The organism is Candidatus Limnocylindria bacterium (genome assembly GCA_036523395.1).
In the GTDB taxonomy this organism is placed as follows: Bacteria; Chloroflexota; Limnocylindria; order P2-11E; family P2-11E; genus CF-39.
Window position 1 is genome coordinate 1 of sequence record DATDEH010000057.1, and the last position, 57,671, is coordinate 57,671.

55 protein-coding genes and 2 pseudogenes (1 of these 57 running past the window's edge) are annotated in these 57,671 nt (G+C 68.0%); 14 read left to right on the plus strand and 43 right to left on the minus strand.

The window, feature by feature from the left end; all coding sequences use genetic code 11:
• Positions 1 to 113: 113 nt before the first annotated feature.
• The 5 genes from VI056_07765 to VI056_07785 form a co-directional block, all read right to left on the minus strand.
• On the minus strand, positions 114 to 1,880 hold the full coding sequence (locus tag VI056_07765; GenBank protein HEY6202926.1) for an ATP-binding protein: 1,767 nt from the start codon (positions 1,878 to 1,880) through the stop codon (positions 114 to 116).
• Entirely contained in the window at positions 1,877 to 2,833 is a 957-nt protein-coding gene (locus VI056_07770; protein HEY6202927.1) for a hypothetical protein, read from the minus strand. The genes VI056_07765 and VI056_07770 overlap by 4 nt, the downstream gene beginning before the upstream one ends.
• 66 nt (positions 2,834 to 2,899) lie before the next feature.
• Positions 2,900 to 3,700, minus strand: a complete 801-nt coding sequence (locus VI056_07775; GenBank protein HEY6202928.1) for an endonuclease NucS domain-containing protein — start codon at positions 3,698 to 3,700, stop codon at positions 2,900 to 2,902.
• Positions 3,701 to 3,782: 82 nt separating this feature from the next.
• Positions 3,783 to 4,883 carry a hypothetical protein gene (locus tag VI056_07780; GenBank protein HEY6202929.1) on the minus strand — a complete coding sequence of 367 codons (1,101 nt, stop codon included), beginning with the start codon at positions 4,881 to 4,883 and terminating at the stop codon, positions 3,783 to 3,785.
• Positions 4,884 to 5,622: 739 nt separating this feature from the next.
• Positions 5,623 to 6,039, minus strand: coding sequence for a hypothetical protein (locus VI056_07785; GenBank protein ID HEY6202930.1), 417 nt, complete (start codon positions 6,037 to 6,039; stop codon positions 5,623 to 5,625).
• A 133-nt stretch (positions 6,040 to 6,172) separates the two neighbouring features.
• Between VI056_07785 and VI056_07790 the strand changes: the two genes are divergently transcribed.
• From VI056_07790 to VI056_07815, 6 genes are all read left to right on the plus strand, one after another.
• Positions 6,173 to 6,679, plus strand: a complete 507-nt coding sequence (locus VI056_07790) for a LuxR C-terminal-related transcriptional regulator (protein HEY6202931.1) — start codon at positions 6,173 to 6,175, stop codon at positions 6,677 to 6,679.
• Between the two features lie 248 nt (positions 6,680 to 6,927).
• Entirely contained in the window at positions 6,928 to 8,265 is a 1,338-nt protein-coding gene (locus VI056_07795; protein HEY6202932.1) for a hypothetical protein, read from the plus strand.
• A 121-nt stretch (positions 8,266 to 8,386) separates the two neighbouring features.
• The gene (locus VI056_07800) at positions 8,387 to 9,247 is read left to right on the plus strand and encodes an EamA family transporter (protein ID HEY6202933.1); all 861 of its coding nucleotides are present in this window, start codon (positions 8,387 to 8,389) and stop codon (positions 9,245 to 9,247) included.
• A gap of 22 nt (positions 9,248 to 9,269) precedes the next feature.
• Positions 9,270 to 10,397, plus strand: a complete 1,128-nt coding sequence (locus tag VI056_07805; protein HEY6202934.1) for an MFS transporter — start codon at positions 9,270 to 9,272, stop codon at positions 10,395 to 10,397.
• A gap of 104 nt (positions 10,398 to 10,501) precedes the next feature.
• Complete coding sequence (locus VI056_07810; GenBank protein HEY6202935.1) at positions 10,502 to 10,675, plus strand: hypothetical protein; 174 nt, start codon at positions 10,502 to 10,504, stop codon at positions 10,673 to 10,675.
• Between the two features lie 50 nt (positions 10,676 to 10,725).
• Entirely contained in the window at positions 10,726 to 11,172 is a 447-nt protein-coding gene (locus VI056_07815) for a pyridoxamine 5'-phosphate oxidase family protein (protein ID HEY6202936.1), read from the plus strand.
• Positions 11,173 to 11,229: 57 nt separating this feature from the next.
• On the opposite strand, the gene VI056_07820 is transcribed toward VI056_07815, so the two are convergent.
• The gene (locus VI056_07820) at positions 11,230 to 11,790 is read right to left on the minus strand and encodes a DUF4437 domain-containing protein (GenBank protein ID HEY6202937.1); all 561 of its coding nucleotides are present in this window, start codon (positions 11,788 to 11,790) and stop codon (positions 11,230 to 11,232) included.
• A 108-nt stretch (positions 11,791 to 11,898) separates the two neighbouring features.
• Here VI056_07820 and VI056_07825 point away from each other — a divergent pair, with 108 nt between their 5' ends.
• Positions 11,899 to 15,141, plus strand: coding sequence for an AAA family ATPase (locus tag VI056_07825; protein ID HEY6202938.1), 3,243 nt, complete (start codon positions 11,899 to 11,901; stop codon positions 15,139 to 15,141).
• On the opposite strand, the gene VI056_07830 is transcribed toward VI056_07825, so the two are convergent.
• The 3 genes from VI056_07830 to VI056_07840 are packed head-to-tail and all read right to left on the minus strand — an operon-like array spanning position 15,138 to position 18,707.
• Positions 15,138 to 16,097: an ABC transporter permease gene (locus tag VI056_07830; protein ID HEY6202939.1), complete on the minus strand. Its 960-nt coding sequence runs from the start codon at positions 16,095 to 16,097 to the stop codon at positions 15,138 to 15,140. The two genes, VI056_07825 and VI056_07830, sit on opposite strands and share 4 nt — an antisense overlap.
• Positions 16,094 to 17,020, minus strand: a complete 927-nt coding sequence (locus VI056_07835) for an ABC transporter permease (GenBank protein ID HEY6202940.1) — start codon at positions 17,018 to 17,020, stop codon at positions 16,094 to 16,096. The genes VI056_07830 and VI056_07835 overlap by 4 nt, the downstream gene beginning before the upstream one ends.
• Before the next feature lie 58 nt (positions 17,021 to 17,078).
• A complete protein-coding gene (locus VI056_07840) occupies positions 17,079 to 18,707 on the minus strand; it encodes a peptide ABC transporter substrate-binding protein (protein ID HEY6202941.1) in 1,629 nt (542 codons plus the stop codon).
• 134 nt (positions 18,708 to 18,841) lie between these two features.
• On the opposite strand from VI056_07840, the gene VI056_07845 reads away from it, so the two are divergent.
• On the plus strand, positions 18,842 to 19,483 hold the full coding sequence (locus VI056_07845) for a peptidoglycan recognition family protein (GenBank protein HEY6202942.1): 642 nt from the start codon (positions 18,842 to 18,844) through the stop codon (positions 19,481 to 19,483).
• 9 nt (positions 19,484 to 19,492) lie between these two features.
• Here the strand turns inward: VI056_07845 and VI056_07850 are convergent, their stop codons facing one another.
• The 6 genes and pseudogenes from VI056_07850 to VI056_07875 form a co-directional block, all read right to left on the minus strand.
• Positions 19,493 to 20,152: a DinB family protein gene (locus VI056_07850; GenBank protein HEY6202943.1), complete on the minus strand. Its 660-nt coding sequence runs from the start codon at positions 20,150 to 20,152 to the stop codon at positions 19,493 to 19,495.
• Positions 20,153 to 20,246: 94 nt separating this feature from the next.
• Entirely contained in the window at positions 20,247 to 20,462 is a 216-nt protein-coding gene (locus VI056_07855) for a hypothetical protein (GenBank protein HEY6202944.1), read from the minus strand.
• 162 nt (positions 20,463 to 20,624) lie between these two features.
• Positions 20,625 to 20,933, minus strand: a pseudogene (gene trxA, locus VI056_07860) (thioredoxin).
• Positions 20,934 to 20,954: 21 nt separating this feature from the next.
• Positions 20,955 to 23,366 (minus strand): hypothetical protein, encoded by a 2,412-nt coding sequence (locus tag VI056_07865; GenBank protein ID HEY6202945.1) that lies wholly within the window; start codon positions 23,364 to 23,366, stop codon positions 20,955 to 20,957.
• Between the two features lie 16 nt (positions 23,367 to 23,382).
• The gene (locus VI056_07870) at positions 23,383 to 25,161 is read right to left on the minus strand and encodes a hypothetical protein (GenBank protein ID HEY6202946.1); all 1,779 of its coding nucleotides are present in this window, start codon (positions 25,159 to 25,161) and stop codon (positions 23,383 to 23,385) included.
• Positions 25,162 to 25,166: 5 nt separating this feature from the next.
• Positions 25,167 to 26,027: a tetratricopeptide repeat protein gene (locus VI056_07875; GenBank protein HEY6202947.1), complete on the minus strand. Its 861-nt coding sequence runs from the start codon at positions 26,025 to 26,027 to the stop codon at positions 25,167 to 25,169.
• Between the two features lie 40 nt (positions 26,028 to 26,067).
• On the opposite strand from VI056_07875, the gene VI056_07880 reads away from it, so the two are divergent.
• Genes VI056_07880 through VI056_07890 form a run of 3 tightly spaced genes read left to right on the plus strand, consistent with a single transcriptional unit; the run spans position 26,068 to position 29,766 of the window.
• Positions 26,068 to 27,321, plus strand: coding sequence for a CBS domain-containing protein (locus VI056_07880; protein HEY6202948.1), 1,254 nt, complete (start codon positions 26,068 to 26,070; stop codon positions 27,319 to 27,321).
• On the plus strand, positions 27,318 to 28,595 hold the full coding sequence (locus VI056_07885; GenBank protein ID HEY6202949.1) for an Nramp family divalent metal transporter: 1,278 nt from the start codon (positions 27,318 to 27,320) through the stop codon (positions 28,593 to 28,595). The genes VI056_07880 and VI056_07885 overlap by 4 nt, the downstream gene beginning before the upstream one ends.
• 37 nt (positions 28,596 to 28,632) lie before the next feature.
• Positions 28,633 to 29,766 carry a WD40 repeat domain-containing protein gene (locus tag VI056_07890; GenBank protein HEY6202950.1) on the plus strand — a complete coding sequence of 378 codons (1,134 nt, stop codon included), beginning with the start codon at positions 28,633 to 28,635 and terminating at the stop codon, positions 29,764 to 29,766.
• A gap of 4 nt (positions 29,767 to 29,770) precedes the next feature.
• Here the strand turns inward: VI056_07890 and VI056_07895 are convergent, their stop codons facing one another.
• Genes VI056_07895 through VI056_07925 form a run of 7 tightly spaced genes read right to left on the minus strand, consistent with a single transcriptional unit; the run spans position 29,771 to position 36,349 of the window.
• On the minus strand, positions 29,771 to 31,015 hold the full coding sequence (locus tag VI056_07895) for a hypothetical protein (GenBank protein HEY6202951.1): 1,245 nt from the start codon (positions 31,013 to 31,015) through the stop codon (positions 29,771 to 29,773).
• A 23-nt stretch (positions 31,016 to 31,038) separates the two neighbouring features.
• Complete coding sequence (locus tag VI056_07900; protein HEY6202952.1) at positions 31,039 to 31,209, minus strand: hypothetical protein; 171 nt, start codon at positions 31,207 to 31,209, stop codon at positions 31,039 to 31,041.
• Entirely contained in the window at positions 31,209 to 31,673 is a 465-nt protein-coding gene (locus VI056_07905) for a biotin/lipoyl-containing protein (GenBank protein HEY6202953.1), read from the minus strand. Before VI056_07905 ends, VI056_07900 begins: the two co-directional genes overlap by 1 nt.
• Before the next feature lie 2 nt (positions 31,674 to 31,675).
• The gene (gene fabF / locus VI056_07910; protein ID HEY6202954.1) at positions 31,676 to 32,923 is read right to left on the minus strand and encodes a beta-ketoacyl-ACP synthase II; all 1,248 of its coding nucleotides are present in this window, start codon (positions 32,921 to 32,923) and stop codon (positions 31,676 to 31,678) included.
• Between the two features lie 9 nt (positions 32,924 to 32,932).
• Entirely contained in the window at positions 32,933 to 33,679 is a 747-nt protein-coding gene (locus tag VI056_07915) for a Type 1 glutamine amidotransferase-like domain-containing protein (GenBank protein ID HEY6202955.1), read from the minus strand.
• Complete coding sequence (cysS, locus tag VI056_07920; GenBank protein ID HEY6202956.1) at positions 33,676 to 35,865, minus strand: cysteine--tRNA ligase; 2,190 nt, start codon at positions 35,863 to 35,865, stop codon at positions 33,676 to 33,678. The genes VI056_07915 and cysS overlap by 4 nt, the downstream gene beginning before the upstream one ends.
• A 34-nt stretch (positions 35,866 to 35,899) precedes the next feature.
• Positions 35,900 to 36,349 carry a MarR family transcriptional regulator gene (locus tag VI056_07925; protein ID HEY6202957.1) on the minus strand — a complete coding sequence of 150 codons (450 nt, stop codon included), beginning with the start codon at positions 36,347 to 36,349 and terminating at the stop codon, positions 35,900 to 35,902.
• A gap of 55 nt (positions 36,350 to 36,404) precedes the next feature.
• On the opposite strand from VI056_07925, the gene VI056_07930 reads away from it, so the two are divergent.
• Entirely contained in the window at positions 36,405 to 37,085 is a 681-nt protein-coding gene (locus VI056_07930; protein ID HEY6202958.1) for an ankyrin repeat domain-containing protein, read from the plus strand.
• On the opposite strand, the gene rocF is transcribed toward VI056_07930, so the two are convergent.
• The 12 genes and pseudogenes from rocF to thrC form a co-directional block, all read right to left on the minus strand.
• Positions 37,082 to 38,134: an arginase gene (gene rocF, locus VI056_07935; GenBank protein HEY6202959.1), complete on the minus strand. Its 1,053-nt coding sequence runs from the start codon at positions 38,132 to 38,134 to the stop codon at positions 37,082 to 37,084. The genes VI056_07930 and rocF overlap by 4 nt on opposite strands.
• Positions 38,131 to 38,595, minus strand: coding sequence for a 3-hydroxyacyl-ACP dehydratase FabZ (gene fabZ, locus VI056_07940; GenBank protein HEY6202960.1), 465 nt, complete (start codon positions 38,593 to 38,595; stop codon positions 38,131 to 38,133). The genes rocF and fabZ overlap by 4 nt, the downstream gene beginning before the upstream one ends.
• 21 nt (positions 38,596 to 38,616) lie before the next feature.
• Positions 38,617 to 39,975: an acetyl-CoA carboxylase biotin carboxylase subunit gene (gene accC / locus VI056_07945; GenBank protein ID HEY6202961.1), complete on the minus strand. Its 1,359-nt coding sequence runs from the start codon at positions 39,973 to 39,975 to the stop codon at positions 38,617 to 38,619.
• Positions 39,962 to 40,888 (minus strand): ACP S-malonyltransferase, encoded by a 927-nt coding sequence (gene fabD, locus VI056_07950; GenBank protein HEY6202962.1) that lies wholly within the window; start codon positions 40,886 to 40,888, stop codon positions 39,962 to 39,964. The genes accC and fabD overlap by 14 nt, the downstream gene beginning before the upstream one ends.
• A gap of 53 nt (positions 40,889 to 40,941) precedes the next feature.
• Complete coding sequence (locus tag VI056_07955; protein ID HEY6202963.1) at positions 40,942 to 41,226, minus strand: hypothetical protein; 285 nt, start codon at positions 41,224 to 41,226, stop codon at positions 40,942 to 40,944.
• Positions 41,226 to 41,648, minus strand: coding sequence for a biotin/lipoyl-containing protein (locus VI056_07960; GenBank protein HEY6202964.1), 423 nt, complete (start codon positions 41,646 to 41,648; stop codon positions 41,226 to 41,228). Before VI056_07960 ends, VI056_07955 begins: the two co-directional genes overlap by 1 nt.
• Before the next feature lie 68 nt (positions 41,649 to 41,716).
• Positions 41,717 to 42,619, minus strand: a pseudogene (locus tag VI056_07965) (acetyl-CoA carboxylase carboxyltransferase subunit alpha).
• A 2-nt stretch (positions 42,620 to 42,621) separates the two neighbouring features.
• Positions 42,622 to 43,461, minus strand: coding sequence for an acetyl-CoA carboxylase, carboxyltransferase subunit beta (gene accD / locus VI056_07970; protein HEY6202965.1), 840 nt, complete (start codon positions 43,459 to 43,461; stop codon positions 42,622 to 42,624).
• 8 nt (positions 43,462 to 43,469) lie between these two features.
• A complete protein-coding gene (locus VI056_07975; GenBank protein ID HEY6202966.1) occupies positions 43,470 to 44,333 on the minus strand; it encodes a DegV family protein in 864 nt (287 codons plus the stop codon).
• Positions 44,330 to 45,100, minus strand: coding sequence for a biotin--[acetyl-CoA-carboxylase] ligase (locus tag VI056_07980; GenBank protein HEY6202967.1), 771 nt, complete (start codon positions 45,098 to 45,100; stop codon positions 44,330 to 44,332). The genes VI056_07975 and VI056_07980 overlap by 4 nt, the downstream gene beginning before the upstream one ends.
• A complete protein-coding gene (gene thrB, locus VI056_07985; GenBank protein HEY6202968.1) occupies positions 45,097 to 45,996 on the minus strand; it encodes a homoserine kinase in 900 nt (299 codons plus the stop codon). The genes VI056_07980 and thrB overlap by 4 nt, the downstream gene beginning before the upstream one ends.
• Positions 45,997 to 46,005: 9 nt before the next feature.
• The gene (gene thrC / locus VI056_07990) at positions 46,006 to 47,073 is read right to left on the minus strand and encodes a threonine synthase (GenBank protein ID HEY6202969.1); all 1,068 of its coding nucleotides are present in this window, start codon (positions 47,071 to 47,073) and stop codon (positions 46,006 to 46,008) included.
• A 63-nt stretch (positions 47,074 to 47,136) separates the two neighbouring features.
• Between thrC and VI056_07995 the strand changes: the two genes are divergently transcribed.
• Together VI056_07995 and surE are read left to right on the plus strand one after the other, a co-directional pair.
• Entirely contained in the window at positions 47,137 to 48,342 is a 1,206-nt protein-coding gene (locus VI056_07995; protein HEY6202970.1) for an AI-2E family transporter, read from the plus strand.
• On the plus strand, positions 48,339 to 49,139 hold the full coding sequence (gene surE / locus VI056_08000; protein ID HEY6202971.1) for a 5'/3'-nucleotidase SurE: 801 nt from the start codon (positions 48,339 to 48,341) through the stop codon (positions 49,137 to 49,139). Before VI056_07995 ends, surE begins: the two co-directional genes overlap by 4 nt.
• Before the next feature lie 176 nt (positions 49,140 to 49,315).
• Here surE and VI056_08005 read toward each other — a convergent pair whose 3' ends face one another.
• The 9 genes from VI056_08005 to VI056_08045 all read right to left on the minus strand — a co-directional run.
• On the minus strand, positions 49,316 to 50,119 hold the full coding sequence (locus VI056_08005) for an ABC transporter ATP-binding protein (GenBank protein HEY6202972.1): 804 nt from the start codon (positions 50,117 to 50,119) through the stop codon (positions 49,316 to 49,318).
• Positions 50,116 to 51,102 (minus strand): iron ABC transporter permease, encoded by a 987-nt coding sequence (locus VI056_08010; protein HEY6202973.1) that lies wholly within the window; start codon positions 51,100 to 51,102, stop codon positions 50,116 to 50,118. Before VI056_08010 ends, VI056_08005 begins: the two co-directional genes overlap by 4 nt.
• Entirely contained in the window at positions 51,102 to 52,040 is a 939-nt protein-coding gene (locus VI056_08015; protein HEY6202974.1) for a cobalamin-binding protein, read from the minus strand. Before VI056_08015 ends, VI056_08010 begins: the two co-directional genes overlap by 1 nt.
• 153 nt (positions 52,041 to 52,193) lie before the next feature.
• Positions 52,194 to 52,457 carry an SWIM zinc finger family protein gene (locus VI056_08020; GenBank protein HEY6202975.1) on the minus strand — a complete coding sequence of 88 codons (264 nt, stop codon included), beginning with the start codon at positions 52,455 to 52,457 and terminating at the stop codon, positions 52,194 to 52,196.
• Positions 52,458 to 52,556: 99 nt separating this feature from the next.
• On the minus strand, positions 52,557 to 53,972 hold the full coding sequence (locus VI056_08025; protein ID HEY6202976.1) for an HD-GYP domain-containing protein: 1,416 nt from the start codon (positions 53,970 to 53,972) through the stop codon (positions 52,557 to 52,559).
• A gap of 117 nt (positions 53,973 to 54,089) precedes the next feature.
• Positions 54,090 to 54,611, minus strand: coding sequence for an NUDIX hydrolase (locus tag VI056_08030; protein ID HEY6202977.1), 522 nt, complete (start codon positions 54,609 to 54,611; stop codon positions 54,090 to 54,092).
• Positions 54,608 to 55,669, minus strand: a complete 1,062-nt coding sequence (locus VI056_08035; GenBank protein HEY6202978.1) for a bifunctional phosphoglucose/phosphomannose isomerase — start codon at positions 55,667 to 55,669, stop codon at positions 54,608 to 54,610. Before VI056_08035 ends, VI056_08030 begins: the two co-directional genes overlap by 4 nt.
• The gene (locus VI056_08040) at positions 55,669 to 57,117 is read right to left on the minus strand and encodes a phosphoglucomutase/phosphomannomutase family protein (GenBank protein HEY6202979.1); all 1,449 of its coding nucleotides are present in this window, start codon (positions 57,115 to 57,117) and stop codon (positions 55,669 to 55,671) included. Before VI056_08040 ends, VI056_08035 begins: the two co-directional genes overlap by 1 nt.
• Positions 57,114 to 57,671 carry the 3' portion of a GDP-mannose 4,6-dehydratase gene (locus VI056_08045; protein ID HEY6202980.1) on the minus strand. The gene runs 465 nt beyond the window's last position, so only the last 558 of its 1,023 coding nucleotides appear in the window; the start codon falls outside the window, past its right edge — the gene reads right to left on this strand; the stop codon is at positions 57,114 to 57,116. The genes VI056_08040 and VI056_08045 overlap by 4 nt, the downstream gene beginning before the upstream one ends.

Consider the following 57,671-nt stretch of genomic DNA (forward strand, 5'->3'; position numbering starts at 1 on the left):
CTCGCGGGCGACCCGGGCGATCTCGGCGAGCACGACCCGGTGCTCGTCCAGGCGCGACGCCCCCCGGATCGTCTTGCCGACGTGCCAGTCCGACGTGTGGAGGAGCTTCACAACTAGGGCGTGCGGAAGCGCGCGAACACATCGCCTGCGGCAGCCGGGCCGGCCTCCTCGCTTCGCGTCGCCCAGCACGGGAATGGGAAACGCACCTGGAGTGGAACGGGAACGTGTGGCTGCTGGAGAATCATCGAGCCGGGCTTCAGGATTCCGGCGCGCTGTCGGGTGACCGCCGGCAGGAAACCGTACTCGGCACGGGCCGCTTCGGCGGTGTCGAGCCGACCAACGACGCGGAAGGCGGAGTTGGCGATGATGCGGTTCTCAACTTCGCTCGCAGTTTGCTCCGCACCGATGAGCACGAGGCCGAGCGAGCGGCCCCGCTCCGCCACGTCCAGCAGGACCTCCTTGATTGGGCCTCGGCCATCGCGCGGCGCGTAGCGATTGAGCTCGTCGAGGACGAGGAAATGCAACGGCACGCGCTGCCCCATGCGTTCCTTCTGCTCGAACAGGCGCTTCAACACGACGCCGGTCACGAAGCGTTTCGCGCGGTCGTGAAGGCCATGGATGTCGACGACCGTCACCTGATGCGCCTCGAAGTCGATGCGATGCGCCCCTGGTTGGTCCGCTTGGCGGCCCCAAATAAGGTGGCCGACGCGGAAGCGCGCCGCGTCGAGCCGACGCTCGAACGCACCTACCGTGGCTTCGGCGACGCGCCCACGCCAGGGCGAACCATCGTGCTCGAGTTCGTTCGCGATCAGATCGCAGAGGCCATCGAAGTCCACGACCGCCGTTCCATGCCGCACGACCGTCGCCTCGCTGTCTGGGTCGTCCTCGCACTCGCGGTCGAGGTAGTGCTCGATGCGGGCGACAAGATCGGCGATCTGCGAGCGCTCGTCCTCGGCCTCGGCGAAGAGGAAGCGCAGGAAGCGCTCGCGCACGAACTCGCGGATCGTCCAGTAGTAGGCGGTCACGCCATCAGCCCGACTCTCGACCGCGGGCAGCGCCTGGCCACCCGCTCCCGCGCGCACCGGTGCCCAAAGGCCGACTGAATCGAACGGTTGGACCGGCAGGCCGAGCTTTTCATAGTCGCGGCGTGCCTCTCCGGGAAGCCGCGAGTTCGGCCGATCAAGCCACATGAGGTCTTCGCCCTTCACGTTGAACACGATTGCCTTCGTGTTCGCTCGGTACTGACCCAGCGCCTCAGTGTTGAACAAGGCGTAGAGCAGGAACAGCGCATAGGTCGTCTTCGTGGCGACGCCCGAGATGCCCGAGATATTGACGTGCGCGCCCTTTGTGCCGTCGAGGAAGTCGAGGTCAAGGAAGATTGGCTCGCCGTCCCGCGACAGACCGGCGGGGAGCCGTCGTTCCATCTGGTCGAAGTACATCGCGTGGTCGCGCTCCGCACCACGCGCACGCGATGCGATCAGACCCGGCCGCGGCGGAACGAAGACCTCGGGTTCGAACCGGGTCGCGACAACCTCCGCGGCGACCGCGGTCTCGACGGGCAGAACGCCGCGATCGACGAGGAAGACATCCGTGTCGAACTGAGCGCCCTCATGCCGGGCACGCACCTGCTGCACGATCCCTGAAATGCGCACAGTGCCCCGCCCAGGAACCGGCGTCTCGACCACGACAGCATCGTCGAGTTGCAGGTACGCGTCGTCGCGGACACCGACCCAGAAGTTGAGCGGCGTCGAGTCCTCGGTGCCGATCACGAAGCCGACCGGCTCGCTGACTTGGCCCCTGTCTTTAGCTACGTCGAGGTCTCCGGACTGCACCTCAGACTTCTTGCTGCCGTCCGCCGCCACTTTGGTCTTGTCTTTCATGCCGCAGCCTCCGTCGCAATCCAATCCAACAGGGCGCGTCTGATCAAGCGCGTGTCGCCGGCACGATGCCGCAGCCATGTCTCCAAGCCGGCGATAGGAACGAGGTTCTGCGGCGTCCGCGGATCCTGGGCGCGGCCGGAGAAATGGGGCAAGAGGGCCGCGACCCGATCGGCCAGCTCGACGGCGTCCTCGAGCGCCATCGAGCCGCGGACCTCGCAGCGCACCACGCCGGCGTGGTCGTGCCATGGCGCACGTGCGGGCGTCAGTCGTGAGTACCAGGCGTAACGCCTGCGCCGGTCGGACTTCCCGGCGATCGCGAAGAGCGGCGTCCGCTCTCCCGGTGCGAGCTTTGGGATGAGGCGACCTTGCTCGGGTTCGAGATAGACACGACCGAAGCGCTTAATCACTCCGACGATCGGCCCCTTCGTCTCCCGATAGAACGCAAGAGGTCCATCCACAACGACGAGGTCGCCGTCAGTCTCCGCGAGTCGCGCCGCCATGTTCGTCTCCGCGTCGCGCATGAGGTCCTGCAGTTTCAGGAGCGGGTCATCCGGCTCCGCGCCAGGCGTTGGTGAGGATCGGAAGGTGCAAGGAGTAGCTCCGATACGCACCTCGATCGAGCCGATGTCTTGGCCGCCGCCCAGCACCACAGCCCGGCCGACCTGCTCGGCCTCGAAGCTCGCTTTACCGTCGCACAGCGCGCTCCCAGCGGCGTAGGTGCCGAACAGACCTGGGACCCGTCGACCATCGACATCTGCGAGAAGCCGAAGATCAATCCGACGGACGCCATCGATGAAGTGCACGGGCTCGACTGCGTACTTCGGCACGGATCGAGGCGCTGACCAATCGTCGCTTTCGATGAATGGCTCGACGACCGCGGGCGGCTCGTCGAAGCGCACATCGAATCCCATTCCGTACTCAGGCATCCAGGGGTCAGCGCGAAGAGTGAACATCCTGGTAAAGGCTACGTAACCCGGCAAGGGTACGCGGATGGCGCCGCGATATGGCGGTTGTCCCGGCTACCGACCCAACTTCTCGTCTACAGCCGCGCGTATGAGTTCAAGGCCGCGCCGGAACTCGCTGGCTCGGGATCCAGGAATCTCCATCCATGTGTGCACGTGAGAGCTGCCCGCCTGATGCTTCTCCATAAACACGAAGCCCAGCTTGCCCAGAGTCGCTCTGACGGCCGGTGATATGACACCGCTCGTCACATACCCGACGCCGCCGCGATGTTTGCGATTGAAGCCACCAAGTTTCACGCCTCGATACCAGATCGTCGTTTGCATCGCGCCCGTCTTCAGGGTGAAGCGAGGCGTCTTGGCCAGGTGTCGCAGGAGCTCAGCAACTTCATGCGTCAGCTCTGCGTACGCTGCGTTGGCATCGACCTCACGCCACAGGTCACCGGCCCCGCCCGTGAGGGCCCCTGGAGTACGACGGCGAAGCGCCATCACGTCAGCAACGCTGGTTCCTTTGCCGCGCAGGAACGTCTCGACTGCCTCGATCGAGATCGCGCGAGTGCGTACGCCCCGGCGCCTGGCGTCTGACTCGACCGCCGCAGACACCGAATGAGCGACGACCCACGGGACCGTTTCCCTACCCTCGACTGCATAACGCTGCGCGTACCGGAGTACCTGCGTGGTGGCTTCAGTGGTTGCGGGACCCTTCTTCACCTCGACCAACTGCAGAACGCCACCGGGATCCTTAAACAGCAGGTCGAGGATCCCAACGCCAGTCGCGAGTTGTTGGCCGACGAGACTGAAGCCGTGCTGCAGGAGCTCCGGGTACCGACTAAGTGCGATCTCTAGTGTGCGTTCGAGCACTGCCTACTCCCTCGGAGCATCGCGCCGCGCGAACGCGTTACGAGTGACTCAGTCAATCGGCGCAGAACACAGGCTCGCAGCGTTAACCCCGAATCGTGGCTTCGCGGATCTGGCTGCCGCGGCAGCCTGGGCACACCAGCGGCTTACGTCCGCGGCTACGCACTCGATCAAATGACTCGCCACACGATCGACAACTGAGTGTCTCAACAACCACGAGCCCCACAGCCGGCGGCGACGACGGCCGTGGGTCGTGCTCTTTTGGCAGCGAGCCACGGATTTGAACACGGCATGATTCGGCTCGAGTAATCAGATCGCGGACGGCTTCCGGTCGGGCCGCCTCGTTGGCGTATACCGCGAGGCCACGCTCAGCCCACCACAAGGCTGTCGTCCAGTCGCCCTGCTTCTGCTTGCGAATGCACATCTGACGGTATGTCGGGAGCCAAGGTACGGCGCCCCATTTCTTCAGAAATGCAGGACGGAGGGTGTCCATTTCGCTGTCATGGTCCCGACAGACAGCGTCGAACTCGGCCAACACATCAGGCATCGCGTTGCGTACCCGATAGATTGCCGCCTCAAGTTCGCTGAACATGAAGTGCCGATCGAGTGGATCGTGCTCGCCTGCGAGCAGATCTCGTAAGCGTGCGATCCTGGCAGCGGTCTCGTACGGCAATGTCTCGAGCCAACTCAGGTCGTACGAGTCGTCGGCCTCATCAGTCGCGATTGCCTCAGAAAGGCCCGTTCTAATGGTCCCGCTATGGGGGATCGGTGTGGGCTGCAACAGGATTCCGAAATCTCGTGGGTCGTGCCGCAGGAACACGCCGATGGCCTGCTCACCGACGGCAACCCCGCGGAGGGCAATAGGTGCGCTGTAGCGCTCCATCAGGGCAAGCAATCCCGGCCGATAGCGGCGTGCATCGTCGCGCCCAAGATGTCCGACCGCGAGCTGAGAAATCCACACCGAGATTGCGTTGGGGTCGTAGTGGTTGTCGGTCTCGGCAACGAGGACTGCCGTTACCGCGACACGAACCTTACCCGGGCCGGTGATGCGGCGCAGATTCTCTTGGTAGAACGACTCGCCGACGACCTCGAGGTCATCGGATCCCCCAAGTACATGGGGAAGCGCGTCCGCCGGGGATGAGCGACGAATCGCGGAGAGGAGACCGGCGACCAAAGGCACGGCCATGTGCGGCAAGTGTCCCACCGCTGTCACCTGTGCCCATCCGACGAGGAGCCTCACGTCGCCGCTGGAGATCTCCCGAAACGCTGCCTCTGCGAGTTGCACAGAGATCGACAGACACACGGGCCTCTCGTCAACGGCAGCGAGGGCAACGAATAGGTCCCCCAGGGTCGGCCAAAGGCATTGCCCGCCTGATTGCGGAATGTCCAATGACACCCTACCGAGGACTGTCGGGGGTACGTTGGGGGTACTACCGTCTCGACGCTCGGGGAAAGCCCAGTCCACACAGCGCTGACCGCACAAGTCCACTGGTTTGAAGACCGAGGACATCACCGGATGCCTCGCACTCTCGTGGCGTTCCCGACGACTCGCGGTGCGAGTGTACGGAGACGTTGCTCGACGTGGTCGCTAGCGCTTCTCTGCGCGTGACCTTGGCTTGTTGCCCTTCGCTGCGGCCGTCAAATCGCGAGGGTTACTCAGGGCGATATCGACAAGGCGTGAGACCTCGACGAGCTGTGCGCGGAGCGCGTTGAGCGAACCCGACTTCACGGGCCGCCAATCATGGCCGGCGTCAGCGCCAGATGGGCACCACGCCCACTTGCCTCGGACCATCGTCACCTTGTCGGGTTCTTTCGCCAGAGGACCAGGAAATTCGTGCCGACTGACGCAGACGAGAGCGATCGGTCGAGCCGGCAGCTGCACACGGCCGTTGGTGCTCCGTTTCTTCATGAGGGATGGGTGGTAGTCAAGAGGCGATCGGCCGGCGGTTTCGCTCGTCGCGATCGCGTCTTTCGCGCGCGACAGTGTCGATCACTTCGATGAGGTCATCGAGATCAAAGGGTTTCATGACCACGGCGTCGGCAGGCAGCTGCGCAGCGTCTACCGCCGCTCCGTCGTGTCCGGTAAGCACGACCAAGCCGGCCGCGAAGCGAGACCGGAGCTCGTCCAAGTAAGCGGCAACTGCCTCGGTTGAGTAGGGACTCGCGAAGGTGTCGGTTACGATCACGTCGCCACGCCACAACTCGATCGAAACGTCCGCGGCGCCAGTACCTTCGACGACCAGTCCGCAGTCGCGGAGGCCCTCGACGACCGTCGCGCGAATTGCGTTGTCGCTCTCTACCACGAGGACGGACCACTGATCCATTGCGATCACCTCGTTCACCAGCCTCTCCATCTTGCGAGGGATCGTCACGTCCGCTAGCTGCTCATGAAAGTCCTCAGATGAGCATCTCCGGTCGGTTGACATCCCGGGTCTAGGGTGTACTCTTTCGGGTGTACCCGTTAGTGGAGGCTTGATGGCAGTTCACGCACGCACCCCGCAGCTCACGGAGCGCCAGCGCCTGGTCGTCGTCCATGTTCGCCAGGGTTACAGCAATCGCGAGATCGGCGAAAAGCTCGGGATCAGCGAGGACGGCGTGAAGGCCCACCTCTCGCGGCTGTACCTCCGGTACGGTGTCACGAACCGCGTCGAGCTCATCTCGTCTGTTGACGAGACCGCGGGACGTCCGTCCACCATCGTCTCCCGTTCACCCGAGACACCACGCGCGCACACAAATGGGACGCCTGCGGTGGCGCCGATGCTCGCGAACGGACCAACAGCCATCGCCGCGGCGAAGCTGAGCGCCGTGCGCGACGCGCTGTTGGCCGTCGATGCAGCCCTTGGCCTGGTGAGCGAACTGCCACCGGAAACGACCGAACCGATGATCAGCGCGGTCAAACGCCGACTGGGTGGCGCGATCGCCGCCCTCGACGACGCGCAGCGCGCGGTGACCACGTCCGCTGATGGTTCCGCCGCCATCTAACGCATCGGCGTACCCAGCCCACCGGTGACCGACAAGAAGACCGGGTGGCGTCAACGAGCAGGCTGCACTTCATCGACAACTCGACGACGCTCCCCTGAAAGCAACACAACTCCTACGTGGCGTAGATCACGTCACGCGGGTAGCGACACCCACGATTAGCACGGCGGCCGTGACTAGCGTCGCGATCGGGCCTGAGAGAAATACACGTTCAGGCACATCGCTCAAATACCGGAGGAAATCACACACATATGAACGGCCGTCTACAAAGCCTCTCGACCATCGCGCTCGCCATCGCATTGTCGTTCCCCCTGGGCAACCAGGCCTTCGCGCTTCCTGTCGCGACCGTCGACCAGCAGCAAACCGTTATCGACCAGAGCGTCGGCGGTCTTGCGATCGGAGGGTTCTATGACCAGAGGCTCGCGCAGGTCGTCACAGCCGGACGTGCGGGTCTGTTGACGGAGGTGCGCGCGCCGGTGAGCTGCCAATCAGACGTCACCTTCATCCTCGAGATCCAGGGTGTGACGGATGCAAAGCCCGATGGCCGCGTACTTTCGAGGACGCTGATCCCGGGTGCGAGCCTGCCGTCAGGTCCGGAGTCAGCCAGCCTGCGGTCACTTCCTCTTGCGACCCCTGTCTCCCTGAGCGCCGGCACTCGCTTTGCGATCGTTCTCGACGCGACCGGACCGACGCTCTTCGACTATTGCGGGACCTTCCAGGGGCCGCGCGGCGAATCGTACGAAGGAGGCCAGCTCTACTTCGACTCCCGACCGAATGCCGTTGGCGTTTGGGTCTGCAACTGCGAGTTCGGCCCGAACTACTCGTGGGACCTGCCTTTCCAGACGTGGATGGAGCCGGCTCCCGATCTCACAGCCCCGTCCATCACTGCGTCGTTCTCAACCCAGCCGAACGCGAACGGTTGGCACAACCAACCCGTCGAACTGACGTGGAGCGTGGAGGATGCCGAGTCGGGCATCACATCCCGCAGTGGGTGCGATCTCGTTCGCCTGGAGAATGAAACTGCTGGAACGGGCGTGACTTGCTCTGCGGTGAACGGCGCCGGCCTCTCCGCTTCGCAATCGGTCACAGTCCGCATCGATATGACGAAGCCCCTCGTGACGTATAGCGGCAACCTCGGCTCGTACACGGTGGATCAAACGCTCGCGATCCAATGCCAGGCGAGCGATGCGCTATCAGGGCTTGCATCGAGCACATGCCTCGGCATCGCGGGGCCAGCGTACGGATTCGCCCTCGGTGCGAATGAATTCAGTGCCAGCGCGACCGACCGGGCCGGAAACACTGCCACCGCGTCCACGAGCTTCACTGTCCGTGTCAACACTGAGTCGCTCTGCGAGCTCACTCGGCAGTTCGTGCGGAGCTCCGCCAAGTACGCGGCGCTGCCGTCGGCGGATCGGGCCGAGATCCACGGACCGTCGACCGCACTTTGCGCGAAGCTCGCGGCCACCGCGAAAACCGACGTACCCGCGGTGATCGCGGCGTATGGCCATGGCGTCGACAACTTCGCCAGCCAAGGCTGGCTGACATCCGCCCAAGCTTCGGTCTTGAAGTCGCTCGCGAGCCATCTCTAGCTCACGGCTGTCAGCGGCGCCGACGTCATAGCCGGCGCCGCTGACAGAACGGCCAACGCTCCCTGCGTTCGTGCCCACGCGTCTAGGCAGATCGAGCGCGCGGAGTGGTTAGCCTGCGCCGGTGACACTTCTCGCCCTCGTGCTCGTCCTCGTTTCCGCGGTCATGCACGCGACCTGGAACATGCTCGCCAAACGCGTGCGCGCAGAGACCCCGTTCCTGTTCCTCGTGTATGTCGTCGGCGCGGCGGCGTACGCACCGTTCGCGATCGCCGTGCTCGTTCTTGCGCGGCCGCAGCTCGGTCTCATCGCCTTCGGGTTCGTCGTGATGGCGATCGTGCTGCAGACGATCTACTTCGCGACGCTCACCGCGGGCTACCGCGCGGGCGATCTCTCGCTGGTCTATCCGCTCGCGCGCGCGACCGGACCGCTGCTCGCGACCGTCGGAGCCATCGCGATCCTTGGGGAGCGGCCATCGATCATCGCGATCGGCGGCGCACTCGCGATCGTGGTGGGCGCCGTCGTGCTCACCGGCGATCCTCGCTCGCTGCGGGCCCGTGGGGCAGCGGTGGCGGTGGGCTATGCGCTCGCGACCGGTGTCGTCATCGCGCTCTACACGCTGTGGGACAAGACCGCCGTCTCGGTGCTCCTGATCCCACCGATCGTGTACGACTGGATGACCATCGGCGGGCAGGCACTGGTCGTCGCGCCGGTCGCGTGGCGCCGCCGAACGGAGGTCGCGGAAGTGTGGGCGACGCGGCGTAGGACCGTGCTCGTCGTCGGCATCATCAGCCGCCTCTCCTATCTCCTGATGCTCACCGCGCTCGCGATCAGCCCGGTGTCGTACGTCGCGCCGGCGCGCGAGACGGGGATCCTCTTCGGCACGCTGCTCGGGGCGCGAGTGCTGGCGGAAGGACAGGGACAACGACGTGCGGTCGGCGCTGCCGCGATGGTCGTGGGGATCGTGCTGCTCGCGCTCGGCTGACCACCCAAGTACGGTTCGCGCGATGCGCATGAGGACGGCGACCATCGCGTTCGGCGGCTTCGTGATCCTCGGGCTGCCGACGGGGATGCTCGGCATCGCCTGGCCGTTCATGCGCGCGGAGCTCGATGCCCCGCTCGCGGGACTGGGCGTCGTGCTCGCCGCGATGACGGTGACCGAGTTCGGTTCGAGCGCTCTCTCAGGGATTGTTCGCGCGCGATTCGGCACGATCGCGCTGCTGCTCCTGCCGGCCGCGCTCGCGGCGGGCGGGATCCTGCTGTTCACGCTGGCACAGACGTGGACGACGATCATCCTCGCCGCGGCCGTCCTGGGCGCGGGTCTCGGCCTGCTCGACGCGGCGTTCAACACCGAAGTCGCCCTCCGGCGGGGCATCCGCTTCATGGGCGCGCTCCACGCGTCGTGGGCCGTCGGCGCAACGCTCGGACCGCCGCTCATCGGGCTCGTGCTTGTCGTTGCGGGCTCCTGGCGGCTCGGCTATGCGATCGCGGCGCTGGCCTTCGTGTCGTTCGCGATCGCGACGTATCTCGCGCGTGGTGACCTTGCGGCGACTCCCGAAAGCGAAGACGCGCCGATCGCGACGAGCGGCGCCCGCCGGGCATCGGTCATGGGCGGTGCTCTCATGTTCGTCTACGTCGGCATCGAGCTTGGCGCGGGGCAGTGGAGCTTCACGCGCCTGACCGTCGACGGAGCGCTCACCGACGGGCTCGCTGGTCTCGCGGTCTTCCTCTACTGGTCGGCGCTCGCGGCGGGTCGCATCGCGCTCGCGCTCTTCGGCGAACGGACCGAAGCGGCGCTGCTCGTCGATCTCAGCGTGGCCGGCGCGGTCGCGAGCGCGGTCGCCTTCTGGATCCTCCCGCCACCGATCGCCGCACTCCTCGCGCTGCCGAGCATCGGCCTTTCGCTCTCGGTGTTCGTGCCGCTACTCCTGTATCTCGTCCCGCGACGCGTGGGTCGCGCGGCGGCACCCCATGTGATCGGCTACCTGGTCGCGGCGGGCATGATCGGCGGTGCGGTCCTGCCCGCGGGCATCGGACTGGTGCTGCAAGCGACCGGCGTGTCGAGCCTTGGCATCTGCCTTACCGCGCTCGCGGCGACCTTTGGCGTCCTCAACCTCGCCGCACGCGGGCGATGACCCAAACGGCTGCCGGCTCGAGCTCCGGGCGGCGGAAGCGTCGCGGTCCAGAGCTTGGTGAAATCGGGGCTCCGCGACAGCGGCATGGTCGTATGAAGGTAGCCATGATCACTGGTGAGATTCCTGCACGCGCGGAACTGAACACCGAGCCCGAACACCGGATCCGCGGCCGCAGCCTTCGCGTTGTGCTCTTGGTCACGGTCGTGCTCTTGGTCGTCGGACTCGTCGTGCTCGCCGGGCTGTCGGGACTGGCCGCCGACCCGATGACCGGAACCTGAGGGGGCGGCTAGCGCTGGCGAGTTCCGCCACAGCACGCGAACATGGCGACGTGCAGTTGAGCGACAGCGGGCGGGCGCTCGTCGAAACGGCCCGAAGCGCGGCCATGATCACCCTCAGGCGCGACGGCAGCGCGCACGCGGTCCGCGTGGGGGTCGCGCTCGTCGATGGCAAGGTATGGAGCAGCGGGACCGCGGACCGCGTACGCACGCGTCACTTGCGCCGCGATCCGCGCTCGACACTGATCGTGTTCGCAGCCGGTCGCGAGGCGCTTACCCTCGAGGCGAGGGTCAACATCATCGAAGGACCCGACGTCCCGGAGCTGAGCTGGAAGCTCTTCTCGCTCATGCAGCGCGCGATGACGCCAGCTCCCCCGCCCGGACATCTCATGTGGTACGGCAAACTGAAGACGCGCGAGGAATTCCTTCAGGCGATGATCGCCGAGCGCCGGCTGATCTACGAGTTCGACGTCATCCGCGAGTACGGCGCGCAGCTTTAGCGGTGCGCATGGACAACGACCGTGCCTCGCGGCACGGTCGTCGTCGTCAGCGACGCGTTATGGCTTCCGGGGATCGTCCGCGGGATTCACATACGCGATCCCGCTGGGGCCGATGCCATGGACCTGCGTGATCGTCACGCCCTTCGCGAAGACGTAGTGCTGGGTCAGGGCCGGGATCAGGATGAACGAGCCGGTCGGCATCTCGATGGCTGTCTCGCGCTTGCCGCTCGTGCCCATGCCGACGACGAACGTGCCCTGGACCACGGTCACGTGCTCTTCGATCGGATGCTGATGCGGCGGCAACACGTATCCGTCAGGGAACTTGAGTCGCTGCGTGAACGGAACGCCGGCTTTGCTCGGATCGCCTTCCATCACCATGACTTCGAGGCCAGGCGGAAAGGCAGCCGATGCTTTTGCCCACACGAACGGCTGCGGGACCGAGTTGGCCGGCGTCAGCAGCATCGCGGGTGCCGCTGAGGCGACCGCCACCGTCGGTGCCGCCGTCGGCGCAGACGTCGCGACTGTGGGCGACGCCGCTCCGCCGCAGGAGCTCGCTACGAAGGCGGCCACGGTCGAGAACGCGAGCAGAGATGTGCGGAGCGCGCGCGGAGCGTTCATTCGTCCTCCTTAAGGTCGTGGCGACACATTCCTCCCTTCGCTCCGACGGCACATCCGGAAAACTACCGATATTCCGAGAAATAGCACCCGGCCGATGAGAATGGCTGAATGCAGGTGACCAGCCTTACAAAACGCGAGCGCGAAGTTGCCGCGTACGTCGCTGAAGGACTGACCAACCGCGACATCGCCGACCGGCTGGTGATCTCGGATCGGACGGTCGAGACGCACGTCGAGCACATCCGCAACAAGCTCGGCGTGCGATCGCGCGCTCAGGTCGCGACCTGGACCGTCACGGTCGGTGAGGTCACGGCAGCGCCTCTGTCGCGCGGCTCCGAGCACCGGGTCGTCACATGCCTGTTCGCCGACGTCGCGCCCTCGGCGGACCTCTCCGCACGGCTCGGCCCCGAGCGGACGAAGACCGTGATCGACCAGGCGCTCCAGGATCTGAGCGCGATCGCGACCGTGGAGGGGGCGGTCGTCGAAAAGTCCACCGGTGGCTCCTACTTCGCCATGTTCGGTGCCCCGGTCACACATTCGGACGATCCGACACGCGCCCTTCGAGCGGCCGAGAGCGCGATGCGCTGGGGCAGAGCGCATCCCGAGACCGCGGTGCGCATCGGCGTGGAGACCGGCGAGGTGCTTGTCGACCTGGACGCGATCGCGACGACCGGGGACGGCATGGCCTTTGGCAGCTGCATCAATCTCGCGGGACGTCTGCGCAATGGCGCCGGGCCTGGCGAGATCCTCGTCGGGCCGGTCTGTCGCGAAGCCACCTCGGCGACGGCCGAGTTCGTCAGCTATGGCCAGCGTGATGTCGACGGCACCGGAACGATCTTGGTCGCGGCACTGGTGCGCGCCGAGACCGGGCTCGCCGCCCGCCCGTCGTTCGTCGGCAGACGGCGAGAGCTCGACCTCCTTCGCGGAGCGCTGGAACGCGCGCGTTCGCGAGAGGCCGTCTTCGCGCTCCTCATCGCGCCACCCGGCCAGGGCAAGACGCGGACCGCGGAGGAGTTCGTCGCGTCGATCGACGGAAAGGCACACGTGCTCCGCGCCCGCTGCCGTCCCGGCGCGGAGCTCGGTGCGCAGACGCCGCTGCATCAGCTCCTGAGCGGAGACATCGGACCGCCGACCGTGGAAGCAGTCCGGGCCCGGATCGCGGAACTGATCGCGGATGCGGGCGAGCGAGCCGACACCGCCGCGGCGCTCGCGCACAGCGCCGGCGTGCTCGTCGATCCGCGGCTGATGAGCCTCAGTACGACCGAGCGTCTCGAGGCGCTCTCGAGCGCGTGGCGACGCTATCTCGGCGGGCTCGGAGCCGACCGCCCGGTCGTGATCTGGATCGACGACCTCCACTGGGCCGACCCGCAGCTCGTTCGTCTCCTCGATCGCATCACGGTCGGCGCCGGGACCGCGGTCCTCGTCATCGGTGCGGCCCGTCCTGAGTTCAAGGACGCCGTTGCGCGACCCGGTCGCGATCGGATGACCATCGACATCGGCCCGCTCGACGATGAAGACGCGGCGGCGCTCGGCGTGAGCGCTGGCGCGACCGATGAGCGCGCGACCCTCCGTGCGGAAGGCAATCCACTGTTCGTGATCGAGCTCGCGCGATCGCGCGCGAGCGAGCCTGGCGACATCCCGGTGACGGTCCAGGCGGCGATCGGGGCGCGCCTCGACGAGCTGCCGATCGCCGACCGCGACCTTCTCCAGCGCGCCGCTATCGCCGGCGAGATGTTCGATGTGCGCGCAGCCGCACTCCTCGTCGGCCGCGACATGCCCGAGGTCGCCATATCGCTCGCCCGTCTCGTCCAGCTCCGTTATCTCCGAACTGTCGATGGCGGATTCCGCTTCCACCATCCGCTTGTCCATGAAGTGGCCTATTACCGTCTCACGCTGAGGGACCGCATGCGTCTTCACGCCAGCTTCGCTCGCGACGGCCTTGATCGCGCGGATGTGGCCGCTCTCGCGCATCACTGGTGGGATGCGCTGCGCCCGCCAGACGGTGACTGGGTGTGGCAGGGCACGCCCACGCTCGACGACATGCGTCGCGAGGCGATCGACGCGCACATCGCCGCAGGCCAGCGCTTTACCGATCAGGACTCGCACGAGCTCGCCGTCGAGTTCCTGGAGCGTGCGATCTCGCTTGCGAAGCTGCCGGCGGACCGGGGTCGGGCCGAGAACGCGCTTGCGAGCGCGTACTGGCGGTCCTCGATGGGCGATGAGGCCTGGACGCACCGGCTCCGCGCCATCGACCAGTACCGGGTCTCGGGCCAGGCCGCCCCCGCCGCTCTGTATGCCGACGCGATCGAGCTCACGATGTTCCAGTACGGATACTTCCGGAACCTTCCCGACCTCAGCGCCGTGCGTCGGCTCCTGAATGAAGGGCTCGATGCCGCACGCAACGAGAGCGACGCGGTCTCGCTCGCCCGCCTGCTGGTGCAGCACGGCCACCTCTTCAGCGACGCAGCGTCAGTTGACGAAGCTCTCGAGATCGTCCGTAGGTCGAAGGATCCCCGCGTTCACGCCAATGCATTGCAGCGCCTCGCGATCGTGAAGATGTGGTCCGGTGAGATCAGTGCCGCGCAGGACACCTACCGCCGTGTCGATGAGCTCGTGGCACAGGGGGCCTGGGCCAACGAGGTCGAAGTGCTCTGGTGGCGTGGCCTCACGTGCTACCTCGCGGGGGATCTGGGCGAGGTCGAGCGGATGAGCGGCCGCCTGACGGAGGTCGCGATACGTCGCAGCGCGCACCTGCGCAGTCACGCCCTCGCACTCGTGTCGCACCTGCTCTTCGCGCGCGGCGACTGGGACGGCCTGGCCGCGCTGGGCCGGGAGCTCATCGAGCTGGAGAGCGCGAATCCCAGCGCGCAGCTGTGTCTGGCTGCCGCGGGCGCGGCCGGCTACGCGGTCGTCGCCGATTCGATCCGCGGCCGTCCATCACCACTGCGGATCGACGAATTTGTCGCCCGCATGGTCCCCGAGTCCCCCGCGGTTCGCGACGCGGACCTGATCCTGCCGCTGGCGGTCTTGGGCCGTGACTGCACTGCGCTCTCGACCGTCGCGTTCGGTCGATCGGGCGCGGTGTGGGATCGCGAGGTCATCGATCCTGTTGGGCTCAGACTCGTGATGGCGCTCGTGGTTCAGGAGCGGTGGGACGATCTCGCGGCTCCGCTCGATCGGCTGGATCAGGCGGCGGCGCGCGGTAGTGGTCTCGCGCGAGCGGTCGCGACCGCGGCCCGCGGCGAGATGAGTGGTGGGCCGGCTGGTGACAGCGCGCACCAGGAGCTCCGGGCGTTGGGTTACATCGGACTCAGCGAAGCCCTCGCCTTTCGGTCGCCGGCGAGTCGCGCCTAGTCCACCTTCAGCTTCGGATCGAGCGCGTCGCGCAGCCCGTCGCCGAGGAAGTTGAAGCAGATCAGCGTCACCGCGAGGACAAGAGCGGGGAACAGCAGCTCGTGCGGGAACGCGCGCATGTTGCGGACCCCTTCGGCGATGAGGATGCCCCAGCTCGGGAGTGGCGGGCGCACGCCCAGCCCGAGGAAGGAGAGACCGGCTTCCGTCGCGATCGCGCCGGGGATGCCGAAGGTCGCGGCAACGATCACCGGCGCGAGCGTGTTGGGGAGCAGGTGCCGCGACATGATCCGCAGGTTCGACGCGCCCACCATGCGCGCGGCTTCAACGAACTCCTTCTCTTTGAGCGAGAGGACCTGGCCGCGGACGAGGCGCGCAACAGTCAGCCAGGACACCAGACCGAGCGCGATGAACACCCCAAGGAGCCCGCCGGTCAGGTTGTCGAGACCGCCGACGACCGCGAGGACCGGTCCCGTCGGCTGATCCAGCACGGCGCGCAGGTACGTGATCACGACGATGACGAGCAGCAGGCTGGGAAAGGCGAGCAGCACGTCGACGGTCCGCATGATCAACGTGTCCAGCCACTTGCCGAAGAATCCCGCCACGAGCCCGAGCGGCACGCCGATCAACACGACGATGAGCACGTCCACCAGCGCGACGGCAAGTGAGATGCGGCTGCCGTACACCATGCGGCTGAGCTCGTCGCGTCCGAGCAGGTCCGTACCGAAGAGGTGGGCCGCGCTTGGTCCGAGATCGGTGCTCTCGAGGTCCTGGCGCTCGAAGGGATAGGGGGCGACCAGGTTCGCGAAGAGCGCGACGAAGACCACGAGGACGACGAATACGAGGCTCACCACGGCCGCGCGGTTCCGGGTGAGCCGATGCCAGGCGTCGCGCCACAGGCCCGTCGGTCGTCGCGCGAGCGGCATCGCGAGCGAAGGGGTCGCGACCATCCTTGTCATCGATAGCGGATCCGCGGGTCGGCGTAGCCGTACGAGATGTCGGTGAGGAGATTCACGACCGAGATCAGGATGGCGAAGATGAGGACGATGCCGAGCAGCAGCGGGTAGTCGCGTCCGGTGACGCTGTCGACGAACTGCCGACCGATCCCCGGTACACCGTAGATGCGCTCGACGAAGAACGCGCCGGTGATGACGTTCGAGAGCGTGACGCCCGCGACCGTCAGCACGGGTATGAGCGCGTTCTTCATCGCGTGGCGGACCACGATCATCAGCTCACGCAGCCCCTTGGCGCGGGCCGTGCGGATGAAGTCCTGCCCCAGGACCTCGAGGAGGCTGGAGCGGGTGTAGCGGGCGAGGATGGCCGCCGGCCCGAGCCCGATCGCGAGCGTCGGGATGATCGCGCGCACGTCCAAGATGCCGTTCCAACCGCCGGTCGGCAGCCAGGCGACGCCGAGCGACAGGGCAACGATCAAAAGCGAGACGCGCACGAATGGTGGGGTCGCCAGTCCGCTCACGGTGATGAGCGACGCCGTGTAGTCGATCCAGGTGTTGTGTTTCACCGCGGCGAGAGTGCCAAGAGGTATCCCGACGAGCAGTGCGAACAGCATCGCCGCAAGGCCGAGCTGTGCCGACACCGGCAGTGTCGCCGCGACGATCTCCGACACCGAGCGCTCGACGCTCCGATACGACGGCCCGAGATCGCCGTGCAGCGCGTTGATGAGGTAGTCGGCGTATTGCTTGGGCAGTGGATCGTCGAGGTGGTACTGCTTGGCGAGGTTCTGCTTCACGGCCTCCGGGAGCGGCTTCTCGCTCTCGTCCCACGGGCTGCCTGGGGTCGCGTGGACGACAACAAAGGTGAGCGTGAAGACGACAACGAGGCTCGGGATCATCCAGAGAACGCGGCGGACGATGAATGTCGTCATCGATGCAGAGCCGCGCGGGGCGGAGGCCGCTGATCCAGCGGCCTACGCCCCGCCATGACTACTTCTTCACACGAACGAGATAGCCCTGGATCCGCCCCAGGACGCGGTAATGGTTGAGGCCCTCGATGTAGGGCTTGATCAGGTCGAAGCGCGCCCAGTGGTAGTAGGTGATGTACGGCGCCTCGGCGTTGAGGATCTTGTCGGCGCTCTCATACGTCGTCTTGCGCTTCGCCGGGTCGTTCTCCTTGAGACCCGAAGCCACGAGGCTGTCGAACTCGGCGTTCTTCCAGTGGGCGTAGAAGAAGTCGGCCTTCGAGTCGAAGAGCAGGTTGTACCAGTTGTTCGGGTCCTCGTAGTCCGAGCCCCAGCCGCTGACGTACATGTGGAAAGGCTGGTCCTTCCGTGTTGTGCGCCAGTTGTCAAAGGCCTTGTCTTCCATCGGCTCGAGGACGATGTCGATCCCGAGCGCGGACTTCCACATGCCCTGGATCGCCTCAGCGATCGCCTTCGTCTCGGCCGCGCCCGATGCGAACGTGAATTTCACGTTGGCCGGCCAGTTCTTCCCGTCGGGATAACCGGCTTCGGAGAGAAGCTGCTTGGCCTTGGCCATGTCATAGCCGAGCGCGTTCGACGTCTTCTGTCCGGGAATGCCCGGCGCGACGATCGAGACCGCATTGAAGTACGCGTCCTTCAGGACCACTTCGTTGAGTCGCTTCGCATCGGTCGCCATGCTGAGCGCCTGGCGGACCTTCACGTTGTTGAACGGCGGGTTCGTGGTGTCGAGGATGATCCACTGCGAGCCCTGGCGCTCGAACTTCTTGATCTCCTTGCTGAGTACTGGGTCCGCCTTTGCGCGCGTGATGTCGGCGCCGACGAGGACCGCGCGGTCAAGCTCCCCCGCCTCATACGCGACGGGCGACTTCGCGGCCTGGTCGTCGAACAGCGTCCAGACGATCGTGTCGGGACCGTTGTTCTCGCCCCAGTAGTTCGGGTTCTTCTCGACGGTCATGCTCTGCTCGGGTTTCCACTCCACCAGCCGGTAGTGACCGTTCGAGATGTACGTGTCCTTGGTGAGCGTCCACTTCTCGGCGTTCTTGTCGATCGTGTCCTTGCGCACCGGATAGGCGGTCCACGTCGCGACGAGATGCATGAAGAACGGCGCAGGTCGCTCGAGCGTCACGACGAAGGTGCGGTCGTCTGTCGCCTTCGCTCCCATGCCTTCCGCCGTACCCTTGCCCGTCCCGAAGGCTTCGGCTCCCTTCACCGGCCACAGCGTCTGCGCGTAGCGGGACTTGGTGGCCGGGTCGGTCGCGCGCTTCCACGCGTACTCGAAGTCGGACGCTTTCAAGGCCTGCCCGTCCGACCACTTGAGCCCGGCGCGGAGGTTGAACGTGTAGGTGAGGCCGTCCGGTGAGATCGTCCACTTCTCGGCCTGGCCGGGCTTTATCTCACCGGTCACCTGGTCGACGTACGCGAGGCCTTCGAACATGTTCTGGATCTGCTCAAGCCCGGCGCCACCCGAGCTGATGCCCGGATCCATGGTGTTGACGATCTTCGCTGCCTCCGGCAGCCGCAGCGTGGTCTTCTTCGCGGCCTGGCTCGGAGCCGGTGTGGCCGAGCTCGTCGGCGACGTGCACGCGGCGACCGTCAGCAGGACCAAAAGGGATAGCGCGACAAGTTTCCTCATCTAGAGCTCCCTGCGGTAAACCCCGCCCCCTGACAAGCGGGAAGGATACGCCGCCTCTTACTACCTCAAGATGACGCTCGGAGTTCGGCGATGTTGCTGCCACACCGAAGATGTACGGCAGCCGTTAGCCCTCCGTGGGCACCCAGTGGCGCGGCCCCATCCCACAGAGCAACTACACCGCGGGCCGCGATGGCAATGCGGTCGAGCTCATCGTCGACCACTGGACGGTCGTGACGTTCGAACGCGCGATACGCCGGTTCAACGATCCCGCGAGCATCCTCTCGGCGCACTACGTCATCGGACAGGATGGTCGCATCGCACAGCTCGTCAGTGAGGACGACACCGCGTACCACGCGGGCAGGTTCGAGGTGAACCTGCGCTCGATCGGCATCGAGCACGAGGCCGGTCCCGCGATGGCTCCGAGCGAGGCGCTCTACGCCGCGTCGGCGAGCCTGCACCGAGAGATCGCCAACCGTCACGGCCTCGACCTGTTCCTCGGCACGACGGTGCTGCCGCATCACGCCATCGTTCCGACCGAATGCCCGGGCACGCTCGACCTGGAACGCATCGTCCGTGAAGCAGAGGAGGAAGACGACATGTTCACCGAAGAAGATCGGCGGATGCTGAAGCGCGTGTACGACCACCTCGAGGCGTACGAGCCGCTGGTGTGGACGACGCGACTGCAGCGCTGGCTGGCGAAGGCGATCCGCAGCGTCTTCCCGAACGCCGACGTCAGCGGGCCCGACGTGGAGAGCGGCCAGCCCTTCAAGGGCTGAGGCGGCGGGCTACGCCTCCGCGCCGAGCCGCCGCGCGATCTCGCGCCGGTGCTCCCACTCGTGCTCGAGCATGCGGCGGATCGTCTTACGCATCGTGCGCGCGCCGGACGGATGCTCCTTCACGAATGCACGCTCCGCTGGTGTGAGCTTGGCGAGCCGCGCGATCGCGGCGTCGCGGGCTTCCTTCAACGCGATGCGGACATCGAGGTCGCCGCGTCCCGCGGCGTTGGTCGGCCCGTTCACCTCCTTGACCGCGCCGAGCGAGCTCGCGAGATAGCCCGCGTCCGCGCCGAGTACGTGCAGCAGCATGTCGCGGAGCGAGCGGCCCTTCGCCGGCTTCGCGTCGAGTGCCTTCGCGCTTGCGCCTTTGACGAGACCGAGGAGATCCGCCCGCGACCATTCGAGGCGACGCAGGGACGTCGCAAGCTCGGCCGGGGTCACCGGCTTCCGATCCGGCACGTACACCGCCTGCGGCGAGCCGTGCCCCAGGAAGTCCCCTTTGGTGATGTGCTCGGCGACGCGCGTGGCGATGGGGGCCTTCGGATCGACCTTTTCGCCGTGGCGCTTCAGGTACCGGAGATACGCAGCGATCTCATCCGGCGCCGCTGCCAGCGCCTCGTCCGTCGTCGGCGCGAACCATGCGCAGCCGAGAAGATCGACGACGTGCACGAGGGTCGACTTCCGCTGCGGCCCGGACTCCAGGTAAAGCGCGTACGTCGAAACGGCTTGGGTGATAGCGGCTACGGTAACGCGGGCGATGAAGCTAGTGCTTCTGCGCGAGCACCCAGGCGTCGACCTTCGCGCGGTACTGGTGCGGCGCCTTCGCGAAGGACTTCATGCAGCCGGGGCCGCAGAAGGCGTACTCGCGATCGTCCATCTCAAGTGTGAGCCCGTGCTCGCGGGAGTCGGCGATGTCCACGATCATCCCGCACACCGGATCGAGGATCTTCTCACCCGGCACGCCCGACGTGTCTCTCACGTCCTAGTGGACCTTTGTGACGCCGACGCCGGCGTTCGGTGTGCTGCTCGTCGGTGAGCCCCCCGAGGGCGTCTGACCGTTTTGCCCGGCACTCGTAGTTCCCGACTGCGCCGCGGAGGCGCTCGGCGCCGCGCTAGGCGCGGCCATCGTTAGATGTGGATTCAGCTTGGTCATGAGCTGTGGCTTCGGGTGGTATCCAACGATGCGATCGGCCTCGCGGCCGTTCTTGAACACGATCATCGTCGGGATCGCGCGGACGCCAAAGCGTCCAGCGGTGATCGGATTGGCATCGACGTCGAGCTTCACGACGCGGATCTTGTCGCCCTGCTCGCTGGCCACCTCTTCGAGGACCGGCGCGACCATGCGGCACGGACCGCACCACGTCGCCCAGAAATCGACGAGCACCGGAGCGTCCGACTTCAGGACCTCCTGCTCGAATGTCTGGTCTGTGACGACCTGTGGCTTACCCATTAGTGCGCTCCTTTAAGTCCTCTACCACCTGAACGCGAGCTGCTGGCCCGATTGTTCCACCGCAGGTTCGAGGCCAAGAACGGGTTCGAGGCTTTCCAGGCTAGCCTGGGCGTCCCCCAGCCAGCGGCGAAGTGCATTCCACTTTACGAATCGCCAGCCCCGCCGTCGAACGACCTCCGCCACCGCCGGCGAGCGATGGAGCTTTTCATGCACCAGGGCGGTCCGTTCGTCGGCAACGGCGAGGAAACGGAACACCCGATCGTCATCTGGGATCGCTTCCCCGAGGGCGACGACGCTGCGGTGTATGCGGGCTGTCCAGTCGACCTGCCAGAGGAACACCATCCGCCCCTTGTCGTACCAGACGCAGTCGACGAAATCGAGCGCCTCTGACGCGCCGCGCACGAAGCGCGATGGGCCGCCCGCGCGCTCGGCCTCGCCGAGCAGATCCGTGAGCACATGGCCGCGCTCGATGTGCGAGCTGGGCACCGCACGACGGTCGACATCACGTCCGATGTGCACCTTGAATCCGAGCCGGTGCCCGGCATCGATGAGCTCCGCGAGCACCCGGGCCTGCGACGCCTGCCGCGCGACGAGCGCGTCCTGAGCCAGCAGGCGCCACCGACCCTCATCGGTCTGGGTCGCGTACGCCGCGACGCAGCGTTCGATGAGCTCGCGGTCCGGCGTCTCGATCCCGCGGAACAGCGCGTAGACGCGGCGCAGCAGCGAGCGCGTGTCGACCTCGCGCGCGGACGAAAGGAGACCCCAGACCGCCCACTCGACACGGTCGCCAAGCGGCGTCGCGTCGGGCGCTTCGTTGATCGTGTACGCGACGTCATCGGGATCGTCGCTGAGCGGCACGCGCGTGATGCCGCTGCGTCGGCCATCGGCCAGCGCGGACCGGAAGTGATCGAGGAAGAGCTCGAGCTCCGACACGCCACCGGCGCGAGCGAGCGCGATCGGAACGAGAAGTCCCTTCGCGGCGAGCGATTGCAGCGCCGCGACCGCTGCGACGTCCTCCCGCACGGGCTCGCCACGGGCGAGCACCGCGTCGCGGACTCCGGAGCGGATCGCGTCTTCGATGAGTCCGGCATCCGCCGCGGACTGGTCGCGCAGCAGCGGTACGTCCCGGTCGAAATCGCACACGGCCGCGGCCGGCGAGCCGTACGCGCCGGCGTGCGCGTCGCGCTGATAGAGGATCGCGCGCAGGCGGTATCCCGCGCCGGCACCCGCGAGGACGCACGCAGCGACGGTCGCCGCGTCGGCGTGCGGGACGTAAACGACCGCCGCGGCCTCGGGGCGCGAGACCCGATGCGCTTCGATGAGCGCCGCGCGCAGACTGCGCAAGAGTCTCTCGCGCGCCGCCAGCCTGCCCTCGCCGGTGTCCATGGGACGCAGCGTCTTTGCGCCGAGCAGCAGGGCGCTCGCGACCGTGCTCCATCCACCGAGCGTGTCCTCGACCGGGGCCTGGCAGAGGACGAGGTCCGCGTCGCCCGGATCGAGGAGAAGCGCGCCGCGCGACGCCGGCGTGCGGTGCTCGTGCTGCGCGAGCCATGCGATGAGCTCGCGCACGGTGCGTTCGTACTCGAGCCAGATGTTCACCTCGCGCGTCTGCGACGCATGGCCACGGCGCGCACGTCCCTTGTCGATTCGTAGCGGCGAGCCGTGTCCGGCCACTGCGCTCTGGCGGCTGCCGGCGACGATCGACTCGAGCAGGCAGAGCTTCAGGAACCCCTGCGCGGCCGCGTCGCCGACCGAGGTCTCGATCGCGCGGAGAGTGGCCATGAGGGCGGTGATGTTGCGCGGCGTGTAGAGAGCCGCGACCGTCTCGCCCAGTGCCTGCGCGGCCGGGTCGGCGCCGAAACGCTCGACGAACTGCCAGTACGCCATACCGCGCGGCTCGAGGCGGCGCGTGCGCTCCTCGTCGTCGGTGTCGACCCCTTCGATCAGGAGCGCGCGGCCTTCACGCGCGCAGACGCCGCAGCGGAACGCCTTCTTCGTCGGCACCGGCGCGTCGCGCTCCCAGAGGAAGGCCTCGACGACGACCGGACCGTGGCACGTCGCGCAGTGCGAGCCGTACAGCTCGCGCATCGCGACGCGGTGGGGAGTCCCGACGAGCGCGCTATCGGCGACGCGCTCGAACGCTGCGACGACCTCCTCGCCCGGCGGCGCGAGCGCGACGACGGCACGCGCCCACTCGCCAAGTGGCTCGCGCGACGTCGCGATGCCACGCCGGTCCGAGGCATCGACCGCGTCGGCGGCGGACCACGGATGCGCGAGCGGATCGAGGACCACGCCGCGTCGCGGCGCGTAGGCGGTCGCGTAGACGTCTGCGAGCGCCGTGGGGAACGCGGTGCCGAAGCGGCTGAGTGGTCGCGGAAGCGGGAGCGTTTCGATGGGTGTGAAAGAGAGGATCCGCTCTCGCATCGTGCTCACTTGGCGTGAGTATGGGTCAGGGAAGTCGGAAGAGAACGGCTCGTTTCGCTTCGGCGATGAGGCCCACCCAACGACCGTCGCGCGACACGACGAGGTCCTGGATCTGCCCGACGGGCGCGAGCTCGTCGAGCGCACCCGTCTTCGGGTCGAGCGCGACGAGCCGGTCGGTGCCGTCCAGCACGACCGCGCGGAGCCCGACGGCCATGCGCCGGCCGTCGACGAGCGGCGCCGTCCAGCGCGTCGCGCCCTCAGCGTCGACCGCCAGGGCACGCTTCGCGTCGAGCAGGTAGAGCGTTCCGTCGCGCGCGAATTCGACGTCGCGCACCGGGGTCGTGATCTTGGTGAGGCTCTTCGTCGGGTCCGCCGCGGTCACCTGGAAGCGATAGGTGCCCTGATCCGTCACCGCCGCGCCGTACGTCCCGGAAGGATCGATCGCGAACGCGGTGCCGGTGCCGGGCACGCGCAGCACGCCCCGCGTGGATCGATCCACGCCCGGCCTGAGCACCTTTACCTCGTAGCCACCCGCGGTCTGCCAGGCGAAGAAGAGGTCGCCGTAGTCGCTGGCGGCGAGCAGCCCACCCGCGGACCCGAGCCCGATCGGGAAGGGCGCCGCCAGCGGCAGTCCGTCCGGTGTGCGCCCGCCGATGACGCCGCCGTCGCTCCCGCCCGCCGACGCGGCGAAGATGTCCACCCCCGGCACGTAGACGAGCGACTGGGCCGCGCCGGTGAGACGCACCGGAACGCCGCTGGAGTCATTCGGGGCCGGCATCACGTAGTTGGAGAGGACCTGTCCGCCACCCATGAGGAACCGCGCGTCGTTGGTGAACGCGAGCTGATTCACGCCGGCGTTGAACTTCGCGAGCGCCTTCAGCACGCCGTCGCGAGTGTGCAGCGCGAGGAAGCCGTCGTCCGTGCCGGTCGCGATGAGTGCTCCGTCCTGTGACAGCGCGATCTTGCGCGCGAGCGCATGAGTGTCGATCGAGCGCTCGGGCTCGCGCCACAGCTCCGCGTCGGGCGCGTCGCCGCTCCGCGCGAATGCATACACGGTGTCCTCGCTGACGATCGCGGTGATCTTCTGTGTCGCCAGCGTGACCGCCGCCTTATCGGCCGCGGGTCGGTCGGCGTACGGGCCGACACGGACCGTGAAGGGACTCTCTTTCGTCGCCGTCGCGTTCGCGCCGATGCTCTTGGCGGTCGCGGCCGCCTCATCCGAGCTCGTGAAGGGACCGACCGTTAACGTGAATCGCTGCTTCGAGGTCGCCGACGACTTGATGGACGTGCCGCGGTCTATCGCCGCCCTCAGGCTCGCGTCGGCGGGCATGACGGACACGAGCTCGCGCAGACCGGCCCAACCGCGCTCGACGCCCGAGAGGATGCGTGACAGCGCCGCGGGGTCGCGACCGTCGGAATACGCGAGCGCATCGCGCGAGAGATCGGTGAGGCCGTCGGCGAGGGCGACGAGGCGATCGCGCGCCGGTCCGACCGTCTCGACCGTCGCGGCGACGACCTTCGTCGTATTCGCCGTGATGAGCGCTGCCTGCGCGCGCGCGACGGTCGCGAAGCGATCCCCGCTGACGACGCGGACCCTGTCGCCGTTCAGCCCGCCGACGAGGGCGTAGTCGTAGACAGAGAAGGTGGACAGGATGTCGGCGGCGGTGTGGGCGATGGCGAGGGCGCCTGCGTCGGCGACGTCGCCGGTCGGGCGGACCTTGTTATCCGGGAGCGGGGTGGACGAGCAAGCCGCGGCCAGGAGGACGAGGACCGCTGTTACCGCTCCCCATCCCGCTCGACCCACTTGGCTTACTCCTCTTCTTCTTCCTCCGCGTCATCGTCACCGGTGTCGACGACCAGGGGCTCTTCGACTGTGTCCGTCTCGTCGAGGGCCTCGCCGCCCGCGGTGCCCTCTGTCTCTTCCTCGGCCTCGTCCGTCTCGTCGTCGCCGTCGTCGTCCGCATCCCGTCCGAAGCGGAAGAAGTTGCCCTTGATGTAGGCACGCTCCTTCGTCTCGGCCGGGCGATGGTGGCCAGGGAAGGAGATCCGGCTGGAGTTCTCGACGCTCTGCAGGACCTCTCTAATGGCAACGCGGGCGTTCTGCTGGTCGTTACTGACGATCGCCGCCACGTACTGGTTGCCAGTTCGGATCAGATCGATGAGGCGCCGGCCGACCTTCGGCTCCAGGAAGCCGAGGAGCTCGCCGTCGCGGGCGTGGACGGCCAACAGGCCTTCCTGCTCCTTCAGCTGGGCCTCGGCACCGGGGCTGTAACGGGCGAGGATGTGCGGCGGCGCCGGGTTGATGAGCCGGAGGATGCCTGTCTTGCCCATGTCCTCGATAAAGAGGCGCGGCTGCGTCCGGGACGTGGTGACGTTCGGCTTTGTCTTGTGCTCAAGCAGCTGGGCGATCCGCTGCGAGCCGCGGATTGCGATGGAGTTGTACGGCTCGGCCTTGAGCACCTCGGCGAAAGACGCCTTGGCCTCTTCAAGCTTGCCTTGCTCGAGGAGCGCGCGGCCCATGCGGTTGCGCGCCTCGATGTCGTCGGGCGCCGCTTCGATGATCTTCGAGTTGAGGTCGGACGCGCGCGTCCAGTCAGCCTCGAGGGCGGCCGAAACGGCCTGATCGGCGAGGGCACGAACGCGCAGTCCGGTGTCCGAGGCAGGTGTCATGGGAGTTCTCATTCTAGCCTGCGGCGGTACCCTTGCGCGCGTGCCGTACCTCTCGGACATCCAACATCGACGCGTGATCGAGCCGAATGGCACCGAGGTGGCGAAGCTCGCGGACCTCGCGGTCGTTCCTCAGGGACAGTTCCCGGCGGTGCAGTGGGCGATCCTCGCGACACCCAGCGGGGAACGCATCGTCCGCTGGAACGAGCTGGCGCAGGAGATCGGGCATCTCAGGCTCCGCGGTCGCCTCGAGACGATCGCCGATGCGGCGCTGCCACAGGAGGCGCTCCGCCTCTCGCGCGACCTCATGGACAAGCAGGTCGTCGATACGCACGGCGCGAAGGTCGTGCGCGTCAACGACCTGCAGCTCTCCGAGGTCGACGGCCAGCTGCGCCTGGTCGGCGCGGACGTCGGCCTGCGCGGCCTGCTCCGCCGCGTCGGCGCCGAGCATCTCGCCGAGCGTGTCGTCGGGCTCGCGGGGCAGAAGCTGCCGCGCGGGATCATCCCGTGGCATCTCGTCGAGCCGATCGCGGGAACGGATGCGAACGTGCGCGTCACCGTCCCGCGCACCAAGCTCGCGCTCCTGCATCCCGCCGACATCGCCGACATCGTCGAAGAGATGACCGTCGACGAGCGGCGCGCGGTATTCGAGGAGCTCGACATCGAGACCGCGGCCGAAACGCTCTCCGAGGTCGAGCCGGAGATGCAGGCCTCGATCGTGAGCGACCTCGACGAGGAGCGCGCGGCCGACATCCTCGACGAGATGGCGCCCGACGAGGCAGCCGACCTCCTTCAGGATCTTCCCGAGGAACGCCGCGAAGAGCTCGTCGACCTGATGCAGAAGGACGAGGCCGCCGATGTCGAGGAGCTGCTCACCTACCCCGAGGACTCCGCCGGAGGGATCATGACGACCGACCTCATCGCGCTTCCCGCGCAGCTCACCGCCGGCGCGGCGATCGATCGCCTGCGCGAGCTCCAACCCGAGCCCGAGCTCACCTACTACCTCTACGTCATCGACGGCCAGGGCCGGCTCGACGGCGTCATCTCGCTGCGGAACCTCGTCGTGGCCAAGCCGGAGACGCCGATCAGCGAGATCATGGACCGCAACGTCATGAAGGTCGACGCGACCTCGCCGAAGGAAGAGGTCGCATCCCTCATCGCGAAGTACAACCTGCTGGCGCTTCCGGTCGTCGATGCGCGGCGCAAGCTTCTCGGTACGGTCACCATCGACGACGTCGTCGACATCATGCTGCCGCGCGGTTGGAGGAAGAGGTCGCTCAGGTCGATCGCTAGGTGAGAGGCGCGGGCATCGCGCGACCGCTGGGCGCGCTCAGGCGCCGCGCGTCCCGCCGCCGGATCGCCCTCACCGCGTTCCTCGCCGTGCTCGGCCCCGGCGTGATCACCGGATTCGCCGGCAATGAAGCCGGTGGCGTCACCACGTATTCCTCGGTCGGCGCGCAGTTCGGCTATTCGCTGCTATGGCTTCTTCTCGTGTCGAGCATCGGCCTGGGGGTGATCCAGGAGATGTGCTCGCGCATGGGGCTTGTGACCGGGCAGGGCCTCTCCGACCTCATCCGCGAGCGGTTCGGCGTGCGCTGGACCATCCTCGCGATGGTCGTCCTCATCATCGCGAACGGCACCAACGTCGTCGCCGAGTACGCCGGCATCGCGGCGAGCGTCGAGCTCCTCGGCGTACCGCGGATCGTGTCCGTGCCGCTGGCCGCGCTCGCGGTCTGGACGCTGGTCGTCTTCTTCAGCTATCGCTTCGTCGAGCGCGTCCTGTTCGTGCTGGTGCTCGCGTTCCTCGCCTACCCGATCTCGGTGTTCATCCTGCGGCCTGACTGGCCCGCGGTGATGTCGGGGTTCATCCCTTCGGTCCCGACAAGCCCGTCGGCCCTCGTCTTCGCGCTCGCGCTGGTCGGGACGACGATCACGCCGTACCTCCTCTTCTACATGCAGGCATCGGTGGTGGACAAAGGCGTCGACCGCCAGTCGGCGACCTACGCGCGGGTCGACGTGTTCCTCGGCGCGGCACTCGCGGGACTCTTCGCGTTCTTCATCATCGTCGTGACTGGGACCGTGCTTTACCCGGCGGGGATCCGAGTCTCGTCGGCCGACGCGGCGGCGCAGGCGCTTGTCCCGCTGGCCGGTGCGAGCGCGGGCCTGCTGTTCGCTGTGGGCCTGTGCGGCGCGTCTCTCCTCGGTGCGGTGGTGATGCCGCTCTCGACGTCGTACGCGATCTGCGAAGCGTTCGGTTGGGAGTCGGGCATCAGCAAGAACTTCCGCGAAGCGCCGGTGTTCATGAGCCTGTTCACGCTGCTGCTCGTGCTCGGCGCGATCGTCGTGCTCATCCCGGGTATCTCGCTCATCCCGCTCATCATCTCGGCGCAGATCGCGAACGGGATCCTGCTTCCGATCGTGTTGATCTTCATCGTCCGCCTCGCGACCGACCGGCGCCTCATGGGCGATGCGGTGAACGGTCGCGTGTCGACGATCCTCGGCTGGGGGGTGGCCGCCCTCGCCGGTTCGCTGTCACTCGCGTATCTCTTTGCCTCGATCTTCGCGACTTAGCGAGCGGTCAGTCGCGTGTGCGTGTCACCGTAGGGTCATGAGGGCCGTCACTCTGACCGCGCTCGCCGTCCTCGCGGCGACGGCGTGCCAATCGACACCGTCTCCCACACAGGTAGTGCAGCCTTCCGGCGCGAGCAGCGCGCCGGGCATCGTCGCCCCGGCGGTGGCGGTCCTGGCCCACGCGATCAGCGTTCCCGCGGACCACCGCTACGTCTCGGTCTCCGACGGGCAGACCGGACGGATCCTGCTCATCGACCTCGTGAAGAGTGGCAGCACGGCGATCGTCGCCGCGCGCGGCTCTCCGGGACGGCCGTACTACGAGCCGCCTTTCAGCGAATCGGCCGACGGGAAGCGTCTCCTCGTCGCCGCGGTCGGGCCCGCGGAGCGATCGGCGCTGTATCTCGTCGACGTCGCGGCCGGCAGCGCGAAGCTCTTGTACGAGGACGACGAGATCTGGTCGATCGGTTCGCTGCACGGCGTGATCAGTCCCGACGGAGCGCGGTATGCGTTCCACGGCCACGACGGAGTCCGCGTCGGCGATACCGCGGGCGGACCGACGAAGCTGTTCGTCGAGGACGACGATCCAGCGGACATGGCGAGGATCTGGTACCCGCTCGCATGGTCGATCGATCGGAGCGCGATCGTGCTCGGGCAGGGCACCGACGCGGTCACCAACATCGGGGTCTATCGAGCCGCGAACGGCGAGCAGTACTGGACCGGCACGGGCTCGGAGGTCAGCTGGCGTACGAAGCCACCGTTCCTCGCCGTGGCGGGCAGCGCCGGCACGTTCGGTGGCGAGAATCGGGTCTACGCCGTCGATCCGAACGTGGGCCTGATCCGGGATCTCGAACCGCTCACCGCGAAATACTTCGGCTCGATCGCGTGGAATCCGAGCGCCGACCGCGTCCTCTACACCGCCGCGGACGGTCAGTTCGCGGAATCCGACGTCTACACGCGCTCGCTCGCCGAGGACCTTTCCAAGCGCATCGCGTCGCCGAAGAAGATCTGGGAAGCATGGTGGTCGAGCGACGGGTCGCGGATCTACGCGACCGCGGCGCGCGAGGCGACGGCCGGGACGCCAGGCGTCGGCGACTTCGACATCCTCGAGCTACCGGGGGGCCGCGTCGTCGCCTCGGTGTGTCGCGCCGATCAGCGCGGGCAGTGCCGCTAGCGGCTCACGCGCATGGCGGAGTCGGCGAGCGCAAACAGAAGGACACGCTGTCGGTCGAAAGCAGATCGCGAAAGCCACCCACCGAGTCGTCGCCGACCGTCTGCGCCCACAGACGCGCTCCGTCCTTCGACCACCAAGGCGGGCCGATGGCAGCTTCATACAACCTCGTTCCGGTGCCGTCGGCATTGCGGATCCAAATCGTGGCCGGCCGGTTGGCCCCACAGCAAAGTGGGACCTCGTATACGAAGAAGCGGTCCAGTGAGGGGCGCCACTTCGCGTCGTTGATGATGGTCTCGCCGGTCGGCACGTACAGCTCGCGGGGCTGACCGCCCGCACTTGTCGTCGTATAGACGAAGGAGCGTCCACCGAACGCGCTGCGCGAGCTCGCGACGAGCAAGTTCTGTTCGCCACCACGCCAATCGATCGCGTGACCCGGGCCAAGTAAGCGGGCATTGCCGCGAGTGAACTGTCCGCCGCCCACGTCGAACGTCGTCTCTCCGGCCTGCACTTGCACCACACCCATTCGACTCCCACCGGTGTCAGAGGTGCTCACTGCCAGCCACGCGCCGTCGGTCGACCACGCGACCGGCTGCGGTGGAGAGCCGACGATCTGCGGATCGGACGCGACGATCCGCTTCGGGTCGGGACCGGCGCGGGCATTTGCGATGAAAACGCCCGTGCTGTTGGCATCACCGAGGCGCGCGTACGCGTAGTGCGTGCCATCGGGCGAAACGACCGGTGTGCTGAACGATGGCGCGAGATCCGTCAGGAGGACGAGTACCTCGCCCGTCTGCGGACGCACCAGATAGTGGACCGTCCGCTGCTGGGCGAATCGACGCGCGACCACCAGCACGCGACCGTCACCGGAGGCGCCGAATGCGACGGTCTGTACTTCGGGTCCACCGACCGGCGGCGCTGGATCGAAGCGCACCACTTCGACCGGCGGCCGCGTGGCCGAGGAATCGAATAACAGGATGCGCGTGGTGTCCTGCGAGCCGACCGAGAAGTAGTGCGGATCGGCTGGCATGGCCGTTACCGCGGTCACGTGGATGTCCGTCACGGATGCCGTGGGCGAAGGCGACGCGGACGGACCCGCTGGGATCAGCGAGAAGGACGCCGCGGGTGACAGCGACGGTGTCAGTGAGTCGGGAGGGGCGGAGGTCGCGGGAGCGCGGGCCAGAGGCAAACATGCGCTCGCCATCACGGTCACCGAAAGGAGCAAGGCGAATGACGCAACACCGCGACGCATCGGTCCGACTCTAAACGCGCGCGCTAGCGCGGCTGATCCAGCACCTCGCCGAACGCGTCGAGCCAGCGGTCGGGGTTCTCCTGAAAGATGATCTTGCAGCGGTCGCGGTCGAACTCGTAGTAGCGGCCCTCGTACCGAAGGCGGATCCGGTCCGCCTCGAGCGCGGTCTTGCACACGACGCAGACCGTCGCCATCAGATCGGCTCGAGCTCGAGAAGGGGCTGATGAGCGCGCACGAGCTGCCCGTTCTCTGCGAAGATGCGCCTCACCTTCCCGCCGGCGGTCGACCGGATCTCGTTGAAGAGCTTCATCGCTTCGATGAGCGCGACGACGTCGCCCTTGTTCACGACGGCGCCGATCTGGACGAACGGCGGCGCCTGCGGCGTCGGCGAGCGGTAGAAGACGCCCGTGAGCGGTGCATTCACCGTGGGGAGCTCACCCTTCTTCTGCGCATCCGGTCCGGTGACCGTCACGCCCGCGGTACCCGGCGCCGGCGCGCTCGGCGCGGCGGCCGCGGCGGGGATGCCGTCCTTGCTCACCTTCACGCGCAGACCGCCGCGGCGGATCTCGAGCTGCTGCACATCCTCCGCGGCGAGGCGCTGCAGCAGCTCGGTCACGAGCGCGTTCGCGTCGGCGCGGAGCTTCTTCGGGTCAGCCACGTTCAGGCCCAGCGCCGCAGCAGCAGCGCCGCGTTGTGGCCACCGAAGCCCATCGAATTGGATAGCGACACCTCGACCTGCTGCTTGCGCATCACGTTCGGCACATAGTCGAGGTCACAGTCGGGGTCGGGCACTTCCTGGTTGATCGTCGGTGGCAGCACGCCGTCGCGCATCGCGAGCGCGCAGAAGATCGCTTCGATCGCGCCTGCGGCGCCGAGCGTGTGACCCGTCATGGACTTCGTCGACGACACCGCGAGCTTGTACGCATGGTCGCCGAAGAGCGTCTTGACCGCGGCGGTCTCGGAGCCGTCATTCGCAGGGGTCGATGTGCCGTGAGCGTTGATGTACCCGACATCGGCCGGCGCGATGCCCGCACCCTCGATGGCCATCCGCATCGCGCGCACGGCGCCCTCGCCGCCTTCGGCCGGCGCGGTCACGTGATGGGCGTCAGCGCTCTGGCCGTAGCCGATGAGCTCCGCGACGATGTGGGCCCCGCGCGCCCGCGCGAACTCGAGCTCCTCGAGGATGACCGCCCCGCCCCCCTCGCTGAACACGAACCCGTCGCGCTCCTTGTCGAACGGCCGCGACGCTTTCTCCGGGTCGTTGTTGCGGCGCGACAGCGCGTGCGCCTGGTTGAATGCGGCGATCGCGATCTTGATCAGGCCCGCCTCGGAGCCGCCGGCGATCATCACGTCGGCCTGCCCACGCCGGATCATCTCGCCACCCTCGCCGATCGCATGCGCACTCGAGGCGCACGCGGAGACGAGCCCCATATTCGGACCCTTCGCGCCGAACTTCATCGCGATCTCGCCCGCGGCCATGTCGATGATCATCATCGGGATCATGAACGCCGAGACCCGCCGCGGGTCCTTCGCGTGCGACAGGACGTTGTCGACCACGGTGCTCACGCCGCCGATCCCGGAGCCGAACGCGACACCCACGCGCGGCGCGAGGTCCTTCGTGATCTCCAGCTTCGCATCGGCGATCGCCTGGGACGCGGTGGCGACCGCGAACTGCGCGAAGCGGTCGGCGCGACGCGCTTCCTTGCGGTCCATGTACTCGAGCGGGTCGAAATCGCGCACCTCGCCGCCGATCGTGGTTTCGAGACCGGTCGTGTCGAACCGCGTGATCGGACCGATGCCGCTGCGGCCTGCGCGTATGCCTTCCCACGTCTTGGCGACCGAGCCACCGAGCGGCGTGATCATGCCGAGGCCGGTCACAACGACCCGCCGCCGTTCACCGTTGCGCATGTCTCGAGTCTAAGTGCGTGAGGCATCCGCGACGCGGATGCCGTCGAAGCGCGCACCGGTCGGATGTACGTCGCGGTCGTCGAGCGAGCGGAAGACGACCGCTCGACCCTTGCCGACAACGCTCCACCCATCAGCACCTTCGACGATCGCGGTGTCCTCGTCGATCCCCAGCATCCGATGGCCGTCAGGCCAGATGTCCGCCCAGCGGCGCCACATCTCCGGTGGGACAGCATCGAAATGGGGCGCGACGAAGATGCCGGGTAGGAGGCCGAGCGCGTCCCGCACCGCCACGCGTCGCGGGACACCGGCCTCATCGATCCCGTCCGGGAAATGAAAGGTGCGACTCCCGAGCATCATCGCGCCGGCGCTCGAGCCCGCGAGCACCGCACCCGCGCGATACCGCGCGACGACCGCCGACCAGAACGGCGTGCCGGAGAGCGTCTCCACCACGTAGCCCGGCTTGCCGCCCGAGAAGTAGATCCAGTCCGCGTCCGCGATCGCCTCTGAATTCCGCGGATCCTCTGCATCAACGCGGTCGAGGACCATGACACCGGTCGCGTCGGCACCGAGCCGAGCGAAGTGTGCCGTGCCCATCTCGACCCAGGATCTCGGCGTGTCCTCGGTACCCGCTGCGGTCGGGACGATCGCGACGCGGACGTGCCGCGAGCCCAGATCGGAGAGGATCCTGCGATCCACATCGGCCATCGCCGGAGTGAACTCGCCCGAGCCACACAGGACGAGCCGTCCTCGCGTCATGCCGAGGCCGGGATCCGACGGAAGCGTTTGTACATGCGGTCATAGTTCTTGCGGCTGCGTTTCTCGCGCTCCTCGTCGGAGAGTGCCTCCCACGCGCGATGGGCGTGCCGTGTCACGTGACGAGCTCCGATCGCGAGCGCGCGTAGACCGAGCTCGCGGACGGCGGACGACACCGCGATGTCGAGGTTGCGGTAGAAGCGATAGCGCTCGTCGAAGCCGCCGATCGCGAGGAGCACGTCGCGGCGGGCCGCCTGGCAATACGCCTGGATCGCGTCGCACTCGCCCGCGGTGACTTCGTCGAAATGCTTCATATCGCTGGTGCGCAGGCCCCACGGACCGACGATGCCGGCGCCGTCGCCGAGCGCCTCTTCGAGCTCCGCAAAGAGCGGGCCTGTGATCTCCACCGATGGATCGAGCTGAAGTACGGAGCGCCCGCGCGCGATGCGCAGCAGCGCATTGCGGCCGGCGCCTTCGCCCAGATCACGGTCCGCGTGAAGGATCTGCACGCGGCGTTCACGCGCGGAGAGAAGATCGAGCGCCATCTTCGCGCGCTCGCTCGATCCCTGGTCGAGAACGAGCACCTCCCCGTCGGACGGGACGCTGCTGAGGATGCCGCGGACGCAGCGCTCGACATCCTCCGGGAATTCACGCGTCAGCACGCAGACGGACCATGACCGCACGGGACGCTTGGCGCGGCCGTCGCGAAGCTCGCTCGGCGACGCGATGGTGTGGCGCGTCCGTGGAGCGAGGCGCCGGTCCGCGCGCGCGACGAGCGCACCGTTCACACGGTCGTCGACGCGGAGGCCATCGAACCGGGATCGCAGCTGGTCGGCGGCCGCGTAGTCACCCGTCGCACGTGCACGCTCGTGGTCCGCGATCGCCGCGAGCGCGAGTGGCGGCGCGTCCTCGCGTTCGCGAGCGACGCTCGCGAGGTCGAGCCCCAATACCGCGTCGGCGTCGCGCACGAATTGCAGGCGCACCTCCGGCGCGATGTCCACGTCCGCGACGCAGGCGTGAACGAGAGCGAGCGCGCCGGGCAGGTCGAGGTCGTCAGCGAGCCGTTCGCGAAGGAGCTCGTTCCACCGATCGCGCGCGACGTTTCCGAACGCCTGGCGGACCCGATCGGGCAGCCGCGGGGCTGTCTGCACCGGTCCTGACTGCTGCGACAGGGCCCGCACGCGCTGGCGCAGGTGGTCGAGTCCCTCGGCCGCCTGACGCAGCGCGCCGACGCTGAAGTGCATGCGCGAGCGGTAGTGCGTGAGGAGGCACTGGTAGCGGAACGCGAGCGGGTCGAGTCCGAGCGATTCGATCTCATGGACCTCGAGGGTGTTCCGTGCGGACTTCGCCATCTTCACGCCGTCCGAGAGGAGATGCTGGCCGTGGACCCACATGCCGACGACGGGATGCCCGAGCGCTCCTTCCGACTGGGCGATCTCGTCCTCGTGGTGCGGGAAGATGTTGTCCACGCCACCGGTGTGCACGTCGAATCGCTCGCCGAGGTACTTGGTGCTCATCGCCGAACACTCGATGTGCCATCCCGGATAGCCAGGTCCCCACGGCGAATTCCACACCAGCGCGCGCCGGTCGGGCTCAGCGCGCTTCCACAGCGCGAAGTCAGCCGCGTTGCGCTTGTTCGGATCGACCTCGGTGCGCACGCCCTGCCGCAGCGCTTCACTCTCGTTGCCGGAGAGGCGACCGTAGTCGGGGAATCGCTTCACCGCGTAATAGACGGTCCCCTCGACGACGTACGCGAGATCCTTCGCGAGCAGCCGCTCGATGATGGCGATCATCGGGGCGACGTGAGCGGTCGCGCGCGGATAGAAGGTCGCCGGAAGGATCCCGAGCTTCCGTTCGTCCTCGCGGAACGCGCCCTCGTAGAACTCCGCGATCTGCGTGGGCGTCTTGCCCTCCGCGAGCGCCGCGGCGATGACCTTGTCCTCACCCCGGTCCACGGCGTCCTGCCGCATGTGCCCGACATCGGTGATGTTCTTCACCGAGATCACCCGGTGGCCGAAGAGCTCGAAGGTCCGGCGAAGCCAATCGGCGAGCAGGTACGAGCGAAGGTTGCCGACATGCACGGGCCGGTACACCGTCGGCCCGCAGGTGTACATGCGGATCTCGCCGTCGCGCACCGGAACGACCGGCTCCACGCTTCGCGTCAGCGTGTTGTGAAGGCGTATCTGCACGCGGCCTCCCCTGTCGCCTACAGGCTAACGCCGCTCAGTCGCGCAGGATTCCCTCGATGATGCCGACCGCCTTCTCGAGCGTGACCACCTCGGGTATATCCAGCCGGCGCACGCGGCTCTCGATATCGGCGATGCGCAGCTCACGCCCTTTGCCAAGGACGCGTCGTCCCTTTGCTGTCATCTCGACATGCACGACGCGTGCATCGCTCGGATCGGGACGGCGCCGGATCAGGCCGATGCGTTCCATCTCCGCAGCGAGCCTGCTGACGGTCGGCGCGCGCACCTGTTCGGCCGCGGCGAGGTCGCCCAGCGTCTTCGGTCCGCTCATGAGCACGGATAGCGCCGACAGCTGCGCCGGCGTCGCGCCCGTCAGCGGATCGCTGCGCCGAGCGCGCCGCAGGAGATGTATGGCCGCGGAGTGCAGGCGGTCGGCGAGCTCACGTTCCCGCACTCGGGTCGGCGGACCGGTTGCGTTCCTGTGCACACCGTGATATTAGTTAGCAAGGCTAAGTACTGCAAGAGAAATGGGGAGGCCCGAGATGGCAGCGGAGTTTCTCGAGGCGGTGAAGAAGGGCGATCGCGCCGCGGTCGATCGGATGCTCGACGGCGATCCGTCGCTGGTATCGGCGCGGGACGAGCGCGGCACGTCGGCCGTTCTGCTCGCCCACTATCACGGCAAGATCGAGGTCGCGGCGGCCCTGCTCTCCCGCGCGCCCGCGCTCGATGTCTTCGAGGCCGCGACCGCCGGCGACGCGAAGCGCGTCGGGGCGCTCGTCGATGCGGACCGTTCGCTCGCCAACGCCGTCGCGAGGGACGGCTACACGCCGCTCGGTCTCGCCGCCTTCTTCAAGCGGCGCGGCGTCGTGAAGACGCTCCTCGACCGAGGCGCGAAGCCGAGCCTGCCCTCACGCGAACAGGGCTTCACGCCGCTCCATTCGGCCGTCGCGACGGATGCCGCCGGGAGCGAGCGCGAGATCGTCCGGCTGCTGCTCGAAGCCGGCGCCGATCCGAACGCGAAGAGCCGCGAGGGCGGCACGCCGCTGCACACCGCGGCGTTCACCGGGGACCTCGAGATCGCTGAGATGCTGCTCGCCTACGGAGCCGATCCGAACGCCACGGATCTGAAGGGCCTGACCCCGCTCGACATCGCGCGAGATCGACGCAACGTCGAGGTCGCGGCGCTGCTCCACCACGCGGTCACGAACCGGAAGCGCCTCTAGAGGATCGTTTTGCCGAGCGCGCTCGCGACGAGCTCGACAGCAAGCGCCGCAGTGCGGTTGCTCTCATCGAGGATGGGATTGACCTCCGCGATCTCCACGGAGCGGAGCTTTCCTGACGCCGCGAGCATCTCCATCGCGAGCTGCGCTTCGCGGTACGTGAGCCCGCCGCGCACCGGCGTGCCGACACCGGGTGCCTCGTCGGGATCGAGCGCATCCATGTCGAGCGAGAGATGGATCCCATCGCCCTTACCCGCGACCGCGATCGCTTTCTCCATCGCCGGTCCCATTCCGAGGCGATCGATGTCCGACATCGTGAGCGCCATGACCCCGGCCTTCTTGATGTTGTCGCGCTCGCCCGGATCGACGTCGCGCAGTCCCAGCAGCACACCGCGCTCACCGCTCGTGGTGCCGCGCAGATCCGCGGGGAACGGCTCGCCCGCAAGGCCGAGCGCGACCGCGAAGGGCATCCCGTGCACGTTCCCCGACGGCGTCGTATCCGGAGTGTTGATGTCACCGTGCGCGTCGATCCAGATCACGCCGGGCCGCTTCCCCGCCCGAGCGAGACCGGCGAGCGTGCCCATCGCCATCGAGTGATCGCCGCCAAGGACGAGTGGAATGTTGCCAGCGCGCGCGATGTCCGCAACGACGATCGCGAGCTCCTCGCAGGCTCGCACGATCTCCTTCACGTTGTGCGCGCGCGGGCCGCGCCTCACGCGCTCGGGGTCGAGACTCCTGCCCGCGTGTGTCGCGAGCCCCTCGTCGAGGTCTGCGACCCTGATGTTCCCGCGGTCCTTCACGCGGAAACCTATCTCGGACAGTTTGGCCACCAGGCCGCCGTAGCGGATGCCCGAGGGACCCATGTCGACGCCGCGGCGATTGCCGCCGAGGTCCATCGGCACGCCGATGATCTCGACGACGGGGCGTGCCTCCATCCGGCGGATCTTCTCGGGGTCGGCCGCGCGCAAGACACCCTCGACGCGACGCTCTATCCCGAGGCGGCGCTCCTCGCCAGGGCGACGCTCGTCGCCGGAGCGGCGCTCCTCGCTCAAGACGCGCTCTGCTTCCCAGCGGTCGCGGCGCGTGGCTGGAAGATCGCCTGGATCACACCCTCGGCAGCGATCTCGTCACCGACGAAGGCGCGCACGTTCACGCGCGCGTAGCCGCGCCGCATCTTGTCGATGACGGCCTCGTACCGCGCGGTCTCGCCGGGCCGGACGATGCGCTTGAAGCGCATCTCATCGATGCCGGCGAACAGTCCAAGCCCGTCGCGGTACTCGGGCAGCGCCATGGCCATCACGGTCGCGGCCTGGGCGAGCGACTCGACGAGGATGACGCCCGGAACGATCGGATTCCCTGGAAAATGGCCCTTCAGGTACCACTCCTCGCCGGTGAAGGTGTGCTCGGCCACCGCGCGCACGCCGGGCTCGAGCTCGGTCACACGGTCGATGAGAAGGAACGGATCGCGGTGCGGGATGAGCGCCTGGATCCCGGCACGATCGAGCGTAGTCACGCGTCGCGAGTGTAGAGGGCGCTACGCGGTGAGCGCGTCGACTCCGACCGTGTCGATGAGGTGCGTCGTGACCTGACCGGAGCGGAACAGCTCGCTCGCGAGGATCTTCTTATGCGCCGGGATGTTCGTCGTGACGCCGACGATCGTGAACTCGTCGAGCGCGCGCTGCATGCGCGTGACCGCCTCGGCGCGGTCGCGACCCCACGCGATGACCTTCGCCAGCAAGGAGTCGTAGTAGGGCGGCACCTCGTAACCCTGGAAGCAGTGCGAGTCGATGCGGATCCCCGGACCGCCGGGCTGCAGCCAGGTCGTGAGGACGCCCGTCGACGGCGCGAAGTTCTGCTCGCTGTCTTCGGCGTTGATGCGGCACTCGATGGCGTGGCCGCTCACCCAGATCTGTTCCTCGCTGAACGAGAGCGGCTGCCCTGACGCGAGCGCGATCTGCTCTTTCACCAGGTCGATGCCGGTCGTCATCTCGGTGACGGTGTGCTCTACCTGGATGCGGGAGTTCACCTCGATGAAATAGAACTCGCCGGCGGCATCGACGAGGAACTCGAAGGTACCGACGTTGCGGTAGCCGCAACGAACGGCGGCATCGGTCGCGCGGCGCGCGATCTCTTGCCGCAGCTCCTCGCTGATCGACGCGGACGGGGCCTCCTCGATCATCTTCTGGTTCCGGCGCTGGATGGAGCACTCGCGCTCGCCAAGGCAGATGCCGCTCCCGTACTCGTCGACCGCGATCTGTGCTTCGACGTGGCGTACGCCCTCGAGGCAGCGCTCCACGTAGAGGCCCGCGTCGCCGAACGATGCCTTCGCCTCGGTGCTCGCCTGATCCCAGAGACGCTGGAGGTCATTCGGCGCGGTGACCTTGCGCATGCCACGGCCGCCACCGCCGGAACGCGCCTTGAGCATCACCGGGTACCCGACGGCCTCCGCGATGCGCAGCGCCTCGGCCATCGTCTTCACCGGTCCATCGGATCCCGGGATCACCGGCAGGCCGAGCGTCTTCATCGCGACGCGCGTCGCGACCTTGTCGTGGAACTTGCGGAGGATCTCCGGCGGCGGACCGATGAACACAAGCCCGTGCTCTTTGCAGACCTCGGCGAAATCGGCGTTCTCGGCAAGGAACCCGTATCCCGGATGGATGGCCTGCGCTCCGCTGATGAGCGCGGCCGACATGATCGACGGGATGTTGAGGTAGCTCTCGCGAGATGATGCCGGGCCGACGCAGATCGCTTCGTCCGCCAGATGCACGGGGAGGCTGTGCGCATCGGCCTCGCTGTACACGACGACGGTCTGGATGCCGAGCTCGCGGCACGCGCGGATGACGCGAAGTGCGATCTCGCCGCGATTGGCGATGAGGATCTTATCGAAGGACATCGAGCGCCTCCTCAAGCGTCTTCACGTCAGACACATTCGCCGTCCGCAGTTCGGGCAGGATCCGTTTCGCGAGCCCGGTGAGGACGCTCGACGGACCGAACTCGACGAATGCGGTCGCGCCCTCCCCGTGCGCGCGCCGCATAGAGGCAACCCACTGTACTGCCGACCAGACCTGTTTCTCCAGCAATGGTGGGAAATCCGCCGCATGTTCGTGCACCTGCGCATCGACGTTTGCCACGATCCGGTAACGCAGCGCCCCCAGCGGCGTCACTGCGATGGCTTTCGCGAGCTGCGGTCCGACCGGTCGCATCGCCGGGGAATGGAAGGCGGCCGAGGTGCGAAGCGGGATGACCCGTTTCGCACCCGCGCTCTTCAGTGCGGCGGTCGCGCGGTCGAAGCCTTCCTTCGGACCGGAGATGACGACCTGTCCCGGCGCGTTGTCATTCGCGACGACGAGACCGGTCCCAGCGATCGCCGTCGCGACGGCGTCCGAGTCGAGACCGATCACCGCCAGCATCCCGCCGGATGGATCCGCTTCCTGCATCAGCTCACCGCGGCGCCGCACGAGGACCACGGCGTCGGCGAGCGCGAGCGCGCCCGCAGCGACGAGGGCGCTGAATTCACCGAGCGAGTGGCCCATCGCAACGACCGGCTCGTCGAGGCCGCCGACTTCTTCCTCAGCGGCGCGCAGCGCGGCGATCGATGCGGTGAGAAGTGCGGGCTGCGTGTTCGCGGTGCGGTCGAGCTCGCTCTGCGGTCCGTCCCAGGCGAGCCGGCGCAGATCGGATCCGAGCGCGTCGTTCGCCTCCTCGAATGCGCGCGCCGCGCTCGGGTACTTCTCCGCGAGCTCGCGGCCCATGCCGACCGTCTGCGAACCCTGACCGGGAAAGAGCCATGCGACGCCGCTCCCCATGGACGCGGAATGGTATGAGAACGAGGCTGTTCAGTACGGCGCCGCGGTGGTCGCTACTTCTTCGGCGCGGCCTTCATCGCAGCCGCGTATTCCGGGAAGTAGCGCTCGATCGAGCTAAGGTCGAATTCACGGAGGATCGATGTGTTCGGCTCGCGGTCGAGCAAGAACTCGATCGAGCGACGGAGCAGGTCGTGCACATCACCGCCGCCGTAGCGCTCGAGGTCCGAAGCGGAAACACGTATCACGTGCGACGTCTTGGTCGGGGCCGTCACCGTTGCATGTGCGACCCAGCCGCTCCCGGCATCGCTGTAGGTGATCTCGATCCGGCGGGCCGCCATCAGCGGAGCGTGATCACGAGGAGCGGTTGACCGTATTCGACCGGCGCGCCTCCCGCGACCAGGACCTCGCGGACCTCACCGTCCGCCGGAGCGACAACGTTCGCGACATGACCCAGCGACCTTATCCCGCCGAGGACGTCGCCGCGCGACACGGCGTCGCCGGCCTGCCACTCCTTTGCGGGGCTGAAGATCCCGACCGTCGTCGCGTGCACGCGCTGCGTCGGTAAGCGAACGGGCTGCGCGTCGCTCGTGGCCGTGGGCCGCTCCGTCGTCGCGAGGATCGCGTCGGGTCGCGTGGCACCACGCCGCGTGACCGAGACGGAGAAGTTGTCGGCCTCGACCTCGATGGTCACCGCGGGCGAACCATCGGCCAGCCGCATGAGATCGTCCAGCAATCCGAGGACGTGGTCGGTGTCGCTCAAGATGTCATCCGCTTCACGAGGCGCCGGTACCACGAGTCAGGTGGTGGCGGCGGCGCGGCCGTGGTCCCCGGTTCGTCGGTGGCACCGAAGGCGCGGAAGCGCTCGTAGCGGGCCGACATGAGATCGGCGGCCGGCACGCGCTCAAGCTTGGCGAGCTGCGCCGCGAGCGCCATGCGGATCGCCTTCGCCGTAGCTTCGTGGTCGGTGTGCGCGCCGCCCGCGGGCTCGGGAATGAGCGCGTCGACGACGCCGAGCTCGAGGAGGTCCGGCCCCGACAGTCGCATCGCTTTGGCAGCACGCTCGGCCTCCGCGGGGCTGCGCCAGAGGATCGCGGCGCAACCCTCGGGTGAGATGACCGAGTAGATCGCGTTCTGGAGCGCGAGCACGACGTCGCCGACGCCGAGCGCGAGCGCGCCGCCGGATCCGCCCTCGCCGAGGATGACGACGACGATCGGCGTCTGCAGCCGCGCCATGAGCAGGATCGACTGCGCGATCGCCTCGGCCTGCCCGCGCTCCTCACCCTCGGGACCAGGGTATGCGCCGGGCGTGTCGACGAAGGTGATGAGCGGAAGATGGAACTTCTCCGCAAGTCGATAGAGCCGCATCGCCTTGCGGTAGCCCTCCGGGTGCGGCATCCCGAAGTTGCGCGCGATGTTCTCCTCGGTCGACGCACCCTTCTGCTCGCCGACGACGATGACCGGACGTCCATCGAGGTCCGCCATCCCGCCGACGATCGCGGGATCGTCGCGGAAACCGCGGTCGCCGTGAAGCTCGTGAAAGCGGTCGAAGACCCGGCTGATGACCTCGAGCGTGTGGGGCCGCTGGATATTGCGGGCGGCCTGCACCGCTTCCCACGGGCTCGCACGGGAGGACAGCTGCTCTGGCTCGGTGATGAGATTCGCGTCCACCGGGAGATGACCGTTGCCCTCCACGCTGCGCTTGGAGCCGGTGAGCCGCTCGAGCATGGACACGATCAGAGGCTCCAGCGCAGGTCTTGCGACGCGGCGCGGAACGCGGTGAGGAAGAACGCGAGCCGTTCGCGCAGGTGCGGCCGTGGAACGATCTGATCGATGAAGCCGCGCTCGAGCAGGAACTCGGCCTTGCCGAATCCGGTCGGCAGCTTCTCGCCCACAGTGCCGCTCGTCACGCGCTCGCCGGAGAAGCGGATGAGCGCGCCGGGCTCGGCGACGATGATGTCCCCGAGCGACGCGAACGACGCAAGGACGCCGCCGGTCGTGGGATCGGTGATCACGCTGACATAGGGAAGGCGCGCCTGGTCGAGCCGCGCGAGCGCGCCGAGGATCTTCGCCATCTGCATCAGCGCGATCGTGCCCTCCTGCATGCGCGCGCCGCCGGAAGCGGACACGATGACGAGGGCACGGTGTTCAGCAAGCGCGCGCTCGGCGGCGCGTGTGATCTTCTCGCCGACGACGGCGCCCATCGAGCCGCCCATGAATTCGAAGTCCATGACCGCGAGGATCACCGGGTTCTCGCCGATCGTCGCCTCTCCGGTGATGATCGCGTCTTTCTCACCGCTCTTCGCCTGCGCCGCGGCGATCCGCTCCGGATATGGCTTGCTGTCCGTGAATCCAAGCGGATCGCCCGAGGTCAGCGTCGCGTCGTGCTCATGGAAGGAGCCTTTGTCGACGAGAAGCTCGATCCGTTCGCGCGCGCCGAGCCGGAAATGGTGCTCGCACTTCGTGCACACGTTGAGGTTGCGCGCGAGCTGCTTGTTGAAGAGCATCTCGTTGCAGTTGGGACACTGCGTCCACAGGTGAGAGGGGAACTCGTTCGGCTTCCGGCCGAACGGCATGCGTAACCTCATCGAGCGTCTTCCTCACGGTACCAGCAGAGTCCAACGACACCCGGACCGGCGCGGGCGCCGATGACCGGGCCGGCCTCGGCGATCCAGTGCTCCACGCAGTGATAACGCTCCTGCACCCAGTCCGCGACGTTGCGCGCGCGGTCGGGCGCGTTCGTGTGCAGGGTGCAGGCGTGAATGCGCGCGCCCTCGGGCACGCGCGACGCCACGAGCTCCTTCATGCGCTCGAGGGCCTTCTCCCGCGTGCGCACGCGATCCGCGGGATGCACGACCCCATTCGCGACCTCGAGGATCGGCTTCATCTTCAGCATCGATCCGAAGAGGGCCTGCGCGCCGCTCACGCGGCCCGATCGCTTGAGGTACTCGAGCGTGTCGGCGACGGCGTAGATCGGGATCTTCCCAGAGAGCTTCTTCGCGACCACGATGGCCTGCTCGAACGATCCGCCCGCCGCGCGAAGCCGCGCGCACGCGGTCGCGATGAGCGAGATGCCGCCGGCGAGCGAGCGCGTATCGATGACCTCGATCGTGACACCGGGCATCGCCTGCGCTGTCGTGCTGGCCACCGAGTAGGTACCGGATAGCTCCGTCGCGATCGTCAGCACGAGCAGCTGCTTGGTCCCCTCGGCGACGATCGCGTCGTAGACGTCGCGGCACTCGCCCATGTTCGGCTGCGATGTTCCCGTGAGCACGCCCGGCGCGGCGATGCGGCGGTAGAACTCGTCGGCGGAGAGGTCGACGTTCGCGGTGAACGTCTCCGACCCGATGTCGACGTGCAGCGGCAGCCAGCGGATGTCGAATTCGCGCTGCAGCTCGGGCGTCAGGCATGCGGTGCCGTCGACGACGATCGCGAAGCGTTCGCTCAAGCGAGGGCGACCTCACCCGCGACGATGCGCTCGGTGCCCGACGATGTCCGCACCAGCAGCGCGCCGTCGTCGTCGATCGCGGTCGCGATGCCGCGGAGAGGAGCGCGCTCACCGGCGCGCACCTCGACCGTCTTACCGAGGAACGTCGAGCGTCGGCGCCATTCGTCGAGCGCCGTGCCGCGCTCGGCGGGGTCTTCGACGCGGTCCAGCTCTCGCGTCAGGCGCGCGAGTAGGGCGAGCCGATCGAGCGGGCGGCCGGCGATCGCGAGCGAGATCGCTCGCTCGCGCAGCTCCGCAGGGAGATCTTCCGGTCGTTGATGCACGTTGATCCCGATACCGAGCACGAGCACGCCTCCGTCGCCATCGGATGTCGCATGAGCGAGAGCGCCCGCGACTTTCCTCCCCTGGACGTGTACGTCGTTGGGCCATTCTAGGCGGGCATCCGCGCCCATCAGACCTTCGAGTGAACGCGCGATCGCGACCCCCGCGAGCGCCGCGAACAGCGCCGGCGCGGCCGGCGCGGGCCGCACGAGCCACGACGCGAGAAGGCTCATCCCTTTTGGCGCGACCCACACGCGGCCACGCGTTCCCTGCCCCGCGCTCTGCTCGTTCGCGACGACGACGGCCCGTGACGCGCCCTGCGCCGCGAGCTCACGCGCGCGTGTTTGCGTCGAGGGCAGGAGGTCGTGGTATTCGATGGCGCGACCTATCTCACGCGCGAACGCAGAACGGACCGCTGCGTCCGCGAGTAACGCGAGCCGTGCTATTTCAAGACCTGCGCGCCCGCGGCGCGCACGCGCACCACGCGTCCGCGTCCCGGGACACCCGCGGCCTGCGCCGCCTCCTCCATCGCGGAGACAACGCGCGCGGCCAACCGAGCCGGCGCGACGGCAAGCACGCTCGGTCCCGCGCCGGACAGCGCCGCGCCGAACGCGCCCGCCTCTCGCGCCGCTGCGATGACCTCGCCGAGCGCGGGCACGAGCTTGGTGCGAGCGGGCTGATGCAGACGGTCCGCCATCGCGAGCGCGAGGAGCGCTCCGTCCGAACGCATCACCGCGGCGATGAGTGTCGCGGCATGCGCGACGTTGAACACCGCATCGTCGCGCGAGACCTGTGACGGAAGGATGGCACGCGCTTCCTCCGTGGAGAGCGGCTGTCCGGGTATGAGCAGACAGATGCGCCACGTGCGTGGGAACACCAGACGTGTCGCGACCGGACCGCCGTCGTCGGGCAGAGCGACCGTGAATGCACCGTAGAGCGCGGCCGCGACGTTATCGGCGTGTCCCTCGACCTCGCTCGCGATCCGCAGGAGCGTGCGGCGGTCGAACGGGTCGCCGAGCAGCGCGTTCGCCGCAACGGCGCCACCCACGATCGCCGCGGCGCTCGAGCCGAGGCCACGCGCGATCGGGATCGCCGAGCGCTGCGTCACATGTTGCGCGACGAGCTCGCGTCCAGCGGCCTTCGCGGTTGCGCGCGCGGCAACGACGAAGAGGTTGTCGTCGTCCGCCGGGATGCCCTGTCCGTCGCCGTCGACGGTCACGGACCACGACTTCGCCGGACGGAGCTCAAACTCAGCCAGCAACGGCAGCGCGAGCGCGAACGAGTCGAACCCCGGGCCGAGGTTCGCGCTCGAGGCGGGCACGCGAATACGCAGCTCGCTCATCGTCGACTCCTAGGCGCGCGTCGCCTGTGCGATCGCGCCCATCACAGCGTCGGTGCTCGCGTCGACCTCGGCGATCTCACGGCTGAGCGACCGCGCGGTCTCAGGATCCTTGAGGCCGTTGCCGGTGAGGACACAGACGACGGTGGCGATCCCGCCGAGTCCCCCGCTCCGCGCGCGCTTGCGGAGCCCGGCGACCGATGCAGCGCTCGCGGGCTCGACGAAGATGCCCTCGCGACGCGCGAGATCCTGGTACGCGTCGAGGATCTCCGCGTCGCTGACCGCCTCGATCGCGCCGCCCGATTCGTCGCGCGCGCGCGTTGCGCCCTGCCACGACGCCGGAGACCCGATACGGATCGCCGTCGCGATGGTCACGGGCTCCGCGACGGGCCTACCGAGCACGATCGGCGCGGCGCCCTCGGCCTGCCAGCCGTACATGCGCGGCCGGCGCGTCGACATCCCTCGGGCGGCGGCCTCGACGAATCCGCGCCAGTACGCCGTGATGTTGCCGGCGTTGCCGACAGGGATGAAGAGGGCGTCTGGGGCCTCTCCGAGGCTCTCGCAGATCTCGAACGCCGCGGTCTTCTGGCCCTCGAGCCGATGCGGATTGACGCTGTTGACGAGCGTCGCCTCACCCTGCAGCGCGAGCTCCTTCACGACCGCGAGCGCTGCGTCGAAGGGGCCGCGGACCGCCACGACGGTCGCGCCGAACGCGATCGCCTGGGCGAGCTTGCCGAGCGCGACGTAGCCGGCCGGCAGGACGACGGTGCACGGCAGGCCGGCGCGGGCGGCATATGCCGCGGCCGAAGCGGCGGTGTTCCCGGTCGACGCGCAGAGCACGGCACCCGAGCGTTCCTCCAGGGCCTTCGCGACTGCGACGACCATGCCGCGGTCCTTGAACGAGCCCGTCGGGTTCGCGCCCTCGACCTTCAGCCACACCGCATCGATGCCCGTCTCGCGCTCGAGCGACGCCGCGCGCACGAGTGGCGTACCGCCCTCACCGAGCGTGAGGCGAGGTGTGCGGGCGGTGACGGGGAGATAGGCGGCGTAACGGTCGATGAGACAGAGCGCGGGTGTCACGGCGGGATGTTAGCCCTCCTGAGCGCAGCGAAGCTGTGCGAATACCCGAATACCATTGGCGCTGTGAGCCTCAGCGCGAGGGAACATCAGCTCCTCCAGGCGCTCGTCACACTCGCGATCGTCTATCTCGCGTTGCAGGTGTTCGCGCTCGGGTGGGTCGCCATCGCGCAGGTCGCGGACGTCATCATCATCTTCGTCGTCGCATGGGCGCTCGCGTATCTGCTGTCGCCGCTCGTCAATCGCATCGACCATGAGACCCCGCTCAATCGCACATTGTCGGTCGTCGTCGTGTACTTCGCGATCGCGCTGGTGCTCGTGCTCATCGGGCTCCTCGCGATCCCGCCGCTGGTCGCGCAGCTGAACGACCTGGTCACGCGTGGTCCGGAGTACGGCGAACGAGCCTCGCAGCTCGCGGCCGACATCCAATCCACGCTGGAACGCATCGGCATCCGCGTGGACCTGACCGAGTTCTACGGAACGCTGCCGCGCAGGCTCGGAGACCTCGCGGCCGCATACGCCGCGGACATCCTCGGCGTCGTCTCGGCCACCGCGACGATCTTCTTCAACGTGTCGCTGGTCTTGATCATCGCCTTCCTGATGCTCAACGACGGGGACTCCATGTGGCGCCGCTTCGCGCGCGCACTGCCGCCGGAGCTGGGGAGCGAAGCCGAGCTCCTTCGCCAGAGCGCGGATCGCTCGTTCGGCGGATTCATTCGCGGCTCGCTCATCCTCGGCGCGATCTACGGCTTCGCGACGCTCATGATCCTCGTGTTCCTGGGCGTGCCTTACGCCGGCGTCCTCGCTCTCGTCTCAGGACTCACGATGATCATCCCCTTCTTCGGTCCGATCATCGCGATGGTCCCGGTCCTGGTGGTGACCTTCGTGGGCGCCGCCGACCGCCTCCTTGTCGTGTTCATCCTGATCCTCGGCGTGCAGCAGGTGCTCCTCAACGTCGTCGGGCCGCGCATCATGTCGCGGAGCATCGGCATCCATCCGATGTTCGTGTTCCTCGCCCTGCTGCTCGGCGCCAAGCTCGCCGGATTCTGGGGCGTCCTCCTTGCCGTTCCCGTCGCGGGCATCATCAACACGTTCGCGCGGTACTTCTACGAGGTCGCTCGGGGTCGCAGAGCGCGCACCGAGGCGCGCACGCTCATCGCCGAGCGCGAGGCGGCGTCCGCGGCGGCGGCGGCCGAAGCCCGCGACAACACGAGCGGGACGCGCCGCGCGCGCGCCGCTCGTGGAACGGATCTCGCTCCGAAGCGCGAATGACCGATCGCCGGCACATCCTCATCGCGAACGACGACGGCATCGACTCGGACGCGTTGCCGCCGCTGTCCGAGGCGCTCTCGGAGCTCGGTGACGTCGACGTGATCGTGCCCGAGCGCAACTGGAGCGGCGCGAGCCACAGCATCACCCTGTTCCGTCCGCTGCGCGTCCGCCCCACGAAGCTGCGCAACGGCCACCCGGCATATATGACCGACGGATCGCCGACGGATTGCGTGCGCCTCGCGGTCCTCGGCTTCCTGAAGCACCGGCTGGACATCGTCGTAAGCGGCATCAACCGCGGCGCGAACATGGGCGACGACATCACGTACTCCGGCACCGTCGCCGCGGCGATGGAGGGTCTCCTCTCCAACATCCCCTCGATCGCGATCTCGATCGGCGCATTCGGTGGGGACATCGACTACGGGCCGTCGGCCAGCTTCGCGAAACTGCTCGCACGCAACATCCTGCAGCGCGGCCTCGCGCCCGACACGCTGCTCAACGTCAACGTGCCTCCGCTGCCGCGCGAGCGGATCGCGGGCGTCGAGGTCACGCGCCTCGGCAAGCGCACCTATCGCGATCAGCTCGTCGAGCGGCTCGACCCCTACGGGAATCCCTACTACTGGGTAGGCGGGCCGGCGGTGAGCGCGGAGGCGGAAGACGGCACGGACGTCGCGGCGATGGCCGCCGGCAAGATCAGCGTCACGCCGATCGCGCTCGACCTCACGAACCACACGCTCCTCGAGGAGCTCGCGCGCTGGGACTGGGGCTGGTCCGCTCCGGTCGAGGTCAGCGCCGACTAGTACGCCGGCACGGCACTCCTCGAGCGCGCGTCAACGCGCGCGAGCGGGCACTGCGCACCCTCGCTCGCTGCTGGCTACGCCGGCCCGCCATTCATCCAGCGCCTGTCGTTCGGGCCGGCTGGGCGCAGACGCTCGCTCGAGGTGCGCCGTGCCCGGGCGCGCGTTGCCAGCGGTACTCAGCCGGCACGCGCGCGACGCTCCTGGACCGAGGCGGGTTCGGGGATCACGAACGGTCGCCCGTCGACCGCGACGACGCGCAGCCCCGGACCGAATACACGACCAACGAGCTCGGGGGTGATGACGTCGCCCACTTCGCCGTCGCGGACGACCACCCCGTCCGCGAGCAGCACGACGCGCGACGCGAATGCGGCGGCGAGACTCAGGTCGTGCAGGACGGCAACGACAGCGAGGCCGCGCACACGGGCGAGCGTCGCGACGCGGTCGAGCGTCGCGCGCTGGTGCGTCGGGTCGAGATGCGCGGTGGGCTCGTCGAGCAGCAGCACGCCGGCCTCCTGGGCCAGCGCCATCGCGAGCACCGCGCGCTGACGCTCGCCGCCCGAGACGCGGTCGATGCGCCGGTCGGCCAGCTCGGTGGCGCCGATGTCGTCGAGCGCACGGGCTACCGCGCGCACGTCGTCCGAGCTGAGGGTCCCGAGCGGTCCCAGTCGCGCTGTCCGGCCGAGGGCGACGATCTCTCGGACCGTGAACGGGAAGAGCGTCTCGAAGACCTGCGGCACGACCGCGACGTGGCGTGCGATGGAGCGGCGGTCCAGTGTCGTGATGTCGAGGCTGTCGATCGTCACGCTGCCCGATGCCGGTCGTAGCAGTCCGCCCAGGACACGCAACAGCGTGGACTTGCCGGCGCCGTTCGGACCGATGAGCGCGACGAGCTCGCCGGCCCGCGCGACGAGATCGACGCCGCGGAGCACCTCACGGTCCTGGAACCCGGCGCGGACCCTGCGCGCGACGACGCTGCTCAAACGATCACCCGTCTCGAGCGCACGAGCAGCGCAAGAAAGAACGGCGCGCCGACCAGACCGGTGATGACGCCGACCGGTAGCTCCGCAGGCGCGAGCGCGGTGCGCGCGCCGAGATCGGCGAGCACCAGCGCGATGGCGCCGGCCGGGACGCTCGCGACGATCAGACGACGGTGCGTCGCGCCGAGCAGGAAGCGCAGCGCGTGCGGGATCACGAGGCCGACGAACCCGATGAGCCCGGCGATGGCAACGGCAGCGCCGGTGAGAAGAGCGGTCGCGGCGAGGACGAGCGCGGTCGTCCGATCGAGGTCGATGCCGAGCGCTGCCGCGGTCTCCTCGCCGAAGGCATACGCGTCGATGCGCGGGGCGAGCAGGACCGCGCCGATGACGCCGATGGCCACGACGATCGCGACGACGGCGAGCTCGTTCCAGCTGATGACGGAGATGCCGCCCTGCAACCAGCCGAGCACCGCACGCAGGCGGAGCGAGAGCCGATCGCTCGAGACGAGGATGAAGGTCACGAGCGCGCCGGCGAACGACGTGAGCACGACGCCCGCGAGAAGAACGGTGAGGATCGTCGTTCGACCTCCGAGGCGCGCGAGGCGCCACACGAGGGCGATGGCGGCGATCGCGCCGCCGAACGCCGCGAGCGGCACGAGGGCGGGCTCGAGCCCGAGCGCGACGGCGAGCACCGCGCCGAGCGACGCGCCGGCGGAGGTCCCGGTGACGAAGGGATCCGCGAGCGGATTGCGCAGCATGCCCTGAAGGAGCGCGCCGGCCGCCGCGAGCGCTGCGCCGACGAGCGCGGCACCGAGGACCCGCGGGAGGCGAAGCTCGCGGATGATCGTGCCGTTCGTGCCGTCGGCGCCGAAGAGCGCCGAGAGCACATCGCCGGGCGCGATGGCGACCGCTCCAACGAGGATGCCCGCGGCCGCGCTCACGACGAGCGCGAAGGCGAGCAGCGCGAAGACGGTGACGGTCCGCACTAGCGGAACAGCTCGGGATGCACGAGCTTTGCGTACGCCTCCGCCGCCTCGCCGACGCGCGGACCGGGCCGGTTGATGAGGTTCGGCGCGATCGTGACGATGCGCTTGTTCTTCACCGCGCTGATCGCCGACCAGCCTGCCCGCGCGGCGACCTGATCCGGCTTCGCCGAATAGTCCGCAGCGGCGAGAACGATGATCTCCGGATCGCTTCGCAGGATCTCCTCGGCCGAGAGCTGCGGGTACGCGCTGGTCGCGCGCGCCGCGATGTTCACGCCGCCCGCGATCTCGATGAGGTCGTGGATGTACGACCCCGGGCCGACGGTGAAGATCTTCGTGGGATCCGACGCGTCGATCTCGTGATAGACGCGCGGCTTGGTCGTCGCGCCTCCGGTCTTGGACCTGACGTCGTCCACGTGCTTCTGGATGTCGCGCGCCATGGTCTCGCCGTCGCTTCCGACGGCGCGGCCCAGGAGGATCGCGGTGCGCGCGACGTCGCCGGCGCTCTGCGGGTCGACGACGAGGACGAGGAGACCGGCGCTGGCGAGCTTCTCGATCGTGCCGTCGGAGAACTTCACGCTGAGGACGAGGTCCGGCTTCAGTGAGACGACCTTTTCGAAGTTGACCTTGATGCCGCCGACCTTCTCGAGCTGACTCGCCGCGGCAGGCTCGTCGGAGAAGTCGTCGACGCCGACCACACGCGGTCCGGCGCCGAGCGCGAACAGGAACTCGGTGATCGACGGGCCGATGGAGACGATGCGCTCCGGGCGTTTGGGAAGGGTCATGGACCGGTTCTGGAAGTCGGTGACCGTGGCCGGGAACGCGGCGGCGGTCGCCGCGGCGGTCGCGGTGGCCTGCTGGGGGACCGGTGTTGTGGCAGCGCCACAGGCGGAGGCCACGAAGAGGAGGACGGTGAGGATGGACGTAAGGCGGGAACGCATGTGGCTCACTCCTTTTTCGCGAAGGCGTGTCGGCCGCGAGCAGGAGTACCAGGCGACCCGAGTTAGGACGGATGTCCATCACGGTTGCGCGACACCGCCGGAATCGCACCGGCTTCGCTGGGACCCTGCCTATTCAGTTGTGGGCACGCGAGGCTATGCGGGGACGTGCTCGGTCGTGTACTTCACCGCGTCGGTGAGGTGGGTCGCGAAGAGACGCTGAAGGGTCATGACGTGCGCGCACAGACCCGACGTATGGAAGTGCTCGCACTCGCAGGACCACTCATCTCCGTGGAGCGAAACCCTGTGGGAGCTGTTGTCGCCTTTGAACTGGACCTCGAACTCTTGAAAGGTGATCCGCTGGGGCTCTTCGGCGTACCGCTTGGCCTTCTCGATCTTCGAGATGAGGCTCGAGTACATCCACCGACCTCCACCGCTCCGTCGTTCCGGCTGGCACCGGACGCAGCGATTCTAGGCTGGGCGGATAAGGCTCGATTTTCTTGGGAGAACGGGCGGGTGTTAGCTCGCGATCACCCGCGGGTGCGTGTGCGGCGCGTCGTCCGCGATCGCGGCGAGACGCGCGACCGGAATGCTCAGGAACGCGGTCACGACGGCCGGATCGAACTGCGAACTCGCGCAGCGCCTGATCTCTTCGCGGGCGGCATCGATGAGCAGACCCCGGCGATACGGGCGGTCGCTCGTCATGGCATCGAACGAGTCGCCGACCGCGAAGATGCGCGCGCCGAGCGGGATGCGATCGCCCTTCAGTCCATCCGGGTACCCCATGCCGTCCCAGCGCTCGTGGTGGTGGCGAACGATCCGCGCCACGTCCTCGAGGAACGGGATGCCGGCGATGATCCGCGCGCCGAACTCGGGGTGACGCTTCATGACCGCCCACTCAGCTTCACTGAGCGCGGTCGGCTTGCGAAGGACGTTGTCCGGAACGCCGATCTTGCCGATGTCGTGAAGCAGGGCGCCACGGCGCAGCGTCGCCAGCTCCGTTCCGGGGATGTTCATCTGCTCGAGCAGCAGCTCCATGTACGCGACGACGCGATCGGAGTGACCGCCGGTCTCGTTGTCGCGGAAGTCGAGCGCACTCGTGAGAGCCGTCAGCGTCGCGTCGTAGGTGCGTTCGCGCAGCGCGAGAGCGTCCTCGAGCGCGCCAGCCTGGGCCACGATCCGCCTCGAGGACCGCTCGTACGCGCCGCGGAGCACGAGCCAGAGGACCGCGGCGCCGAGCGCCATGATCGCCGAGATCGTCAGCTGTATGCGCATGAGCGCGGCATCGATCGGCGCGATGTCTCGCCAGACAACGACGGCGCCCACGACCTGGCCGTTCTGCTGCACTGGCACCCAGGCTTCCAGGGCGCGGATCTCGCGCGTGCCGGGGCCGGGAGTCGCAGCCGTGGCAGCGGCCGGGTCCATGACCACGTGGTGCGTATTGAAGCTGCCATATCCGACGGCGGATCCGGGCACGCCAAGCTTCGGGTCGGCGACGATCGTCGTCCGCTCCGCGTCGCGCACACCGTTCAAAGCGCTCGCGAGCTCTGGATACGTCGCCGGGTCCAGCTGGCGGCCGATCTCATCGCTGTCGTAGGAAAAGACGATGGTGCCGGTGCGATCGAAGAACTCGGTGCCGACGACGTTGTAGATCGAGAAATGGAACGTCACGACGGTCAGCAGCTGCTGTCGCTCGTCGGAAGACAGGCCGCGCTGGAACACTTCGTCGCTGAACACAGATCCGAAGTGACTGGCGACCGCGTCCTGCGTGAACGCGGTCGTCTCGTCATCGACGTAGCGACCGACGAGATAGGCGGTGCCAGTGCCCATCAGAAGAGCGGTGACCGCGAGCACACCGGCGAGGAGAAACGAGAAGCGCGCGACGGGACTCATCCCGGCACGCCCCAGGTCTCCAAGGGCATCGCTGACCCGCATGCGGCTCACGCTCTGGATGCTCCCTCGCCCTATTTGCTCAGGCGTGAGAATCGCGGCGGCCTGGCGATCGTTCATAACTCGCGCGGGGGATGCCAGGTGACCGGCGGGTATCGGTGTTTAGGGACTGGGTGGCTCGTATGCCCGCCAGGCATCGAGCCCGTGCGCAGTAGACGGCCACGCCAGCTCCTCGAGCGCGGGAAGCTCCGCGCGTGGGAAGAAACGCGCCTCGGAAGCCTCGTCAGGCGCGACGCGCAGCTCGCCACGCTCGATCTGCGCGCGGTAGACGACGACCAGGATCGGGAAGCCCGGCCGCATCCAGCTGGCGATCAGACCGTGGAGACTGACCTCGAAACCCGTCTCCTCCGCGGTCTCGCGCACCGCGGCTTCCTCGGGCGTCTCGTCATCTTCAACGAGACCACCGGGGAGTGCCCAGTGGCCGTCTCTCGGACCGTAGTTCAGGCGCACGAGGAGCACTCCGCCGTCACGCTCGACGATCGTGTTCGCGCCGATCTGCACGTGCATGAAGTCGGCGAAGCCGCACACGGGGCAAGTAGGCCGATCGCGCCCGTCGATGCGGGTCGGGACGAGCGCGGTGCCGTCGCGCGGGCAGAACGTGAAGCGCGCGGCGCGGTGGATCACCCCTTCGCGAGTCGTTCCTTGAGGTAATCGATCGATTTCACCGGCGACGGGTCGACGCCGTTCAGGAGCGCGACATAGAAGGAGACGTAGTCGGTGAACAGCGTCAGCTGCAAGACCTCCGAGAGCATGTTCGCCCCGCTGAACTGCAGCGTCTTGTGCGGGACGCTCGCGCGGTCCAGCAGCTCGCGCGTCACGTCGAACCGCAGCTTGTGGCGCGGATTGTCGCGGTCGCTGCGCAGGAGGAGCACGGTGAGCGCATCGCGGGCGATGTCGGGGTGCGGGAAACCGACGACGCCGTTGTGGTTGAGCTCGGGCAGGACGTCGAAGGCGCCCCAGTTCTTCGCGTTCTCGTTCCACTGGCCCTTCACGCGCCGGGCCATCACGCCGAGCACGCCGCCGCCGTAGGCGAAGATGATCCGACCGTAAAGCTCGATCGCCAGCTTCTTCGCGTCGTTCGTTCGCGCGCCCTCGTGTACGCGCTCCTCGAGCTTGGCGACGTCGGCGAGCGCCGCGTCGATGTCCGAGCTCAGGTCACGGACGAATCCGAGCCGCGTGAGCGCGCCCAACACGAGCCCGAGGGAGTATCCCAGCGCCGCGCGTGGCTGCGCCGGGTACGAGAACGTGATGACGGGATACTTGGCCGCGCGCGCGAGCTCGGCGATCTTTCCGCCGGTCGTGAGCACGAGCACACGCGCGCCGCGGCGCTGCGCTTCCTCGAAGCTCGAGAGCGACTCCTCGGTGTTCCCGGAGTACGAGGAGGCGATCACCAGCGAGTCGCGGCCGACGTACGCGGGAAGTCCGTAATCGCGATGCACGTTCATCGGGACCTTGAGCTCGCCGGCGAGCAGCGCCGCCGCGAGATCGCCGCCGATCGCCGAGCCGCCCATGCCGGCGACGGTGATGTTGCGCACGTCTCCGTGCGCCGGCGGAAGCTGCGCGGCCCGCGCGATCGTCCACGCGTCGCGCACCTGCTTCGGAAGGTCCTTGATGCGATCGAGCATGTTCCCGGGATCCGCGGCCCGGATGCGTTCGACGGACTCGATGACCGCTGTATCCATCACCCGTTTCCTTTGACCATCTTGACCCCGATGTCGAGCATCGGCGCCAGCTCCGACTCAGCGCGCGTCTCGGCATAGACGCGGACGAGCGGCTCGGTGCCGGAGAGGCGCATGAGTAGCCACGAGCCATCGTCGACGAAGAACTTCAATCCGTCTCCGGTGTCGAGGTCGACGACCTTCTTCACGGTGTGGCCCGCGAGCTCGCGCGGCTTGGCGGCGCGCAGCCGCTCCATGATCTTTGGCTTCTCCGCGCTGTACGTCGCGGCGTCGAGACGCAGGTCACGCCGCAGATAGAAGGAGGGCCCGGCGAGGTCCATCAGCTCGGCGATCAGCTGCGACGGCTTCTTCTTCGTCTTCAGCATGAAGTCGAGGAAGAAGAGGTCCGCGACGATGCCGTCGCGCTCGGGCAGGTGCATTGCGAAGCCGAACCCGCCGGACTCCTCGCCGCCCATCATCGCCCCGGTCTCCTGCATCTTGGGGCCGATGTACTTGAAGCCGACGGGCACCTCATACACGGGAACGCCGTACTTCTCCCCCAGACGGTCGACCATCGACGTCATGTTCACCGTCTTCACGACGGGCTGGCGAAGCTGTCGGACCTCGATGAGGTACCACATGAGCAGCGCGTACGTCGTCAGCGTCGTGACGAAGCGACCCTTCTCATCTCCGAGGCCGGCGCGGTCGGCGTCACCGTCCACCGCGAGCCCGACGTCCGCCTTCTCGGCCGTGATGCGCGCGAGGAACTCGTCGGTGTTCGGCGGGATCGGCTCGGGGTTGAGGCCGCCGAAATACGGATTGCGCTCGCCGTGGAGCTCGACGATCTGCGTCTTGCCACCGCCCAGCAGACGCGGGAAGTAGCCGCTCGCGCTGCCGAACAGCGGCTCGCACACGATGCGGTAGCCCGCGCCTCGGAAGGCGTCGAGGTCGAACAGCTCGGCGACGCGCGCGAGGTAGTCCGGTGCCGGGTCGAACAGCTCGACGCGGCCTGCGGCTTTCGCCTCCTCGAATGGCATGCGACGCACGTCCTGCGGCCGCGACTCGAGTGGCCGGATGACGGCCTCGAGCTCTTTGAGCATGTCGGGGGCGGCCGCGGCGCCGGTCTCCGACTTCACCTTGAAGCCGTTGTCGGGCCACGGGTTGTGGCTCGCCGTGATGACGATCCCGGCCTTGGCCTTCTTCCGCATCGTCGCGTACGAGAACGACTGCGTCGGCGCGGCTGCCGTGGAGAGGAATACGTGGATGCCGTGGGCGGCCACGACCTCGGCGGCGGCGGCGGCGAAGTGCTCCGACGCGAACCGGCGGTCGTAGCCGATGACGACGCCGCGGCCGGCCTCGCCGCTCTTCTGCACCCACTCCGCGACGGACTGCGCGCAGACGCGCACCGCGTCGAACGTGTACTCCTCCGCGATGCGCGCGCGCCAACCGTCGGTGCCGAACACGATGTTCACGCGGTCGCTCCCCGCGTCGCTTCGCGCCCGGGGGCCCCTGCCCCCGGGGCCCCTACCCCCGCCTCCGCTCTCACCTGTCCCCGCCAGTATTCGAGCGTATCCGTGAGCGACGTGCGCAGAAGGGTCCGCGGGGCCCAGCCGGTGCGCCTCCGGAAGCGGCTCGCGTCGAGCGCGAACGCGGTGAGCTCGCCCGACCGCACGCGCTCCGGATCGAGCTCAGCGCGCACCGGCACGCGGGCGAGCGCGATGAGCGTCCCCAGGATCTCGGCGATCGGGATGGCGTGGCCGCTCCCGACGTTGTACACGGCCGTGCCCGTGTCCGAAAGATCCGCCGCGAGCGCGTAGGCCGCGGCCATGTCGCGCACATCGATGAAGTCGCGTCGCGCGTCGAGAAGGCCGTGCCGCACGACCGGTTCGGCGATGCCCGCCTCCGCCTCGGCGATCTGCTTCGCGAAGGCCGAAGCCGCGAGCCCGGGGTGCTGTCGAGGCCCGATCTGGTTCGCGGGACGCAGCACGGTCGTCGCGGCCTGCCGCCGGTCGCCGAACTCGCGGAC

Bases quoted from the DNA above. Each gene is read 5' to 3' on its own strand.
- VI056_07765 (HEY6202926.1), bottom strand. From the start codon at position 1,880: ATGAAAGACAAGACCAAAGTGGCGGCGGACGGCAGCAAGAAGTCTGAG.
- VI056_07895 (HEY6202951.1), bottom strand. From the start codon at position 31,015: ATGCGTCGCGGTGTTGCGTCATTCGCCTTGCTCCTTTCGGTGACCGTG.
- VI056_08020 (HEY6202975.1), bottom strand. From the start codon at position 52,457: ATGTACTCGAGCCTCATCTCGAAGATCGAGAAGGCCAAGCGGTACGCC.
- VI056_07955 (HEY6202963.1), bottom strand. From the start codon at position 41,226: ATGGCGGCCCGCCGGATCGAGATCACCTACAGCGATGCCGGGAGCGGC.
- accC (HEY6202961.1), bottom strand. From the start codon at position 39,975: ATGTCCTTCGATAAGATCCTCATCGCCAATCGCGGCGAGATCGCACTT.
- VI056_07795 (HEY6202932.1), top strand. From the start codon at position 6,928: ATGAACGGCCGTCTACAAAGCCTCTCGACCATCGCGCTCGCCATCGCA.
- VI056_07820 (HEY6202937.1), bottom strand. From the start codon at position 11,790: ATGAACGCTCCGCGCGCGCTCCGCACATCTCTGCTCGCGTTCTCGACC.
- surE (HEY6202971.1), top strand. From the start codon at position 48,339: ATGACCGATCGCCGGCACATCCTCATCGCGAACGACGACGGCATCGAC.
- VI056_07790 (HEY6202931.1), top strand. From the start codon at position 6,173: ATGGCAGTTCACGCACGCACCCCGCAGCTCACGGAGCGCCAGCGCCTG.
- fabD (HEY6202962.1), bottom strand. From the start codon at position 40,888: ATGGGGAGCGGCGTCGCATGGCTCTTTCCCGGTCAGGGTTCGCAGACG.
- VI056_07875 (HEY6202947.1), bottom strand. From the start codon at position 26,027: ATGACACCTGCCTCGGACACCGGACTGCGCGTTCGTGCCCTCGCCGAT.
- VI056_07805 (HEY6202934.1), top strand. From the start codon at position 9,270: ATGCGCATGAGGACGGCGACCATCGCGTTCGGCGGCTTCGTGATCCTC.
- VI056_07770 (HEY6202927.1), bottom strand. From the start codon at position 2,833: ATGTTCACTCTTCGCGCTGACCCCTGGATGCCTGAGTACGGAATGGGA.
- VI056_08025 (HEY6202976.1), bottom strand. From the start codon at position 53,972: ATGCGGGTCAGCGATGCCCTTGGAGACCTGGGGCGTGCCGGGATGAGT.
- VI056_07825 (HEY6202938.1), top strand. From the start codon at position 11,899: ATGCAGGTGACCAGCCTTACAAAACGCGAGCGCGAAGTTGCCGCGTAC.
- VI056_08035 (HEY6202978.1), bottom strand. From the start codon at position 55,669: ATGGATACAGCGGTCATCGAGTCCGTCGAACGCATCCGGGCCGCGGAT.
- VI056_07930 (HEY6202958.1), top strand. From the start codon at position 36,405: ATGGCAGCGGAGTTTCTCGAGGCGGTGAAGAAGGGCGATCGCGCCGCG.
- VI056_07840 (HEY6202941.1), bottom strand. From the start codon at position 18,707: ATGAGGAAACTTGTCGCGCTATCCCTTTTGGTCCTGCTGACGGTCGCC.
- accD (HEY6202965.1), bottom strand. From the start codon at position 43,461: ATGCCGTTCGGCCGGAAGCCGAACGAGTTCCCCTCTCACCTGTGGACG.
- thrB (HEY6202968.1), bottom strand. From the start codon at position 45,996: ATGAGCGAGCTGCGTATTCGCGTGCCCGCCTCGAGCGCGAACCTCGGC.
- VI056_07915 (HEY6202955.1), bottom strand. From the start codon at position 33,679: ATGACGCGAGGACGGCTCGTCCTGTGTGGCTCGGGCGAGTTCACTCCG.
- VI056_07810 (HEY6202935.1), top strand. From the start codon at position 10,502: ATGATCACTGGTGAGATTCCTGCACGCGCGGAACTGAACACCGAGCCC.
- VI056_07835 (HEY6202940.1), bottom strand. From the start codon at position 17,020: ATGACGACATTCATCGTCCGCCGCGTTCTCTGGATGATCCCGAGCCTC.
- VI056_07780 (HEY6202929.1), bottom strand. From the start codon at position 4,883: ATGGCCGTGCCTTTGGTCGCCGGTCTCCTCTCCGCGATTCGTCGCTCA.
- VI056_07890 (HEY6202950.1), top strand. From the start codon at position 28,633: ATGAGGGCCGTCACTCTGACCGCGCTCGCCGTCCTCGCGGCGACGGCG.
- fabF (HEY6202954.1), bottom strand. From the start codon at position 32,923: ATGCGCAACGGTGAACGGCGGCGGGTCGTTGTGACCGGCCTCGGCATG.
- VI056_07830 (HEY6202939.1), bottom strand. From the start codon at position 16,097: ATGACAAGGATGGTCGCGACCCCTTCGCTCGCGATGCCGCTCGCGCGA.
- VI056_07900 (HEY6202952.1), bottom strand. From the start codon at position 31,209: ATGGCGACGGTCTGCGTCGTGTGCAAGACCGCGCTCGAGGCGGACCGG.
- VI056_08015 (HEY6202974.1), bottom strand. From the start codon at position 52,040: ATGCGTTCCCGCCTTACGTCCATCCTCACCGTCCTCCTCTTCGTGGCC.